Below are 57,671 nucleotides of genomic sequence, written 5' to 3' on the forward strand. Positions count from 1 at the left end.
ATTTTTTTTGCAAAAAAATAATGTTGGTTGTGCCACCTTGATGGTGACACCCCAACATTTATTATAGAACCATAAAAGAGAGCAGTCATCCTATTGTGGACGCCTGCTCTCTTTTATGTATAAACACAAGATTATATTATTTCTACGTTTCTTCACTTTTATCTGGAACAATCCCTAATCCATATTTAAAGCCTTCTTGTTTAATCCTTTTTTTACCTCAATATATTGGACAGCATCTCTAACTTGTTCTCGATTTATAGGACTATCATGTAATCGTTCAACAAAATGGAAATATTTCTGCTTATTATCATATACCACGATCATAAAGAAAGTACTATCGGCAGTCTCAGCTTCTAGATATAAACCTGGTATACCATCATTCCATACAGTAGCAAACTTAATTGGGCTCTTATTTTCTAAAAATTTTTTATAGGGTAGGAAATCTAACAATACATCCCGAAATACATTCTGCATTTTAGGATTATCCGAATAAAATGGTACTTTGAAAATACCTTCCTTAATAGTATCAGAGGTATACATTTCAGCACTGCTCATATACAGCTCAGCAGTGCTTATCGTATTTAACATGTTCTTATTTCCTCTATAGTTACTATCTTTCAAAACTCTAAAAGTATACGGCCCTTCTGTAACAGGCTTTGTTACATTCAATATGTCACTAGCTGGCTTAATAGAAGGCAATACTATATTAACTAAATGGTCCATAGTTTCTGGAACAACTTTAGAATCGCTCATATTTAGCAAATCTAATAGAGTTGGATCCCAATTATATCCTATGTGGTAAGAACGTGTTGGTGTATTAGGCAATGTAAAGTTAATGCTCCCCATAACAGCACCTTGACTATATTTAATAACATCCCAAGAAGCTTTCTCTAGTACACCATAAGAAAATGGAGCTCCACCTAACCATTTTTTATTAGTTAACTTATCAGATGCATTTCTATTAGCAAATCGTTCTGCTAACACCTCACTAGTAATTGCACTGTAAGGAATATCTGTATTTTCCCAATTATCTCCAGCAGGCTGTTCATGTACTTCATAAGCTAACCGTCGTCCAAGTGAACGTATTTCTCCAACATGTACAACACTATCTACAACTCCTGGACCATCCTCACCAACTATACTTTCATTAGAAGATGTGAATTTTACATCTGCTCCATTTTCTTTCAAAATCACTACAGTTGAAGAGAATCTCATTGCCTGCTGCATTTCAGTATTCACATATACGAGATTATCTAAATCTTCCTCACCTATATTTAGTATTTTGCCAATACGCTCTTTAAACGATACTCTTGCTACCTTCTTTAATTCTTGATCGATTTTGTCATCCGATCGATACTGTTGGTACTTATCAACTGGTATCGTTGGGTCCGCTCCAGGTATATCAATATCTAAAGCTTGTATAGGATTACATCCTATACCTAATGTTATAAGCGATAACGCTATCATTCTTTTAAACATAATTCCCTCTCATAATTCCCTCTCTTTTACAAAACACTATGCTATTTATATTTTACTAAATCATTAATTATCCATCAAACGCATATAATCCAATGCCAAATACAATCAAAGCAAACTAGATATAGATAATAATTCATAAACACAAAAACTGATATATGTTACCCCTATTTTGAAGGCTTTCAATATATATGTTACAATAAATGCCATGTGTATTTTATAAGTTTGAAAGGAGATACATATGATTAGTCAATCTTGGAAAATAGCTTTTGCCTATATTGGCGTTATCATCGGTGCAGGTTTATCTAGTGGTCAAGATTTATTACAATACTTTTTAGCCTTTGGCAGCATCGGTCTTATAGGTGTATTTTTACTAGGAGTGCTTAACGCCTGTTTCGGGAAAATTATGCTTACCTTAGGGTCCTACTATCGTGCTGATAATCATGAAGAGGTTTTTGCACAAATATCCCATCCTATTATTACACGGCTATTAGATATAGTTCTAGTAGCAGGCAGCTTCATTATGGGTTTTGTTATGGTCGCTGGAGCTGGCGCTAATTTAAATCAACAATTTGACTTACCATTTTGGATTGGTGGGGCCCTTTGTTCATTGCTTATTATTATCGTATCCTTTATGGACTTTGATAAAATTACTAATGTATTAGGCATATTTACACCTATCATGATTGCCATGATTGCATTAGTAGCAGGCTATACTTTTATTTTTGAAAGTCCTAACTGGAGTGCTCTTGAGTCTGCCGCAACTACCATTACACCTGCCACTAGCAGCGTTTGGTTATCTGTCATTAATTACTACGCATTATGTGCTATGACAGCTGTATCTATGGCTTTTATCTTAGGTGGCTCTGTTGTACGCATCGGTATTGCTGATAAAGGCGGTACTCGTGGTGGTATACTCATTGGCGTCGTTATCTTAGTAGCCGCGGCAGCTCTATATGCCAACTTAGATAAAGTGAAAGATGCAGATATGCCGATGCTAGCTATCGTTAATAATATTCATCCTATATTATCGACATTATATGCGATTACTGTATTTTCTCTTATCTTTAATACTGCATTTTCGCTATACTATTCCATTGCACGACGCTATTCCAATGGTTCTACCCAACGAATGCGCCTTATTATGATTATTGTAGTTCTTATAGGCTATATTTGTAGCTTCTTTGGTTTTAAAGCACTTATCAGCCTGCTCTATCCAATTTTAGGCTATATGGGATGTTTATTGCTTTGTATCCTCTTCTATGGTTATATCCGAGATCGTAAAGATATCATCATGGAGTCCGTATTCCGAAAAAAAATGCTTCATTTATCAATCAAGAGATTTAGTCCTCATAAAAAATTAACCAAAGAAGATAAAGAACTCTTCCACAAGCTTGGTGATATTAGCACTGCGGATACAGATTCATTAAAAGAAGATATTCATGAAGTAGCAAAAGAAATCATTGAAAACAATGAGTCTGCCGAAGAAATCAAAGACTATATTGATGAACATTTAACAGTAAACGAAGAAGTAATGCATCAAAATATCGAAGAAGTAGAGGCTGCTGTAGAATTGCAAGCCATTGAAGATGCTACTAATTTCGAAACCAAAGCAAATGAATTAGAAGAACAGGCACAACAATTCATGAAAGAAGCCAAAGAACTACGAGCTAAAGCCAAAGAATTGCGCGACTCCATTTCTTCTTAAGAATCGTAATACGAGAAATCAGCAAAAATTAAACAAAACTTGCCAAAATCTAATGTAGTATATGCACGAAAGAGAGAAGCGTTTATCATGTCAGAACTAAAAACCGTCCTCAAAGCTGGACAAATACTCCTATCCAGTGGTGCTGAAATTTACCGTACCGAAGAAACTATGCATTACATTGCTAAAGGTTTAGGCATTCAAACATTAGAAGCCTATGTCACTAATCGAGGCATTTTTGCTACTGCAGAAACTGAAGATGGAACTCGAGAATCTTGTATTATGAATGTTCCTGAAACAGATGTAAATATAGACAAAATCGAATCAATTAATAAATTATCTAGACGTATTACCCAAGAAAAACTCTCTGCCGAAGAAGTAAAACAAGAACTAAGAGCCATCCAGCACGCACAAGATTTTCCAATCACGTACAAACTCTTAGCCTATACATTAGGTGCTGGTGCTTTCAGCTATGCTATAGGGAGTTCCATTGTAGACTCCCTTGCTGCAGCAATTATCGGCTTAGTGCTAGGCGTGTATATGTGTACCATACAACGCGTACTGACATCAACTGTATTAATTACAATTATAGGGAGTATTCTGATTGCTTTATTAGCCAATCTCTCTCTATATATAGGCTTCGGACATAATTTATCAGCTATACTATTGGGAGCTATGATTGATATGGTACCGGGTGTTCCTTTTGTAAATGCTATACGAGAATTTAGTCAAAATAACTATGCCACAGGTAATACACTGATGATGAGTGCCCTTTTAACATGCCTCTCTATGGCTGCCGGCTTGGCTACAGTTCAATCTATCATATTCACCGGACCAATGATTCCTATTTATGCAGGGCAAATAGAAACACCTACTCTTCTCTCTATGTTATCTAGATCTATATTGGCTGGACTAGGAACCGTCGCCTTTGCCATTCTCTTTCACGTCCGAAAAGAACATTTTCTAGACTGCTGTATATTAGGTGCATTAACATGGGCTACCTTTTTAACCCTTTCCACTATTCAAAGTAATACGTTAGTTGCTGTATTTATTAGTGGTTTTATTATAGTTCTTGCATCCCGTTTCTTAGCAGTCAAGCGAAAATGTCCAGTGACAGTATTTCTAATGACCAGCTTATTCCCTCTTTTACCTGGTCTGAGTTTCTATCGTTCGGTCTACTATATGCTAATGGGTGAAACTACCATTTCTATTAACTTTGCAAAGGAATCCTTTTTAATTGCTTTCACCATTGCTATATCTATAGTTGTAGTGCAGCAGTTTGGCAGAAAACCGCAACTAACCACACCGTGTAAGAATAATGATGTATAATATAGGTATACTATAACTATATACAGCTTAGGAGATATTATGAAATATACTACACTTATTTTCGACTGTGACGGCACATTATTAGATACTCTTACAGATCTTGCCAATGCAGTGAATTACGCACTTAAAACCCATCAGTTTCCGATGCGCACTATCGATGAGATCCGCGCTGATGTAGGCAATGGCGTAGCTAATTTAATGCGTCAAAGTTTGCCTCATGATGTATGTGACAACGATTTCAAAACGTATCTCAATACCTTTGAAAGCTATTATAGTGAGCATTTACAGGACTATACGATTCCTTACGAAGGCATCTTAGATGTAGTAGACACATTAAAAGAGCAAGGTTATAAATTGGCTATCGTATCTAACAAAATCCAAGAAGGCGTTACACCTCTTAATAAACAATACTTTGGAGACCGCTTCCCTATCGCTATTGGACACCGACCAGAGATCAATCGAAAACCTGCTCCTGATATGGTTTTTCAAGCACTAGAAGAATTAGGATCCACTCCAGCAGAGTCTATCTATATCGGTGACTCCGAAGTAGACGTAGCAACAGCACGTAATTCAGGTCTTCTCTGTATTGGCGTGACTTGGGGCTTTAGAGACGAATCTGTGCATCAAGAATTAGGTGTACAACACATTGCACGAATGCCAGAGGATATCCTTACGATTATAAATGAACTAAATGTATAATGATAGCTATAATAGCTCAAAAACAATGGCTTCTTTATAATTAAAAGTAACTATAACTGCTCATTACTAGCAGCTATATAAACTTACTGTTCGTTAATGTAATAATTAGGAGACATTATATGAAAAAAATTACCCTTATCAGCGGCCATCCTGACTTAACAATTTCTGTAGGAAATAAAACAATTATAGACGAACTTGCTACTCATTTCGGTGAGAATATTAATATTCGCCAACTAGATAGCCTCTATCCAGACTATCGTTTTGATGTAACAGCCGAGCAATCTGCATTGGTAGAAGCTGATATTGTCGTCTTGCAGTTCCCTATGTATTGGTACAATGTACCAGGATTACTCAAAAAATGGATTGATGATATATTATTACACGATTTTGCCTATGGTAGTAAAGGTGATAAATTGCATGGCAAAAAATTAGTACTATCTTTCACCACAGGTGGTAGTGCTGATGAATACGATGGTAATCACGCTCATACAATTAATTCCTTCTTTCCAGCATTTATTGATACTGCTAAACTATGTGGTATGGATTGGCAAGAACCGGTATATTCACACGGCGTGCTTTATATTGAAGGTGTTAGCAGTCCAGAAAATTTATCAAATACACAAAGGATTGCTAAGGATCATGCAAAACGATTAATTGACTACTTAGAAGGTCTTTGATGCAATACTATACATCTAATCAATATAATATAAATACATAACTCCAGATAAAAGGCTAGTAGATCACACTACTAGCCTTTTTTTGTATACTCCCTAACGCACTTCATTATAACCACCAATTATTACATCTTACGAGTTATGATTTTTTGGAATATTTATTATGACTTATTTGTTGACTGCAATATATAAATTTTGGTAAATTTATGCCATAGAACTTTCATATGATGTGAATAATTACACTATAAAACTTGTATCGATGGAGATAGATAACGGTATAAACCTGTTTGTAATATAGACATATCCCATAATTATGAAAGTATATGTATGGCAGTTTGTATAGTAAAGAAATGAGGATTCTATGGAAATGGAAGTAAGAAAAGTAGAAATGAATGAAAATGTAGCAGACCCAACGGCGCTTGGTTTACTGGGTCTATCTGTAGTGTGTTTTGTAGTATCTACATCTCGTGTCGGTTGGTCCGGCCCTACTACATCCGTTATTATTCCATGGGCTGTACTATTAGGCTCATTAGCCCAAATCATAGCTAGCTATTTTGATTTCAAAAAAAATAATGCCTTTGGTTCCGTTGTATTCGGTGCATATGGCCTCTTTTGGTCTGCTATGGCTGGTGTGTGGCTCATCCAAATGGGCGCTTTTGGCGAAGCATTACAAAAAGGATTTGATGTAACACAATTAGCATTCGCTTTTGTAGGCTTTTTATTCTTCTCTATATTTGGCACTATTGCATCTTTAAAAACAAATAAAGTTGTATTTATGATTATGGTGCTTATCGACTTCTTATTCTTCGGTCTTGCTACCGATCTATTCCTTGGTGGTGGCACAGGATTCTTTAAACTCGCTGCATGGTCTGAACTGTTCATTTCCTTACTAGGCTTCTATGGCGCCGGTGCAGTACTTGTCAATCGCGTATTTGGCAAACAAGTATTTCCTATGGGGAAAAGTATATTATAAGGAATTCCACAATTACAAATAGCTGTAAAGTATAAAAGGACACTACTAGTGACTATGAGGTGACTAGTAGTGTCCTTTATTCTATTAACTGCGGCATGAAAAAAGTCCCGACGTTGAAAATGTTTCTTTCCCTATTTTAGTTATTCTCCCAGTACCTCTTCAATATACCCTACATCATCCGCCTCCTCTTCATCTCTAGTATCGATATACATACTAATAAGATCAAGCGCTCCTTGTTCATTGAGTGCTACGATGAGGCTCATGGGGCCATATGTAAGAATAAGACCTGCTTCTTCATCGCGGATAATGTGTGGTGCATCGTCTACGTAGAAGTTCATGAGTTGATCAAAGTAGTCTTCTACATCAAGACCATTTTCAAGAGTAATAGATTCGCTGTCGCCTTTTTGAAATACGACTTTCGTATGTTCGTCTATGTTCTCATAGAAATCGTCTTCGTCAATATGGGCTGTTTCAAGCCATAAGCTAAGTTGTGTAATCCACTCTTTGACAGTATGTGGGTGGTGAAAGAAAGTATACGGCTTGGTATCGCTTTCACCAGTGAGACGAAGATTTACCCGTTCCAATTGATACGATTCTTGGCTCGATACGATACGCTCAATCCGCCCCTCTTCGTTAAGATCTATAAATAAGATATAAGCAAATGTTTCGCCTACCTCATAGGCTACAGTTAAACCAAATTTACCAGTACCAAATAAGGCATCCTCGTCATCAGCCTCTGTAACTTGAATCAAGTTACAATGCACAGGAACATGATCGGCTTTTACAGACTCTGCCATAGCTGATAAAAATTCTATCACTTCCTTGTGATTCCGACCAATAGTGCCGCGGCCAGTAGATATATAGGAGCAATCAGGGGCCAACAAAGCATCTATGCCATGAAAGTCAGCCGATTCAAAAGCAGATTTTAGTAATAAAAGAGAGTGGATTTCAGTCATAAGAACTCCTGTAATGATATATGAAATATAATACAACTAGTAAAAAGAAACTATAATCAATGAGTCTATTGTATCATTTCATAAACATATGCTCAAAAGATGTTAATATCGCTTTTTGTTGTGTATCCATATATGTTAAGGCAGTGTTACTAATCGTATTAGGTATGCCATAATAAGCGCCCGCCACAGCACCACAAATAGCAGCTACTGTATCGCTATCACCGCCAATAGAGATAGCATTACGAATAGCATCTTCAAAATCGGTAGATTCAAAGAAACACTGTAAGGCTTGTGGTACTGTACCTTGGCACGATTCATCAAATCCATAGCTCATACGTAAGCTAGCACAATCAAAATCAATTGTATAATAGCGGTCCTCTATATGTTGACGAATAGACTCCATACTTTCACCAGTGCGTGCCATGTAGGTAGCAACAGCAGTGGCCTCAGCACCTTTAATACCTTCTGGATGATTATGAGTTACTGCTGTCGCCACATGAGACAGAGACTTTACTTCCTCTATGCTATTGGCCACATAAGCCACTGGGCTCACACGCATAGCTGCACCATTGCCGTAACTATTATAGGGTTCTTCGTTACGCGAAAAAATCCATGCCTCAAAACGCGTTCCATATCCTGCACTCGGATACAACCGTCCTAGACCTTTCATGGAGAGAATTAGAGTCTCCTTCAGCCTATCATAAGTAGGCGCTGCTTCTGCAAGAGCTTTCGCTACTGCCAAGGTCATAATCGTATCATCAGTGACATGACTACGAGGTACAAATAAATCAAAATCCTTGCGCCGGATATTATTAAACTCATAAATAGAACCTACAATATCTCCCACAATAGCACCAAGCATAAACCTACCTCCTTCAATTACAAAGAAAAAGAACCATATTACTGATATTGTAACATGGTTCTTTTTTTACTTGGTATATGAGTAGTTATTTGAATTTTCTCTCATCTAATTATGCATGACCACACTCTATTTACTTATGCATAGGGTCAATTTATTTTAATACATGCATAATTGGAATAGTGAAAGTAGGCTTATTTATGCGATTTTTATGATATGCGTTTTATATGATATAGTATTCAATTTACCTATTCTATACTAAAATCCCTGCTAGGTCCATTCACAAGAAAGGAGCTATTGCTATGCGTCAATCTACTAAATTATTTTGTGACTATTATGAAAGCTGGATTCGACTCTATAAAGAAGGTGCTATTCGTGATGTTACTATGAATAAATATCGTTGCACATTGCATTGGTTGCGTAAACTTATTCCTGATGTGAAACTAGCCGATATGACACGTTTAGTGTATCAACAATTACTCAATGACTATGCCTTACAACATGAACGGCAAACTACGATGGATTTCCACCATCAACTAAAAGGTGCTATTTTAGATGCCGTTGACGAAGGATTAATTCCACGCGATCCTACACGCAAAGCAATTATTAAAGGAAAAGACTCTCGTCAAAAGAAACCTAAATATTTGAGTCAATACGAGTTGCATACTTTGTTAATTAATTTAGACCTATCCCCTACTATTTCTTGGGATTGGTTTATCTTTTTAATCGCTAAAACGGGAATGAGATTTTCTGAAGCTTTAGGCATTACACCTAATGACTTTGATTTCTCCAATCAAACACTCATTGTCAATAAAACATGGGATTACAAAACAGGGATAGGATTTAGCCCTACTAAAAACCGTTCCTCTGTGAGACGAATCGCTTTGGACTGGCAAACAATTATTAAATTTTCAGAACTCATCAAATCACATCCGCCAGAGAAACCATTATTTGTGAAAGAAAAAGTATTTAACTCAACTGTTAATAATGTATTAAGCAGGCATTGTCGAAAACTTAATTTACCCATTATCTCCATTCATGGATTACGCCATACGCACGCATCTATTTTGCTATTTGCAGGTGTATCTCTCGCTAGTGTTGCTAGACGCTTAGGTCATGCTAGTATGACCACAACACAGAAAACATATATCCATATCATTCAAGAATTGGAAAATCGAGATATTGATATCGTTATGCGTGCATTATCTGGACTGGCTTAAAATAACCAAGGACTTAGCAGGATTAAAAATTTGAATCGCATTAACTTGGAAACAGTGTAAGTTGGGTGAATTAGGTTATACATATAATGGATTAAGCGGTAAATCAAAAGGTGACTTTGGTCATGGTGAGGCAAAATATATTACATATATTAATATATTTGAAAATCCATTAGCCCAAACAAACGGGGTTGAATCAATTGAAATTGACCAATCTCAAAATGAAGTTAAATATGGAGATGTATTTTTCACTACATCATCAGAAACTCCAGAAGAAGTTGGTATGAGTTCGGTTTGGCTTGGGAATGAGAAAGATATTTATCTTAATAGCTTTTGCTTTGGCTATAGATTAATAGAACCAATAAATTATATTTTCTTTGCATATTTATTGAGATCACCTAGTTTTAGATCACAAATCATAATTTTAGCTCAAGGTATTTCTAGATATAATATATCTAAAAATAAAGTAATGGAACTGATTACTCATATCCCATCATTAGAAGAACAGAGTAAGCTTGAAGGGGCTTTTTTATTAATTGAAAAGCTTATTACCCTTCATCAGTGTAAGTGTTTTTGAGTGATTTAATATAGTCTAATATTGCTTACGCTGATGAAGGGTAATAAAATCATCAAACTTTTCAAATAAATTGCCAATCTCCTTTTGTTCTTCTAAAGTTGGTAAGAATAGTGGCATCTTCTCCATTTGTTTTCCTGACACCTCTACAAATGTAGATCCTGCACCAGTAATTTCTCCATATCTTTTCAATTTAGGGGTAATAGAAAATAAAAAGTATGTATCTAAAAATATTTTATTTGGTATTATCGATTGAAAACCTTGGTTAGTACACCCCTCAAACTTTAGTATAGCTGTGTTCCCAATCCCTGCCCTTGACGTAAATAGAATCGTTCCAATTGGAAGTATTTTTGCTGAACTTTTTTCTAATCCAAGTTTTGTAATTTTTCGTACACTATGGAATTTATACCTATCTTCACCTATTTCAACAGGAGAATACCAGTCAATCTCTCCATTCCAATATTTAGAATTAGACGTATCAGGTGTTCCTCCTCCTACTATTTTAGATACCTCCCCCAACTTACACTGTTTCCAAGTTAATGTTACATAAACCAAAAGGTAGAAATGTCATCCTGACATTTCTACCTTTTTTGCTTAAAATTTAACACCTAATAAAGCTAATTGTTCCGCAATTTCTTTTTCTAACTTCTCAATTTCTTCATTGTCTTGTTTAATCAAACGATTAATTTCTTCAAGATCAATTTCTTCTTCTTCCTCAAATGTGTCAACATATCTAGGGATATTAAGGTTATAATCATTTTCTTTAATTTCTTCGATAGTTGCTACGTGTGCATATTTTTCAACATCTTTACGATTACGGTAGGTTTCAATAATTTTAGAAATATTAGCTTCACTTAAATTATTTTGGTTCTTACCTTTTTCAAATTCATTACTTGCATCAATGAACAGTACATCTCTTGTAGTACGATTCTTTTTAAATACAAGAATTGTCGTAGGAATACTAGTACCATAGAAAAGATTGGCTGGTAAACCAATAACCGCATCAAGATAATTTTTCTCTAATAAAGTCTGACGAATTTTACCTTCTGCAGCGCCTCGGAATAATACACCATGAGGCAATACGATTGCCATTGTACCTTCATTATTTAGATGATACAAGCTATGTAAAATAAATGCATAGTCTGCTTTAGATGCAGGCGCTAATTTACCATATTCAGAATACCGAGGGTCTTTTAATTTACTTTCATTGTTATCCCACTTCGCAGAATATGGTGGATTAGCAACTACCGCATCAAAAGAACGAGGGCGATCAATGCCATCAGCATCAATACCATCAGGCCAATCTGCTCCTAGTGTGTCTGCATTACTTAAGGTCATATTATTATATGTAACACCATGCATCATAAGATTCATACGAGCCAAGTTATATGTAATTGTATTCAGCTCTTGCCCATGAAAGTGAATAGCGCCTTGACGATTCCCATTAGGCACTTCATTGCGAACCGTCAATAGAAGAGAGCCAGAACCCATTGTAGGGTCATATACAGTGAAAGTACTACCATCATCCTTAATATTTTGCGTTACTAATTTAGCCAAAATAATACTTACTTCATGGGGTGTATAAAACTCTCCACCTTTTTTCCCTGCATTAGCAGCAAATTTACCAATTAAGTATTCGTAAATTTCACCTAAAATATCTTTGCCACTTTCATCTTTAAATTCAATCTCATCAATTTTCGTAACAACAGCATTAAGTGTTTTCGTTCTACCTGTAATAGAAGATCCCAATCCAGAATCACCTAAATTAACACTATTAAAAACACCTCTAAAATCTGCCTCTGCTTCTTTATTAATCGAAGCATTAGCATTGAAATTCTCAAATAAGCGTTGATAATCACTCGGTACAACTGTACCATTATTGATATTCTCTGTTAAGGTAGCCCATGTATCTTCTGGATTAATAGCATATCCTAATGTGCCTGCAATATCCAATAAACACTCTTCCAAGCCATTTTCTTCTACCGCCTGTTTATAGAATTCATTAACCGTTAATCCATCATTCTCATCATATCCCCAATTATCAATGATGTATGACTCTTGATGAATAGAAAGATACTTATAGAATAAGAAGGATAAAATATAATCTTTAAAAGAACTAGCATCCATAGTTCCTCGTAAATCATTAGCAATAGCCCATAATTGACTAGACACATTTTGTGCTTTCGATTCTGCCATTTTCTTCTCCTTTATTTATACAAACATCTGCTGCAATAATGCTTTTTTCTGTAACTGTAAATGTTCCAACTTACGCTGATGAAGGGTAATCAAATTATCACAGATAACAAACATATTTCCTATAGTCTTCTGTTCCATTTTATTTGACGGTAATATGATTGGTGTCAGTTTACCATTTTCGATTGTATAAGTTCCCACGGTGCCAGTGCCAGATGATTTTCTAATAAAATTCTGTACTGTTTGAGAGTGAAATAAATAATAAAAAAAGTTTCCATTAATTATATTTTTATTTTTGAACCAAATAATATTACCATCTTTAAAATATAAAGGATCATCAGTTTTTATAAGCTTTGGAATTCCAATTGTACCGACTCCAGTAACAAGTAAATCCCCATTTTCCACTTTACCAGAAAATTCAGTATGTTTTTCATATAACTCTTTATCTATATATAGATAATCATTTAATTCTTCATTTTTATATTCTGCAACAATATCTCGTGCCCTTAAAAATCTAATTCCTATATTTTTCCAATCAGATTGATGAACTCTCTTTACTGAAGTAACTTCCATTACCTCCCCCAACTTACACTGTTTCCAATCGTCAGTGAAGCCTGGAAAACGTAGTTCTGGTGTAGTCTCTCCATTTTTAGGAAAAAGTTTCTGAAGTAGTCCTTTTTTTAGATTTTTAAGGTTTTCTAACTTACGCTGATGAAGGGTAATATAGTTATCTAATTTAGAAAGAAAAGCACTTATATTTTTTTGCTCCTCTATATCTGGCATATTTAAAATATATTTTTTAAAATCTACCGTAGTAAAACTTGATTGATTAACAGCTGGTTTGGTAATCATTTTTATGAAATGTTTATATCTTAATGTCATCATAATATAATAAACAAATTTACTATCAATATTATTTTTAGTACGACATCTTAATATATTAGTAGTAAAAATGGTCTCTCGTTTTGGTGGATTTTCTACATATGCAGCGGTACCCATTTTAGATTCACTATTAATGAAATTGACTAATATATCATATTGATTTAAATGATATAATTCAGTCTTAGCACCTTGAGGATCTTTTTTATACCAGTATTTTAAATTATCATTTAAATTTAATCTTCCATCCTCTATATTATTAGCACGTACAACTGGCAATCCAATATCCTGTTGTGATAATTCTCTTGATAATCCACTTTTAACGTCTAATAATACCTCCCCCAACTTACACTGTTTCCAATCTTCAGTGAATCCAGGGAACCTTAATTTAGGTACTTTTCGTTTCTCTTCGCTCATTGCAACCTCCTTTTATATAGATAACAACCTACTTCTCACTAATATAAGTATCAGCAAAGTCATATAATGCCAAAACCAATTCATTACCATATTTGATTTTATTAAGTGCTACTACATCTTTATTTTGTGCTTTTGCTTGATACTCACTTCGTGCATCTTTCTTAAGCTGACTAATACGACCTGTATCATCGAGGTCTTGTTTGCCATATGTATGACGCTCAAATAACTCAAGAAGTTCTTCATTACTAATGACATCAATAATCCCCCATTGTAGACGGAAGTCAAAAATTTGATCTTTCACAATCATCGTATTAGCTGCGTCGATAATGGTCTTACTAGATTTCAATTTTACAGGATAAGCTATGTCTTCTCCTGCCGCTGGGAATTCCCCTGTATAAATTGCATCTGCGGCTTTATTAATATGTTTAGCATATTGTCTATCGTCTAACGAAAGAGCAAAATCACTAATCTTTTTGCGCACTGCTTCTGCTTCTTCCATTCGTTTCTCATGAACAGCATTCATCAATGCTTCAATAAGTTCAGTTAAATAATCGTAATTAACACTAACATCTTTTACATGGGACATTCGTAATTCAATTTGAAATACCGGAACATCACGTCTTTTCGCCATTCGTTCTATTAATTCATTTTTAATAGATGTGTTAAGTCGTTGCTCTTCTTCTACAGTCATACCTAATCTTAGAATGAGAGCCTCTGGATGGTCATAATCAAAACCAATATCTTCTCCATTTACTTTCTCTGGGTCGTATTGTTTTAACTTAGATATGCCCATACTATATTTACGCATGAGAGAAAAGAGCTCTTCTTGTTGAGCTTCACTATTTGGTACGCTAACGAATTCTTCTGTCAAATCTGCTATTTGAGTTACGATATGTTGTACTTCTTCAAACTGTTTCACAAAACTTTTAGCTAATATACCATCTTTTTCTAACTCAGATTTTGAATCCACAAGTATTTCCTGCACATTAGCAGATGCTTTATTAGCATAGATACTCAATGCATAATTCATAAGTCGCTCGTTATGTACAGGCCATCTGTAATTAACGATACGCCCCCATGGTTTGCCTTGATTATCTGCAATTCGATTAGTCCTAGAATATGCTTGAATCAACAACGCATTCTTTAATGTTCTATCTACATATAATGTATTTAATTGAGGTGCATCGAATCCTGTCAACAGTTGATCAATAACAATGAGTAAGTCTAAGTACTGACCATCTTGAGCACTACGATTAATACGAGATGTTAAGTCCTGCGTATATCCAGACACATCATCGAGGCCAAAGCTAGTTCCAAACATAGCATTATAATGTTGCATAGCCCGAAATAAACCATTATTATTCATTCTTTGACCATCACTATTATCTGTCATCATGCTGAAACTGATGCCTACCTTAAGAGTTGGTAATCCATTTTTGGCTCGTTCTTGGTTAACTCGTTCAAATTCATCAAAATACATCATTGCCATTGGTGTACTTGCTTTATTGCCGCCTACGCGAGTCGTTAGCATCGCATTATAGGCACCATTATTAGATCGATTGCGCCAGTTTTTGAAAATATCTTCTACAACTAATCGCACATGGTCTGGATTTTCATCATAAAAACTAGGCGCCACTTCATCATCCATATCATCAGGTGTTAAGTTATCTATTTTATGTTTAATCTTCTCATCTGACCAATCAGGATATTTACTTCTATAAAAGGCTGGTAAGTAATCTTCTTTCATCGCCCTCTCGTCAATAGTCGTTTCAAAATCTACTTTAAAACCTAATACATTACGATCAGCAATAGCCTCGCGAATCGTGTAGCAGTGAAGCAAATCACCAAATACGTCATGTGTTTTAGTACCTTTTGAACCTACTGTTTCTTCAAATTGTGGCGTTCCCGTATAGCCTACCCATGCAGCACCTTTAAATATTTCTTGTAAATCTGCAAAACTTTCACCACCGGTAGAACGATGTGCTTCGTCAACAATGAAAATAATACGTTTATTAGGCACCACAAAGTCTTTACGTTTGACTAAAGTATTTAACTTTTGTACAGAAGTAACAATAATGCCATACCCTTTTTCATTAAGCCTCCGTTTTAAGGCTGTCGTATTTTCTGTACCACTAACCGAATCAAATTGTTTTCCATCAACATCGATGGTACCTTCTGGATCATATGCTTTATAGGCTTCTTCTGTTTGTTTAGTTAATGCAACGCGGTCTACAACGAATACAACTTTGTCGACATTTGGCATACGACTAGCAAGCCATGCCGTTTTAAAACTGGTAATCGTTTTCCCTGACCCTGTTGTGTGCCAAATATAGCCTACTTTATTAACGGCTAAATCAAAGTCTACCTGCTTAAGCTTATTTAGTACAGCTTGTGTCGCATATACCTGATATGGCCGCATAACTTTAAGCATTTGTTTGTTTTTACTACCGTCTAAAATAGTAAATTGTGTCGACATTTGATGTGCCATAGGAATGCTGAGGAACATATCCGCAAAAGTAGCCCAATGTCGTATTATTTTATTGTCTGAAGGATTTTGCCATTCAAAGGCAAAATCCTTATTAAAGGCATCTACAGTTGTATTAGCCATATATTTAATACGTGATGGCGTCATAGCAACTAAGATTTGTACTGTTGAAAATATATCGGAGTACTGATTTTCTTCGATATATTGATGCATTTGGTTTAATGCTTCATCAACTGGATGAGCATCTGTTTTCTCTTCAATTTGAATAACTGGCAATCCATTAATCAATAATGTCGTATCAAATCGTCTATCTTGCCGTCCAGCAATTTTAGCAGGACGATGGATTTGACTTACCACTTGATATACAGTGTTGCCTGCACCAATTTGTTTTTGATCAAATACAGTTAAAAACACATGTTTCCCATTATCTAAATCTACTTCTACTTGAGATACACCATTTAGACCATATAGAAATTGACCCGCTTGGTATGGAGTATAAAGCTCATTGATAACCTTTTGTACTTGATTAAATTCCGTGTCGCTTAATGGCTTTTCTAATATATGTTGATTCAATTGATACAGAATGTTACGGAAATTCTCCCATAACGCTTCTGTCGTTTTAATATGAGGCTCGTATTTCCAGAGCTTGCTTTTATATACATTTAAAACTCCATATGCACTACCCTCTCGAACTGTATTTGATTCGCTAGATATAACACCCGATGAAAGCTGCTCAATCAGCTTACTTTCAAATTCCAACTCAGTCATCATCTCAATATCCTCCCTTTAATAAAGTTATATCCCTCATATATTCATAATCTGCTACTTGATATTTTAATGCTTTCAGTTTTTGCTGTTTATAATATATATCGCCAATCAATCGTTGGATTTCTATATTAGGTAGTTTAGGTAACTGTATCTCCTTTAACATGCTCAAGCTATATCGTATAACTTTAGTGCCTTGTAGATTTTGTTGAAATTGCTTTTTAATGTCTGTATTTTCATTAATTAAGAAAGCTATATATCTATTGTCTACTTCTTTTCGTTTTAACGGCACCATCCGTACATAATTCTGTGTAAAAATATAGCCTTCATGACTAGGATTAACCACCGTTGCTTTACCAGAAATCGTACTGAATATCAAATCTCCTGCCTCTAATTTACTATTACTCTTTACCAACTTAATTTGTTTACGTTCCGCATTACTATCAGCAACACCCGTAAGATCCTCTTCTAATTCAATTTGACCATAAAAGGTATGCAACGTAGCATTATCTGCTGTTGATTCCTCTAATCGAAACTGTGAAATCCCTGTATTGCTATGGAATAACTCTTTAATATAATACATATGTAGCACCTCTTTTCTTATCACTACCAATAAAATCATCTGTCTAATATAAACTCTTAAATTTGCATGTAAAAAAATTACACTGTGTTCTCTTTCTATTTTAAGAATACAGTGTAATTATATAAATGTCAAATTATTTTTGTAATTTTTTAAAATTACTTTTATATCTATGTTCTTTTAATGTAATCCCTTTTTTAGTTTTCCACGCAATAAGTCCATTCGTACTCTGCCCCGTGAGGAACATAGCGGCTGCAGAAGGACTAGTAAACATAATATCTTCCAATATACAGTTATTTTTATCTTTAGGCACCGCATCTCTTTTAGACTTTAATACTTCAGAAAGTTTAGGTGCCCACTTGCGGGACACCTTGCTCCCTTTCAATAATAAAAAACCCTCATTCGTTTCTCTCGCAAAACCTTTGATATCTTCTACCCCAACACGTTGAGATAAATATAATCTACGATCAACTTTTGATAAGTCTTCAGTGGTTTCATCAATCGGTGTCAAGAACTTCTTACCTAACAAGCCAATCGGCAAATTTGAAAACTCGATATAACCTTCCAATTCACTAACTTTTTCCTCTGTTACATTCCCTTTATTAGGTTCAGCATTATTAAATAGTTTATATCGTTTAGTTTCTAGCGCTAAGTTGAAATATCGATTTTCTAAATAATTCAAATCAGTAGGACCAAAGCTATCATTGGAAGTAGTTAAAACAATGGCTTCATTCCAGAAATCTTTATCCCCATCTGTATCATGTTCCATTAAACAGCGCAAAGCACCATCTTCATTTTTTCTAACACCTGCTTGTCCAATATAGACTAAAGGTTCATTGTTATCATTAGTACCAAATAACATGTAAATAGCACTTTGCTGCAATGCAGCAATAGATTTAGACTCAGCTAACAATGATCGGGGAATTTTATATACTACCCCCGTCCAATTGGCAAGAGTACATTTAATTCTGCCTGTAACTTCCCCGTCAATTAAAAATAAGTTTACACTCTTTCCTTTTACCATTTTCAACCTCGCAGATAATCCTCTCTAATAATTCTAAAAGCCAGTTCTATTTACTTTTATTGTACTACAAAATTTTATTTTTCCTTGTTTTCTTCTGTATTTCGCATATAATTTATATAGAACTTACCTATTAGTAAATGTTCATCAGTAAATGAAAGGAGTAATAGCGTATGACACTTACTATATGTATCCTTGTTATTATTTTAATCGGTGTATATCTAAATCTTTATATAACTTGGAGAAATAATTATCAATCAAATAAAATAAAGACTCAATCCCCTCATAATCAAGTATTATATAATACTAGTGATAATACTAGTGATAGTTTAGCTAAATGCGAGATATCCTCAAAAACTGAAAACACTAACAAATCTAAAAAAAGGATTGCAAAAGAAAAAGAGAACCATTCCCCATATAAACCTATTGCTGAATATGCTGAATATTATGAACCTTGGTATATTCAAACACTCAGCGAAAAAAATGTATTCAACAGGCTCATCCGCATTCTTTCTCCTTATAATGTATATATATTTCCACAAGTTTCCTTTTCTTGTATTGTAACCGGAGAGGGAGAAGGAAAAGAGGCATATACATTTGCTAATTTCAATAGGATTGCAAAAAAAAGAGTCGACTACGCCATAGTTAATCATTATGGAAAAACATTATTTATCATAGAGCTAGATGGTGCAAGCCATAATCCTAATGCTAAAGAATTATATACTGAAGATGGATTTTTACAAGAACTTAAAGATCAAGATCGGGACGAATTTTGGAAAATCTGCAAAATACCGAGTATTAGAATTCCCCTTGCAGAAATTATGGACCTTGAGAAAAGCACCATAAATAAAAAAACAGACCAGTTAAGTCCGTATATAATAGATGAAAAATTATTTAATCAGATTAAACAAAACCATAACATATTTGAATTATTGGAGGAGCACAGAAAATAAAAACTATTTATGCCAATATCTTCCTTCTAATAATTGAATAACACTAATAGAGTCATCACGTCACCAATAATGTCATCTATTCTATATACTTTTATCACCACCAACTTTATACTAATCTTAAGGACTTTAAATGGATCTAGCCTTTGCTAATCACTCGAAGATTGGTGGTGGATCGATATGAGTACATATAAAGTATTAACTTTAATGATCTCCTTCGGGATACTTGTGGCGACTATTATCATAGCTGCAAAGTAATTGACTTCTAGCAGACGTTAGCTTTTAAACCGTGGCATGAAAAAAGGCCCGACGTTGAGAGTCAGACCGTTTCTTCAAATAAACTTTTCGAGAAGCGAGAGCTGGCATTCGACAACCATTTATGCCTCACTTTGATATAAATTATATCATATATAAAGGGAGAAAGAAATTACAGAATTTCTTTCTCCCTTTTTTATGTAAGCTAAATTACTACATTTAAAATAAGCTTTCACTAATCCATAAAGTGCGTATGTTTTGTACGCCAATGTGTCATTTTATTGAACAACCAGAATCCGTAGATACCTAATGTAATGATGGTTAAGATCCACCATTTAATATAGCTGCCAAATAATTGTGTGCCTGTACCATCAAAGTACAAACGGCGGCCGTCAATGATTGTATTACGGCAAATCCATTTTTGCATCATTACTTCAGCCCATGGATAGGCAATGCCTAATGAAAACGTCACGATAATGGCCGCAATAATGCTATAGCCAATAAATTCAATGACAGTACCTTCAAATTTTGATTCTTTCCCCATGTAATTCATTCCCCTTTTCTGTTAACTGAAAGAATACAACATATATGTATTATACAATATATTATCATTCCATTCATCTCATAGCTACTAACAATTAATTTACATGACCCCTGTCGTTCCTGCTAATTGTGCTTTCCGTACTTCAATCGTAACTATTCGATTACCAGCGTCTACCGTAACATCGTTGAGGAATTCTTCAAAAATCTTGGCAGGTACATAGGTGACACCATTTATTAATACCGGTGCATCGTCCATAGGGTAATCCATGTCTAAATTAATAATTTGCAACTTCCCTTTTCGGTAATACGTCGATTGCCCTACTGGAAATTCCATACTAGCAATACTCATCTCTAAATGTGCAGCTTTTCGATCTGGTTGCCACGTAATATCATAGTTCAAAGCTTCCCCTACGGCACGAAGAGGGATAAGTACGTCACTTTTACCTCGTAATGCTGGAACAACTCCCTTCGGTAATGCCACTGTTTTGCCTTCTACTACGATCTGATACTCCAATGGAGCTATTTGTTCTAACCCGCTGTGCATTGCTATAGGCGTTTCAATATTGGTTGGTTTAATAGACTCTGCTGCAACTATAGAACCGAGTAATATAGTTAATGTAATAGCTGTACATAATAATCGTTTTAATTTCATTTCTTGTTATATTCCTTCAAAATATCTAAAGCGATATACATATCTTGTATATCGCTTTATTATCTCTTTTAGTAACCATTCTAAACATATTTATGTGTTAACGAAAAATGCCTAACGTTTAAAGCGTATGCTTTCACGTTAGGCATCATCTTTTCAACTCTTTTTAGATGAGCCTAACGCTACCACACGTTAATGACTCTTCTTTATATTCAGTATACCATAGTTTCAGAAAATACAAAACCCTCTTTCACATAATTGGAAAGAGGGTTATATTGCGATTAAGCGTTTTTAGCTACTTCTACTAATTTAGTGAAAGCTGCTGCGTCGTTAACTGCGATGTCAGCCAACATTTTGCGGTTTACTTCAACGCCTGCTTTAGTTAAGCCAGCAATGAAACGGCTGTAAGTCATGCCGTTGATGCGAGCTGCCGCGTTGATACGAGCAATCCATAATTTACGGAATTCGCGTTTTTTCGCACGACGGTCACGACGAGCGTAGTACAACGCTTTCATTACGGATTCGTTAGCTTTTTTGAATAAACGAGAACGAGTACCACGGTAACCTTTAGCTAATTTTAAAATCTTTTTATGACGTGCATGAGCTGTAACGCCCTTTTTCACTCTTGCCATTGTAAATTCCTCCTAAAAATCTATAGTAATGCGATTAATTCGTAACGATTACGCGTATGGTAAGCATTTAAGTACGCGTTTGTAATCGGATTTGCTAACCAATGTAGCTTTACGTAAATTACGTTTACGAGCTGGAGATTTTTTCTCAAGAATGTGGCTTTTGAAAGCTTTTGCACGCTTGAATTCACCAGTACCAGTTACTCTGAAACGTTTAGCCGCTGCGCGACGTGTTTTAATTTTTGGCATAATTCGAATCCTCCAAAATTACTTACTCACTAAAATCATGGTCATATTGCGACCTTCTAATTTAGCTGCTTTTTCAACAGCAGCACTTTCTTTTAACTCTTCTGCAAAACGAGTCAATACTGCCATACCAAGTTCCGGATGGGATAATTCACGACCGCGGAACATGATAGTTACTTTTACCTTATTACCTTCTGCTAAAAATTTAGCAGCATTTTTCATTTTAACGTAAAAGTCATGGTCTTCGATATGTGGACGTAGTTTTACTTCTTTCAAAGTTACTACTTTTTGTTTTTTCTTAGCTTCTTTGTCACGTTTTTGTTGTTCGTAACGATATTTACCATAGTTCATGATACGAGCTACTGGTGGTTTTGCATTCGGTGCAATTTCCACAAGATCAAGATTTTGTTCTTCCGCTAACGCTAATGCTTCACGGCTAGACATAATACCGATTTGCTCGTTTTCAGGGCCCACAACGCGAAGTTCACGGGCACGAATCTCTTCGTTAATACGTGGTGTATCCTTGCTGATAGCATTCACCTCCAAGAGAATAAAAAAGACGGATGGCATACGCCATCCGTAATACGTTCATCAAGTATATAACCTACTGCTTCTTGGCATTAGGTGAGTGGCGGATGGCCTCTGCTTCATAAGTACTTAGTTATAATAACAAATATTGCCGTTATATGTCAAGAACAAAGAATATAAAAAATACAAAATTTGTATTATAAACACCCAAATATAAGGGTTAAGTACAAAAGATACTCAGCTTTTTGTTATAACAAGACAATCTCTACTAGCTCCCCTATTTGCAATGGTCCCGTTCCTGGTGGCACATCAATCAGTGCATTACAATTAATGGCCGATAGCAAACTAGATGGAGAGTTCTGTTCAGGCACAGTTACACATTGACCATCGTAATAAGCCCTAATAAACCTGCGACCTTTACTAAGTTTTGTAAATTCATTAGCCATTGTAGCTGATGTACGTTTATACATCACAGTCATATTACGACTAGCATGGGCTAATATAGGTCGTACTAATAATTCAAAGGTTGCCAATGCAGCAAATGGATTGCCTGACAAAGCAATACCTAATGCATGAGGACACCGATATCCTAACACAGGAGATCCCGGTTTCAATTGTAAGCGCCAAAATAGTTTTTCTCCTACAAGAGGCACTACATCGTGCATAATGTCTTTTTTCCCAACAGACACCGCACCAGTAGTAATGACAACATCATAGTCACCCTCGATACTTCGCAATGCATTGGCTACATAGTCTACATCATCTGACAAAATACCAATGGACGTTACATGACAGCCCAATTCTTGTAATCGCCCCTGCAACATATACATATTGCTATTGTATACCTTCCCCGCTTCCAGTGGAGCTCCCATAGGCAACAACTCTTCGCCAATACTCGCTAACGCTACTTTCAAACGTCGATAAACAGGTACTGTCATATGCCCCAATGTAGCTAATACACCAATATGAGCTACTGTGAGGGTCTCTCCTTGACGAATCACAATAGTCCCACGCTTGATATCTTCACCAGCAATACAGTAGTTTTCATAGGCTTTCAAAGGTTTACATAGTGTAATGGTATTCCCTTCTAGCTCTACTAATTCTTGTGGCACTACCGCATCACATCCATTTGGTATAGGCGCACCAGTCATAATACGAATAGCTTCGCCGTTATGTACAGGATGTTCAAATACGGCACCTGCACAGATTTCGCCAACTACGGTGAGCAAAACTGGACTTTCATCACCAGCGCTGATTGTATCTACAGAGCGAAGTGCATATCCGTCTACAGGGGAGCGATGAAAAGGCGGATTATCTATATGAGCCGTAATATCTTCCCCTGCGACGCGATGCAACGCGTCGCTCAGTGCTACATGCTCTATCTCAGTTATAGGAGAAATCGCCTCTTGTAAAATGCGAATCCCTACTTCTAAAGAAACTGCTACGTCACTTGTATAAACAGTCATCTTAGTCAATCCAATGAACACGACTCATATCTACATCGTTCATCGTTTTCGGTTTCATTGCGAAAGCATTATAACCTACACCAAGAACACCAACAATACGCTGTTCACTAGATACACCTAGCATACGTCGCACATTATCTTCTGCATCAACGCCATTAGCGTCGCTACGCAAATGCATTTGCACCCAGCAGCTCCCTAATCCTAGTGACTCAGCTTGAAGCATAATAAACGACATAGCAATGGACACATCTTCTACCCATACATCACTAACAGTCTCATCTCCTGTTACGACGATGGCCGCAGGCGCTTCCGCTAAGAAGGTTGCACCGGACGCTTTCGCTTGTGATAATTGGACTAAGGCATCGCGGTTTTGTACCACATGAAATTGCCAAGGGCGTCTATTTTTGCTAGTCGGAGCCAATAAGCCAGCTGCTACCACTTGTTCTAATATCTCTTTCGTTACTTCTTTATCGCTATATTTACGCACACTGCGACGTTGTAATAACAAAGACATAATGTCCATATGTTCCCTCCTATGTACAAAGAGGCTATGTAGAAATAACCTACCATAGCCTCTTCATGATTGATCAAGTAATGTATAATTCTTATTATCTCATATTATAAGTTGTTTCTACGCTCTTTAATCTCTGCTTTAATATCACTTACAAATTGATCAAATGCCATAGTATTAGATTCATCAGAACCGTAGCGGCGTACTGCTACTTCACCATTTTCCATTTCTTTGTCGCCTACAACGAGCATGTATGGTGTTTTGGACATTTGGGCTTGGCGGATTTTGTAACCCATTTTTTCGTTACGATCATCTACTTCTACGCGGATATAGTCGCCATGCATTTGTTTTGCTAGTTGTTTAGCATATTCTACGTGTTTTTCGCTAATTGGCAATACTTTCACTTGTACTGGTGCCATCCAAGTTGGGAAAGCCCCTGCATAGTGTTCAGTTAGGATACCGATAAAGCGTTCCATAGAGCCGAAGCAAGCGCGGTGAATCATGATTGGACGATGTTTTTGACCATCTTCACCAGTGTATTCGATTTGGAATCGTTCTGGTAAATTCATATCCAATTGGATAGTACCGCATTGCCATGTACGGCCAAGGGAATCTTCAATGTGGTAGTCCAATTTAGGACCATAGAAAGCGCCATCACCAGGGTTGATAATATATGGAATCCCTTTTGCTTCGATAGCATTGCGAAGAGCTTCTGTAGCCATTTCCCAAATGGCATCGTCACCCATAGCATTATCTGGTTTTGTAGACAATTCTACATGGTATTTCAAACCAAATTTGCTGTAAATGCGATCGAACAATTCGATGACTTTCATCAATTCTTCTTGCATTTGAGATGGCAACATATATACGTGCGCATCATCTTGTGTAAAGCTACGTACGCGGAATAAGCCATGTAAAGCGCCGCTCAATTCGTGGCGGTGTACGAGACCCAATTCAGCATAACGCAATGGTAAATCGCGGTAAGAATGCGGCTCGTTTTGGTACACCAAGATACTACCTGGGCAGTTCATTGGCTTAATAGCATATTCTTCTTCGTCAATGATTGTAGTGTACATATTTTCACGGTAATGGAACCAGTGACCAGAAGTTTCCCACAATTGTTTGTTCAAAATGATTGGTGTACGAATTTCATCGTATTCAAAATCATGGTGAACTTCGCGCCAGAAATCTTCTAACGCATTGCGAAGAGCCATCCCTTTTGGCAAGAAGAATGGGAAGCCAGGACCTTCTTCTTTAATCACGAAGAGCCCTAATTCTTTACCTAATTTGCGGTGATCTCGTTTCGCCGCTTCTTCTAATAAGTGAAGGTATGCATCGAGGTCTTCTTTTTTCTCGAACGCAGTACCGTACACGCGTTGTAACATTTTATTGTTTTCGTCACCACGCCAGTAAGCGCCCGCAATGCTTTGCAATTTGAAAGCTTTCACTTTGCCAGTAGATGCTACATGAGGACCTGCGCAAAGGTCTGTAAATTCACCTTGACTATAGCTAGAAATGATAGCATCTTCAGGAAGTTCTTGAATCAATTCTACTTTGTAATCTTCTTTTTTATCTTGGAAGAATTTGATTGCTTCTTCGCGGGACATCACTTGTTTTACAATAGGCAAATTTTCTTTGACGATGCGACTCATTTCTTTTTCGATATTTGGTAAATCTTCAGGAACGAGTACGTGTTCCATATCGATATCATAGTAGAAGCCTTTGTCGATAGCTGGACCGATAGCGAGTTTTGCATCTGGCCATAAGCGTTTGATAGCTTGTGCCATTACATGAGATGCAGTGTGGCGCAACGCGTGTTTACCACCTTCGTCATCAAATGTTAAGAATGCTACTTCACTGCCATCTACTAATTCTTCGCGAAGATCAGTTAATTCACCATTTACATTAGCGGCCAATACTTTTTTCGCTAAGCTGTTAGATAATTGTTTCACTGCTTCCCCTAAAGTAGTGCCTGCTGCATATTCTTTTGCACTACCATCAGGAAGAATGATTTTTACATTTGCCATACTAATAACCTCCAAATTTGAACTTTCACATCATAGATAATACTGGGGATGGTTTCCATTGACTAAGGCTAGAACTAAACAGTACAGATTGTTTACAGATTCTAGAGACAATAAAAAAGACCTTCTATCCCCTACAACAAGGGACGAAGATCATTCGCGGTTCCACCCTAGTTAATTATCTATACCTCTATATAGTATAGTTAATTCACTTCATTAAGCCGATAACGGGGCATACCGTATTCACCTACTATAAGTTCGGCGAATCAGTTTGAAGGGGGTAACTCTAATATATGTGTAAGGTGTTTCCAGCATCCACCTCTCTCTGGTACACAGGGATATGAGAATCATGTCCTTCGCATCACTTTTACTCGTTTATCTTATCATAGGATTTTCTAAAATGCAATACATCGAAAAAAACTGTTACAACTAATAAAAGCTGTAACAGTTTTTCTAAGTATACATTATTTTGTTTACATCTGTTTGTCTACGTTGACTTATATGTAATTACGATTCCACGGTGCTTTTATTTACGTTCAAAATGAGCAGACAACATAGATCCAATTACTTTTTCAATCGTAGAATTAGTAATGTCCGGGCCTTTGAAAAGAACGAGCATGACATCATCAGAACTATCTTGTTTAGATACCATCAACACACCGCTACCACGAGCACCGTTATCGTCATAATCTTTTGCAACGATAATCATATTGAGGTAATGGTCTTTCATATATGTATAGACTTTACTTTGTTTAGCTGAGTTACCAATGCTACTAGCCATCCCCATAGCACGGTTAAATACAATAGCGTTAGCATTATTTGGATTGTCTGCTAATTGTTGTTTTTCTTCATCATTCAATGGCAATAAGTTGACCATCAAAGATTGTCCCATTTTGCCACGGAACATAGCAGGCATCGTTTCTCGAGCCTCGTCCGGAATATCTGTACGAGCTTCCAATTTCAATGCTTTAGGTACGGTCATGTAAAGTGTACCTTTGCTATTCGTACCTTGCGGTGTCACACTATTATCGATAGCGCCACTCATGAACGTATCTTTAATAATTTCTACTTGCACGCCTAATGGTTTTTCAGGAATACCACGGGTAGCTAATTGGATAGGTTGGCCTTTTACATTGCGGATTGTTTCTACTGTCCATTGCTCACCTGGTTTGCCAGCATCGCTCTCTTTTGTTAAAGCTGCAGGCACTTCTTTAGGACCTACGAATACGTAGGATTCAGCAGGAATCACTGTATCAGGTGCGCCAGCGCGATTGAACGCAGCCCCATATAGCACATTAGGTACTACTTCATTGCCAATGCGCAAATTATTATCTGTTTGGTTTTCAATATCGAAATTAATATTGCCCAAAAATGTTACGTCTGGATTGTGATTGATCACAACTACTGTGCCAGGTTGTGGAATCACAACTGGTCCATTAGGTGCTGCCAATGCAGTCACTGCCATAGTAGCACCTACTACAGCCATCGTCAAAGCTCGTTTCAACACATTATGTTTCATAGAATTCCCCTTACTCTTCTAATGTAACCATCGGTAAACTAGATAGTATTTCTATTGCTAGTGGTTTAGTATCTTCTGTGCTACGCACCATACATCGTCCGGTACTATCTACGGTAGTCATAACACCTACATATTCATAGCCTTCTAAAACACGATTCACATAGTTCGTGTATTTCGGTTCAATGTGAAAGTACACATAACTTTCTTCGCCACTACGTTCTATGCTATCACTATCATAAGCTTGTATATCTGCCTTTTGTATCGTAGTCATAACATTAAGCCTCTTTTGATTTTGCCTCGCGGCGCATCATAGAATATGGTTCTAACTTATTAGACGTGTAGATGCGTACTTTCATTTGTGCATGTGGGGCTACATCGATAGCATTGCCCTCTTCATCAGTCATTTTCTCAATCACCATTTCTACTAAATCGCCCGTTGGTTGGCAAAACTCGACTTTGTCACCTACTTTAAAATTATTGCGTTGTTCTAAGTCGATATATTGTTCTTCGTCGTTATAGTCTAATACTAAACCGATAAAATCATGCGTTTGCGTATTCGTCGATTTGCCATAATTTTGCGCACTTTCATCAGGGCGACCTTCCGCAAAGCCGTCTGTGTATGGACGGTGCGAGATTTTTTCAAGCTCTGCAATCCATTCAGGACGAACGTACCAGTCTTTGCCTTCTTTTAAGTACGCATCAATAGCTGTACGATACACTTTCGCTACAGTAGCAGCGTAGTGTACAGATTTCATGCGCCCTTCGATTTTAAGGCTATCTACGCCAGCTTCGTATAAATCTGGAATGCGATGAATGAGGCATAGATCTTTAGAGTTAAAAATATAAGTGCCATGTTCATCTTCTTCGATAGGATAATATTCGCCAGGTCGATTCGATTCTACTAGGCTATATTTCCAGCGACACGCTTGAGAACATTGACCGCGGTTTGCATCGCGCGTGCCTGTCATATAGTTAGACAACAAGCAACGACCAGAGTAAGAAATACACATAGAGCCGTGAACGAAAGATTCAATTTCAATATCTACATTGTCTTTCATTTCTTTTAAATCTGCTAGCGACACTTCTCGCGCTGCTACGACGCGCGTCGCCCCTAATTCTTTCCACATTTGCACGGTGTGCCAGTTTGTCGTGGACGCCTGTGTACTTACGTGAAGCTCAAGACCTGGGGCCACTCGTTTAGCTAGGCTAAAAATTCCCATATCAGCTACGATGATAGCATCGACGCCAATGCTTTCGAGGAATTTTAAATAGTCCTCAAGGCCTTCAAAGTCTTCATTATGAGGAATGATATTACATGTAACATGGATTTTTTTACCATGGGCATGTACAAATTCTACTGCTTCTTTCAATTCTTCGTCAGAGAAATTAGAATTCCCTGCCCGTAAGCCAAATCGCTTGCCTGCACAATATACAGCGTCAGCACCGTAGCGAATGGCCATTTTCAATTTATCCATATTCCCTGCAGGACATAGGAGTTCCATAAAATGTTCTGCCATTATTCTTTATTGCGTCCTTTCCACACGCTTACACTCATGCCATCCCCCATTGGGTAAATGGTAGTGTTAAATAATTCTTTATTTTCTACATACTGTAAATATTCTTCTAATCGTTTCACAATGGTTTTGAACCGGCGTGGCGCTTCTTTTTTACCCCGCACATAGCCTCTAAAGAGGACATTGTCCGCTAAAATGACGCCCCCTTCTTTAACATGAGGCAAAATGAGTTCTAGTTGGTTTAAATATTGGCCTTTAGGCCCATCTAAAAAAACTAAATCATATTCTCCAGTAATCGTTTCTAATACATCTTTTGCATCACCATTGAGCAATGTGATTTTATCAGAATAGTCCGATTGATTGATGTAATATTTAGCCATTTCATGACGCACTGGATCCAGTTCAATAGACGTAATATGTCCCTCCTCTTTATCTACAAGAGGTGCCATTAGCAATGTAGAGTAACCAATGGCGGTGCCCACCTCTAAGACTGAGGTGGGCCGGTATAATCCTATTAATTCTTCAAATAAATGTACTTCTGATTCTCTCAAAATCGGTACATCATGTATCATCGCATAAATACGCTGTTCATTTAAAATATCATTAAGTTCCATCTGTAATAGTAGACGTCCTATGAAAGTAAAATAACATTAATTACTACCTGTAGTACCATCTGTAGATGCCCCTGCAGGAGTTGGAATCGGTATGTAAATCGGCTGTGTTGCAGTCGGTACCTCTGTCTCTATAGGCTGCGCCGGTGCTGGTGTTGGTTCAGCCACCTCTGGTGCAGCTTGTGTAATAGGAATCGATACAGATTCCGACACTCTAGCAGGAGCTGTAGGTGCTGCACTTGATGTATAGTTTGGCGCGTAACTATACGACGGTTCTACTTCAACATATTGAGAATCTGCTTCTATCGCTTCTTGCGAACTATAGTTATAATTTGGTTCACTTGTTGCCGCTACATCATAGTTAGGACCGGCTTGGGCCGTCACTTGCGAAGACGCATCTGGCGTAGTACCTTGGCTTTCACCATAAATGCGCTCTACTGCGGCCAAATGTTCCGCATACGTTTTGGAGAAGTGATTGTGCCCTTCTTTGTCGGCTACGAAATATAAATACTCTGTATTTTCCGAATATAATACAGCATCTAAAGCCTTTTTACCAGGGTTGGAAATCGGTCCTGGTGGCAATCCTTTCACCACATATGTATTATAAGGACTCTGTAATTGTGTATCGCTGATTGTTACGTTTTCCTTGGCATACCCTAACACATAGGAAATCGTCGCATCAGACTGCAATGGAATACCGTGAGCTAAGCGTCGTTTCAATACGCCAGCAATAATAGGCCGATCCGCATCAAACAAGGCTTCTCGTTCCACTAGAGAAGCGAGCGTCACAAAGTCATGAATACTCATATGTTGCGCCTGAATCTGTTTTTTCACAGCTGGCGTCAAATAGCGATTCATTTCTTCGCTCATCATGATAATTACATCTTGTGCTGTAGCATTTACAGGCACTTCATAAGTGCTTGGGAATAAGAATCCTTCCACAGGATATGTAGTAGGACGAGTTCCTTTCATATATGGGTATGGCGTAAAGCGTTTCGCTTCCGCTAAAAACTCTGCAGCAGGCATAATTTTAGCCCGTTCTAACGCAATGGCAATATCCCCTACCGTATAGCCTTCAGGTATGGTTAATCGAATGGATTCTACATGACCTTCTTGCAACAAATCAATGAGTTCACGAACCGTCACTTTACTAGGAATTTGATAATGACCAGATTGCAATTTATCACTTGTCCCGCTAAGAGCTAACCACATTCTAAATCCCAATGGCGAACGAATCAAGCCTTGTTCAAACAACATATCTGCAATTTCAGCACCTGTCGCATTTTGATCGATAACGAGGACTTTTGAGGTACCATCATCTTCAAAGGTATTAGGTACCATGTAGAGGGCTCCTAATGCACCTACAACTAAAACAGCAAGAATCATAAATATAGCCAATATATATGGGAAGGATTTTCTCATAAATTATCCTTTCTAATAGAAACAATTGTACACCTTATTATAGCACATTTAAGGCTTTCAATGTAAAAAACTCCTTTGCAGTCTCTGCAAAGGAGTTCTCATACTAGGAATTATTATTCTTCTTCACCCATAGTTTCATATAAGTGTACAAGTGTTTCGAAATGTTCATCTTCTTCATCAAGAGGAACGTATTCTTCTTCGCCGGCTTCATTTGTTTCAATACGAGCTAGAATCATGTACGTATCTTCTTGTACTTGATGTTCTTCGTCTTGCACATGAACAAGTACAGCGTATTCTTCACCTTCATGTTGTAATACTACATCTTCAGTAAAGTATTGTTTGTTGCCATCTTCGTCTTCGAATTCTAAGTAAAATACTTCGCCTTCGTAATTTTGGTCCACCATTGGAAACCCTCCTCTACTTAAACTGTAATCTATCTAAATAGCCTTGCAAAATAACAACCGCTGCCATCTTGTCGATTACCTCTTTCCGCTTTTTACGGCTCACATCGGCAGCAATAAGCTGCTTCTCAGCCATAACGGTAGATAATCGCTCGTCCCAAAACGAAACAGGTAGATGGATGACTTCTTTCATTTGTGCTACAAATTCTTCCGTCTTTTCTGCCCGTTCCCCTTTAGTACCATTCATATGTTTCGGCATCCCTACAACGATTTCATGCACTTCGTATTGGTCAATCAATTCTTGTAACCGCTGAAAGTCTTTTTCTAAAGAGGTTCGGCGAATCGTTTCAATACCTTGAGCAGTCATCAACAATGCATCGCTACAAGCAATGCCGATAGTACGACTCCCCACATCTAATGCCATGATTCTCATTATAGTTGTTTAGCCTTCGCGTATTCTTTTAATAATTCTTCAATCAATACATCTCGTTCAAGGCGGCGCACATCATTACGAGCATTATTATAACTAGTAATATACGCAGGGTCGCCAGATGTTAAATAACCGAGAATTTGATTAACTGGATTATATCCTTTTTCTTGGATTGATTTATATACCCGAGTGAGAACCTCTTCAGCAGTCATCGGTTTATCTTCCACTTTAGGGAATAACATAGTTTCATCAGAAACACTCATGGATATACCTCCTTTTTATGAAAGGACCACCGCAGTGGTCCTCCATGATATCTTGCATATCTATTATATCATATTGTATGAAAATCAATTATGCATATTAGTTCTTATTCAGCTTCTGCGCCAATCATTTCACGGAATGCGGCAGCACCAGCTTTTAATGCAGGCAATAATTGTTCTGGATTTTTACCACCCGCTTGTGCCATATCTGGACGGCCACCGCCATTACCACCGGCCACTTGCGCTGCGGCTTTGACAATATTACCAGCGTGAACACCTTGTGCCACTACATCTTTAGAGGCTTTGCAGACGAAGCTTACTTTATCTTCACCTGTAACTGAACCAACTAATACAACGCCAGAACCGTTGAGCATATCGATAATTTTATCTGCAAAAGAACGCAATTCATCAATGGATGTTGCTTTTACAGTAGACATAACAGCATCAATGCCTTTTACTGTTACTTTTGCAGATACTGCATCAGCTGCGCCAGAACCAGCTAATTCTTCTTGTAATTGACCTAATTGTTGTTCCACTGCTTTAGCTTCGACTAATACTTGTGCCAAGCGCTCTTCAATTTGTGCTGGTTTTGTTTTTAATTCGCCAGACAAACGAATTAACGTATCTCTATCTGCTTTCGATGCATTCATAGCAGCGCGGCCAGTAATCGCTTCAATACGACGTACACCAGATCCGATACCAGATTCGCTAGTAATACGGAAAGAACTAATAAAAGCCGTATTGCCTACGTGAGAACCACCACACAACTCCACAGAAAAGCCTGGTACTTCTACAACGCGTACAGTATCGCCATATTTATCGCCAAATAAAGCTACTGCTCCTTTGGCTTTTGCTTCATCCATAGACATTTCAGCAACAGCTAAATCGGAAGCTTTCAAAATCTCTTCGTTCACAAGATCTTCCAAAGTTTGTAACTCTTCTTGTGTTACAGGAGAGAAGTGAGTGAAGTCAAAGCGCAAGTAATCTGGTGTTACTAAGGAACCAGCTTGGTTAACGTGATCACCTAATACTTGTTTCAACGCGGCATGTAACAAATGCGTCGCCGTATGGTTACGAGCCATAGAGCTGCGACGGTTTACATCTACGTCAAATGTTACATCATCGCCATCGGAGATAGAACCTTCTACAACAGTCCCGATATGGTATACAGTACCTTCTGGTAAGCGTTTTGTATTGTGAATTTCTACTTTCCCCATTGGACCAACGATGAAGCCTGTATCGCCTAATTGGCCGCCCCCTTCTGCATGGAATGGCGTATGGCGAACAATAATCGTCACTTCGTCACCGTCAGTAGCTTCTGTAACGCGATCCGCCCCTTTTCCAATAACAAGGATGGTAGATGCTGTAACGGATTCGTTTTCTTCTAATACTTCGTCTTTTAAGAATGTAATATCTGGTGTAGCTACTTTTGCATCTTCTTTAACGCGCGCTTCACGAGCACGTTCACGTTGCTCTTGCATAGCCGCTTCAAAGCCTTCATGGTCGATAGTAAAGCCTCGTTCATGAGCGATTTCTTCTGTCAACTCCCATGGGAATCCATAAGTATCATATAATTTAAATACTTCTGTACCAGGTACAATAGTCACTTTCTTTGTTTCTAAATCGTCAATTAAGGAGTTAAGCAAATCAAGACCTTGTTCCAAGGTTTGATTGAAGCGCTCTTCTTCATTTAATACGACACGTTTAACGAATTCTTTATTATCTGCAATAGATTGAATGCCAGGGCCAAGGATATCTACCACAACATCTACAAGAGGTGTTAAGAAAATACCTTCAATACCCAGCAAACGACCGTGACGAACAGCGCGACGTAAAATACGACGCAATACGTAACCGCGGCCTTCATTAGATGGCAATACGCCATCAGAGATTAATGCAGTGACAGCACGAGCGTGGTCAGCAATAACTTTCAAAGATACATCCGTGCTTTCATTCTCGTTATATGTGACATCAGCTTTTGCTGCTGTCGCTTCAATGATAGGGAAAATCAAATCTGTTTCAAAGTTTGTTTTGCAGCCTTGCAACACGGAAGCCAAGCGCTCAAGACCAGCACCAGTATCGATGTTTTTATGTTGCAATGGCTCATAGGTGCCATCTGGCATTTTATTAAATTGTGTGAACACGAGGTTCCAAATTTCAAGATACCGATCGCAATCGCAACCAGGTGCACAGTTAGGATCATCACAACCGTGCTCTGGACCTTGGTCGTAGAAAATTTCACTATCTGGACCGCATGGACCTTCCCCAATTTCCCAGAAGTTATCTTCTAAACGAGAAATATGAGATTCTGGAACACCACAATCTTTATACCATGTATCATATGCTTCTTGGTCATCTGGATATACTGTTACATATAAACGGTCTTTATCGAGTCTAATAACTTCTGTTAAAAACTCCCATGCCCAATGAATAGCTTCTTTTTTAAAGTAATCGCCAAAAGAGAAATTACCTAACATTTCAAAGAATGTATGGTGACGTGCTGTGCGACCTACATTTTCAAGGTCACCTGTACGCATGCATTTTTGAGCAGTTGTAATACGGCGGCGAGGAGGTACCAATTTACCTGTAAAGAAAGGCTTCAATGGCGCCATGCCGGCCCCGATTAATAACAGGGATGGATCGTTTTCTGGAATGAGAGAAAAACTATCTAATTTTAAATGCTCTTTACTTTCAAAAAACTGCAAGTACGCTTGACGCAGTTCATTACCTTTCATATCTATATTCCTCCTAAAATTATTTACTCTTAATTATACCTTATAACCAGTAGAAAAGCTAATAACTATATAAAAAGTAGGCCTATGTAAACTCCACTATTGTACAAGAAAAAGAGGTTATACAAACCAATGAAATTCAATTGATTCGTATAGCCTCTTTTTCTAATGCTATGACTATTATATCATGACTGTCTATAGTTGTATGATAACCGTCGTATTACATAACGCGTTTAGCGCCTAAGTAACGTTCACCCCAGTAACCCGTATCAAGATCTGCTACGGCTACACCACGGCTAGATGTGGCACTAATAAATTGACCATTGCCAATGTAGATACCAGAATGAGATGGACCTGGTTCATAAGTTTCGAAGAATACTAAATCACCAGCTTTTAAGTTTGCTCGAGATACAGATACGCCTACATTGTATTGCTCATCTGCTAAACGAGGTAAACTGATACCTTGTTTCGCAAATACGTAGCGCACATAACCGGAGCAGTCGAAACCGCTTGGTGTAGTACCACCAAATACGTAAGGAACACCGCGGTATTTATCAGCTTCTGCTAATACACCTGTTACATTTTTAGATGGTTCAGATTTTTTTAAATTATCTAATTTAACAGCTTTACCGTTAATCGTTTGGCCTTCCATGCGAGGTGCTTGGGCTTTCTTTTGTTTTGTGAAAGCAGATTTTGTAGCTACCGCTTTTGTAGCTGCATTTTTCGTCAATGTTGCTTTCGCAGTTTGAGGAGTCCCCATCAACGCTTTATACGTAGCAGGACCTACGATGCCATCAACAGGCAAACCGTTGTCTTGTTGGAACAAGCGCACTGCCCATTTTGTTTCTTTACCGTATACACCGTTTTTATCTTTGGCATTATAGCCATTTTTGATCAATTGTTGTTGTATAGCTGTTACACTTTTACCTTTATCGCCATACTGTAATGTCGTGGCGCCTACCATTGTAGTTGCCATAAATGTAAGCGTGATTGCCGCTAATGTAATCTTACTATATTTTGACTTCATATTCTTCCTCTCTAAAACTTATAAAGTAAGTTTATTTATTCAAAATATACTAACCGTCAGTCTCTATTTGTATTCCAACAAATTACAGCTAGTCTTGCTTGTCAGGGCCAGCTACTTGATGGGCTATAAATATATCAGTTTTTGATGGTTCATGTAAGAACATGTTGTTCTCTTCTCCATCAAAGTTTATAGCAGCTTTCACCCAATACAGTGGTCGTTGTTTCACTTCTTGGAATACGCGTCCTACATATTCGCCGATAATGCCAAGGCCCACTAACTGGATACCTCCGATAAATAATATGGATACCCCTAATGTGGTCCATCCATTTAATGCTTGACCTGTTAAATATACGTAAATGAGGTGAAGGATAATGAGAAAACTCAATCCCCCGCAAAATACGCCTACATAAAGGGCTGCGCGCAAAGGAACGCGTGAAAAGGCCGTTACTCCATCAAGAGCGAAACGAATCATTTTTCGTACACTGAATTTAGAAGCTCCTGCGAAACGAGGTGGTGCCACAAAATGAAGTTCTGCTTGGCGGTATCCAAGAGCACCTACTATGCCGCGCAAAAAGCGGCCATGTTCACGAAACTGTTTCAATGTTTCTAGCGCTTTGCGATTCATTAAACGGAAATCAGATCCTCCTTCTAAAATAGGAACATCTGCCATTTTATTCATCAGTTTATAATAATATTTGGAGGTAAAGGATTTTGCCCAACTGGCATCTTCCGTCGAATCTCTTATGGTTCGCACCACATCATACCCAGACTCCCAAATCTTTACGAGGTCAGGAATCAAAGTCGGCGGATGTTGCATATCGCCGTCCATTGTAATAACTGCATCACCTTTAGCGTAATCAAGCCCGCAAGTCAATGCGAGTTGGTGACCAAAGTTACGAGCTAAGAATATAACCTTTACGTGCTCATCGTCCTTAGCCAATTTGTGTAATATAATTGGCGACAAATCCGATGACCCATCATCAACGTAAATCAATTCATATTCATATGGTAAACCTGTCATAACAGTTGTAACGGCTTGATAAAACGTTTCAATATTTTCTTCTTCGTTATATACAGGCACTACAATAGAAAGCAACATAGATCCTCCAAAGATTTCTTCGTATATTTTATGTAAAATCGTCAATACAAGCAAATTCACAAGGTTAACAATAGGGTAATTTTTTTCTATTAATCCAGTAATGACGGTGCTGTTGAAAATTTCCACACCTTTTTCTAGCCCATTCATTGTATATTAGCTTTGATTATTAGTAAATACACCTTTAATTAATTTTAATGAAATTGTAAGATTTTTCTTCATCTTTGTTATATATTTTATAATCGAAATCAAAAGAAATAGACTATAGTAGCCCCTCTTTTTAGAAGCTACTATAGTCTATGTTACTCTACATTATATAAACCTATTACATATAGGGCTGTTATATATCGATTATATGGATTCATTGTATGTAATCCCATACGCCATGCCATCACTTATAGGCCTGCTGCATCAATCCAGGTACCTAGATCTTCTTCAGCCATGATAATATCTTCGTCAAAAGCTCCCACTACATCAGGATAACGAGCTACTTCCACAGTGTGAAGAATAGAATCATCGCGGCCATTTTTATAAGTGCCAATCCAAATACCAGAAAATTGCGACTCATACCACTCTACTGGTTGATCTGTTTCAGTAAAGTTAATCGTAATGTGTCCTCGCCCCAATGTTTCGAGCACTTCTACTTGTTCTTCGTCAGACAAGCCTGTTTTTTCAATGTAAATGGAATAGGTTTCCCCTGTTTCGCGCAATTGCTTTAACGCTTGCCGCAATTCATTGAGAACAGCTCTCACATTATTATAGTTTTCTAACATTGTTACCTCTTATACATATATAGAAGTATGTATTATCCCCATATCGGGAATCTATTACAAATTAGGCGTACATGTAATACCCCAAGACTCTAAGGTTTTGATAACCCGTGCTTTCACCTCTGGTAACGCCTTTACAACTACTTCGCTAGGTTCAAACCCTACCTTCAAGGATAGAGGTTCAACACCAATTACAACGGCGTCTTCTAGAGGATCTTCTTGAATGGCACGAATGCGCAAAATATCTTGCATTCCCACTTCATGAACAGATATATATTCCGTAAAATATTGTTCCAGTTCTTTATGAGGAAACTCATAAACTGTCCCAGGTTCCTCGCCTCCATTAATAGCATCAATGAGAAGAATTTTCTTCATACCTCGCATGTAAGTTAATAATTCCATTCCCATCGTACCACCGTCTACAAGACTAATCGCAGGTGTGAAAGTATAATCTCGTCTCAAATCATTAATGACATGTACACCGAGCCCCTCATCGGTAAGCAAAATATTACCTACCCCTAAAAGGACTACCGCATTATCAGAATCATCATAAAGGGCATTTAAATCAATACGCGGGCCCTCAGAGCCCGCGTATTCTACCCTACTGAGATTTTCAGTAGATTGATTACTCATCTTGTAATTCCTTTTCTCTTGGATCATTAGGATTGCTTGGCCTATAGTTTGAAGCAGTTGGTACGTCAATACGTTCACCTCGACGGCGTTTACCATTTAAATCTTCAATATCGATAGGGTCATAAGCATAATATTTCATCCCTGAAACCATAGAGGAAACCTCTCCGGATTCCTCCATAACATCTTCCCTAAAGGCCATGTAAACATGGATAATTGTAAAAAATAAGAAACACCATGCAATATAGTGATGAATTACATGTACATTATATTCGCCACCAAGAAGAGTCACAACAGGGGCGAAAATCGTTCCCAATATCCCATTAGGGTCAATCATAGCATACATAGTAAAACCAGTAACGATTTCACAGAAGAATAAAATATAAACCGCTGCATATGCCGTTCTTGCCAGAGAGTTACGCAACCAATGATGTTCATGTTTTTGTGGAATCATGAGGTAATGCAAAGTCGTTTCCCTCAAACCGTACCAATAACGCTTTTGTTTGAAACGAGGCAATAATCTGTCTCCACGATTCCAAATAGCTCCAGCGATACGGAAGATAAAGGAAAATGTTAATATAAACCCAGCATAGAAATGAATGCGGCGCATCATTTCCATAGAGAACCAGCCATCAATAGCAAATGTCGGTTCTACTTTTCCTGTAATAGCGGCAAAACCTGGATCACCAATATATAACCCGGTCCAGAACAATGCAGTTACGCTCAATACCATTGTCCAATGGAATATGCGTAGCCATAAACTAAATACGACGTACGCCTTTTTATCAGTATGTATTAACATAGGCCCCTCCCTTATTTACACAATGCATCGGTATTAATGGAAACGATTTCCTCACCTTTTTTATTGTATAAATGTGTGGCACATGCTAAACATGGGTCAAAGGAGTGAATCACTTTTAAAATCTCCAATGGTTTGTCTGCTATTTTTACATTTGTATCAATCATAGCATCTTCATAAGCACCATGCTCATTAGAGGCTGTTTTTGGACAAGCATTCCAAGTAGATGGAACGATACATTGGTAGTTAGCAGAACGACCGTCTTTGATGTGAATCCAATGGCCTAAACCACCGCGAGGTGCGTCTACAAGTCCTACGCCTTTTGCATCTGGCTCCCATGTATTAGGGTCGAATTTAGTTGTATCTGCTACAGCTGTGTCGCCATTTTTAATATTAGCTACTAATTTATTATAGAAATATTGGCTAATATTCGCTGCTAATTGAGCATCTAAACCACGACATGCAGTACGACCAACCATAGTTGTCATCCATACGTGAGCAGGTACACCTAACACTTGGCTTACTGTATCAATTTGCCGAACAATCATCGATTCTGCCCATGTTGGATCTGCAATGATACCTTGTTTTACTTTAGTATACACAACGATGTATTTTGCCAAAGGACCAACTTCAGCAGTTTTACCTTTAAACGTTGGCGACTTAATCCAAGAATATTTTTTATCTTCGTCAAGGTATTCCCATTTCTCTTTCGTACCTGTTTTAGGCCCTGTGAAATCAGGTTCAGTTATACCATCGATAGGATGCAAAGATTTTTCCCCATTTGGATACGCAAACCAAGAGTGGTCAACTTCTTCACTAAGGTATTGAGGATCCATGAAATCTTTACCTTCCAATGGAATAAAAGTAGCTTGTTCTACACCAAGACCAAAATTCTCTACTACCCCATTAGAGCGAACAATAACTTTTTTGTGGTAATCTCCATCAGAAATACCGCTATATGGCTCATCCGGATAGTCCCCATAGGACATAACACGTTTTTTAGCCAAACCGCCACCGTCAATCATACCGCTATCTACATAGATTTTACCAATTGCTAACAAATCTGGTAAATAGAAATAATTTACCAAATCTTTTGTTAAGGCAATAGATTGTTCTACTGCAGCCAATCGTTGTGTATTAACCGGTGCATTCATATCATCCATGGAGATGGAGCATGGCATCCCGCCAACAATATAATGTGGGTGCGGGTTTTTACCGCCAAAAATAACATGTGGCACTACGATATCGCGTTGGCGATCCAAAATATTTAAGTAATGTGATACAGCCATCAAGTGAACTTCTGGTGGTAACAATTGATAATCTGGATGATCCCACCATTGAGCAGAGAAAATACCTAATTGTCCAGATTCAACGATTTTTCTCACTTTTTGTTGTACTGCTGTATAGTAAGCAGTCGTCGCTTTTGGGAATTCTTTTGGATATGCAGAATCAACAGCTTGTGTTTCTGCTGGCTCCAAACCACCTACATTATAAGCTGCCAATACATCGTTTTGTAATTGCGCCGTTTTTGCAGGGTCTGCATTTAATGCTGCTACTGGACTAACCCAGTCTAAAGCATGTAAATGATAGAAATGCACGATATGGTCATGTACATCAAGAGCACTGTGCATAATATTGCGGATATAGTTGGCGTTTTTAGGGATTTGAATACCCAATGCATCTTCTACAGCGCGCAAAGAAGCTAAGGCGTGTGTCGTTGTACAAACGCCACAAATACGTTGTACGAAAGCCCATAAATCACGAGGGTCTCGATTTTTAGCAACTAATTCAATACCGCGCCATGCCGTACCAGATGATAAAGCATCTTCTACTTTACCACTTGCTTCATCTACTTTTATTTCTACTCGTAAGTGACCTTCTATACGGGACACCGGATCTACTACTACACGTTTCATTAGTGACGTCCTCCATTGTTATGCTTTGTTTCATCCCACAAGCCTTCTTCTCGCAAGCGTTTTTCTTCTTGAATATCAATATATTTATTACGCGCAAGAGTAGCTGCACCATGGGCAATAACTGCACCAGTTGCGGTGAAAGCTGCCACAGTACCTACTGTATCAGCCGTTGTAATGGTGTTAGCTAATGGAATATCTGGTAAGCGTTTATAGAATACATCATTATCCCAAAATCCTTTTTCGGAACAACCAATACAGCCGTGACCAGATTGGATTGGATAGGATAAACCGTTCCACCAACGCAAGTTACCACAAGAGTTATATGTTTCAGGTCCACGGCACCCTACTTTATATAAGCACCAACCTGCTTTCGATGCATCGTCGTCAAATTTTTCAACGAATAAACCGGAATCAAAGAACGCACGACGGTAGCATGTATCGTGAATACGATTACCATAGAATTGCTTAGGACGACCTTGAGAATCCAATGGTGGGATTTGACCGAACAATGCATAGTGCATAACGACACCAGTCATTACTTCAGGAATTGGCGGACAACCTGGTACTTTAATAATTGGTTTACCAGACACTACGCTAGATACAGACACTGTATTTGTAGGATTTGGTTTTGCCGCTTGAATACCGCCCCAAGATGCACAAGAACCGTATTCAATAATAGCTGCTGCACCTTTAGCGCATTCTTTCAACGATTCTTTGAAAGTACGACCACCTACAGTACAGTAAATACCATCATCATCTAATGGCACCCCACCTTCAACAGCCAAAATATATTTGCCTGCTTTTTCAGTAATAATTTTGTGAAGGTGTTCTTCCAATGGTTCCCCTGCAGCAGCTGCCAATGTGTCATCATACTCTAAAGAAATCATGTTCAAAATAACGTCAGATGTGAACGGAGAGGAAGAACGAATAAAAGCTTCACTACAACCCGTACATTCATGTCCATGAAGCCAAATTACAGTAGGTAATTCTGTCGTTTCTGCAGCTTTTACTACAGTATCGAGCATAGTTGGGGGCAATCCTAAGATCGCTGTTAACGCCACGCAAGATTTCATAAACGTACGACGGCTAAGACGTCGCTCTTGGAAAAGCGTCCATAAACTGTTCACACGGTTTTTCACGGAATACAGCCTCCTTACAACAACTTTGAAGTAATATGTATCACTACTTTACTACATGAGAATTTTATTCAAATGAATATATATCATCAATTTATTATATCATTTTATATGATATAAAACTATAAAAAATGCATAATTCCTATATATAATATTTCTATCTATAAAAAGAAATAAAGCTGATAGTTAGTAAATGAAAGTGATTTTCTAAACATTATATTTATAAAAATTTTTGATAACTAATCCATAATGACAAAAAAGACCCCTCACAACTATATCATCCAAAATATATGTTATGAGGGTTCTTTGTGCATTATTATGTCTTACTCTATTATGTGTACATTAGTTATATCCAAATTGATGTTCATATTCGTTGTTTATACAGATGTTATCAATGCATCACTAATAAACTCAATTATTTAATGACTTCTTTAATCAGCGCTTCTAGGACATCAGCTTTTTTATAACCTGCAATTCGGTCAAGCATTTTACCATCTTTAAAGAATACCATAGAAGGAATTCCTTCTACATCTTCTTTCAATAAAATGGGCCGCAATGTTTTGTCTTCCGCATCAACACTGAAGAATTTAACTTTACCTTCCAATTTTTCTGCCACCGCTTCTACTTCTGGACGCATCACAGTGCAAGGTTCGCACCAACCCGCCCAGAAATCAACAATGGCCAAATCGTTAGAACCAAGTACTAATTGATCAAATTCCTCTACGCTTTTAATTGCAGTAATAGCCATGAAGTTCTCCTTTATCTATACCTACTAGGTTTAATTAACAAACTAAGAAGCAAGCAATCATTAAGCCGAGTTCTGTTCCGCTTACGCGGCGACGATTATCTTTCTAGGCGTACAGTCACCTGCACGCTCAAGCGACACAACCCGAAAGGTAGGCGGGACCACCCTTAACCCTTTCCTATTCGGTCTTGCTCCGGATGGGGTTTACCAAGCCAACCTGTTACCAGACTGCTGGTGAGCTCTTACCTCACCTTTCCACCCTTACCACTTACGTGGCGGTCTCCTTTTCTATGGCACTGTCCCTAAGGTCACCCTCGCCAGACGTTATCTGGCATCCTGCCCTATGGAGCTCGGACTTTCCTCGAATCCAATGGACTCGCAACCGTCTTTCATACTTGCTTCAATTCAGTTTATCATAGCTATTGTGGACTATGCAAGAATATCGAAATATATAGGTTTATTAATTCATGCTCCCCATAGAAGCCTCAGAGCGGTTTATATTGAGCGGTTTATATTGATTGCTTCATATTGATTGGTTAATCTGTTGAGTGATTATTTTATTTAGTGATTATCTATTACCGTCCGAGTAATGGAGAGATGCACTGCACTACTCATAGAAAAAGAAATCTTCTTGATCTAAAAACGGTACGATATCTAAGTCCCAATCGTTATCTTTGGCAGTTCGCTTTAAGTACTCTGCCAAACCAGAGGTAACGATTTCTTCTGTTCCAAAATGGCCCGCATCAACGAGTAGTAATCCTAATTCTTTGGCTAGCTGCGCATCATGGTATTTCACATCGCCCGTAATATATACATCGGCCCCTTTCGCAGCTTTAATAAAGCTCGCCCCTGCGCCAGAGCAGAGAGCTACTGTACGAATCGCATCTTTCTTTACACCGCCGAAGCGCAAATGGCTATGTGGTAATACCTGCTCTAAATGCGCCTTAAACTCTTCAAAAGACATCGTCACCGGCAAAATCCCTCGTCGACCCAATGTACGGTTTCGACTAGGCTCTACTAATTCAATGACTTCATAAGCCACTTCTTCATAGGGATGAGTTCCTTTCATGGCTGTGATAACTGCTGCTAGTTGTGCTTTATCGACAATGATTTGTACCGCTACTTCTGGAGTTACTGTTAAGGTACCGCTTTCACCAATGACAGGGTTTGCTTCATCATTACCTTTAAAACGACCCTCTCCAAGTGAACTAAAGCTACAAGCTTCGTAATTACCGATACGACCGGCGCCAGCTTCAGCCATAGCCTGACGCACAGCATCAGCAGCCTGTTCTGGAACAAAGGTCGTCACTTTATAAATCGCATCAGAACCGACTGGCACAAATCCAGTAATATCAGCTAAGCCCAATTGCTCCGCCAACATATCGTTAAGGCCACCTTCTGCAATATCTAAATTCGTATGCGCACTATACACAGCGATGTCATGTTTAATGATGCGTTCAATCATCTGACCTTGCACAGAATCTAAATCAATAGACGTAAGTCCTTTAAAAATAAATGGATGGTGACTCACGATCATATGTGCCTGTTCTCGAATGGCAAAGTCTACGACTGCCGGTGTCACATCTAAGGTGGTTATAATTTTAGAAACACCATTCTTCTTAGATCCCATCATAAGCCCTACATTATCCCAGGATTCTGCAAAATGAGTCGGCGCTAAGCGCTCCATACTTTTCATAATGTCTTCTACAGTAATCATAGAATCCTCCTTTCTAACATTACTATGTATAAGTAGTCAATGAATCAATGTCTGCATCTAACTAGATATACGTCGTCAGTTCTTTTATTTCTGCAGATAACACTTTATATTTGTCTGTATCTTGTAAAGCTTCTGTCATACCATCTAACACACATTGGCGCTGATAAATAAGATGGTTAATATACTCCTCCCATAAAGGAGGCTTTTCCTCAGCTAATAAAGCCCCTACAGACCAGAGAATAGAGTCTTTCCGCAATTCACGATAGATATGATTCGTATCGTTAATTTGATAATTATCATCATAGATAAATAGTACATCTTCCCGAACCGCTAAAAAAGCAGTATACAGTTTTCCCATATCTTTGACGAGAATTTCCTTAATAATAGCGTACCCTTCTTCCACCATATATTGGCGCAATTCAGCTTGCCCGTTTTGGGGTTGTAATACGTAAAATTCCAACCGTTCTGGTCCGGCTTTCACAATGTCGCGCATGAGAAAACCACCCATGCCACAACAGATAGCGCCTTGTAATTCTCCTCGTTCAGTCACTTGCAAGCCATCGCCGAGACGACAATCAATGCAATGTTCTAACCCGAGGTTCTTAATATAAGATTTAGCCGATTCTAACGGTCCTTTATGAACGTCGCCAGCGATGACGTGCTTTGCCTTACCTCGATTGATCAGTTCTGCTGCTAAATAGCCGTGATCCGTACCTATATCGGCTATTGCTGCTGCCCTAGGAACTATGGAGAAAACAGCTTCCAATCGACGTGTCATTGTTCTAGCTTTCATACACACCTCGTATATAAAAAAACCTGCCCTAGGGCAGGTTTCACTATTCATAGTATACAAGTTGGTGGGCCCACCTGGGTTCGAACCAGGGACCGACCGGTTATGAGCCGGTTGCTCTACCCCTGAGCTATAGGCCCATAGTTAGTAACTTGCTCAATAATTATACTGTAGAATTTGGTCATTCGTCAATCATTAAAGACATTAGGACTGTTTCATCAACATAAAGCGTTGAATCATAGCATCATCACCAAAAGCACCTTTTGTAGCCAATGTTGTAGTTTTGCTATCTGTGCTTTTAATACCTCGCGCACTCATACAACTATGGGATGATGTAATATGAACGATGACGTCCTCCGATCCAGTAGCAAGAGAAATGACTTCGCTAATATCTTCGCCAATTTTCTCTTGTAATTGTAATCGTTTACAACACATTTCGGCAATACGAGGAATTTTGGACAAACCAATGACCTTTCCTTTCGGAATATAGCCAACACTAATATTCATATCGTACATCAAAGCCATATGATGTTCACAATAAGAAAAACAGGAAATGTCTTTCACTACAACCATTTGATTTGTGTCAACAGTGAAAGTTTTACCAAACATATCTGCAATATCAGCATTACTATATTGAATACCTTCGTACATTTCCACCATCATTTGAGCTACCCGCTTAGGCGTTTCTAGTAAACCTTCGCGGTCAGGGTTTTCACCGATAGCTTTCAACAGCTCATATACTAAGCCTTCAATTTTTTCTGTATCCATACTACACCCCCTTTGCATTAGGATCCCAAATAAATTTATGAATTTGCAATTGCAATCTCACATCTTGTAGATTGTGTTTAATCATGTACTCAACGATAGTTGCCCCTTCAATAGCCCCCCACACAGGAGACACATAAATCTGCCCTTTTGTAGGATTATCAGCAAGAATCTGATGCATCCGATCTAAATCGTTTTCAGAAGAAACTACAAACTTAATCAAATCTGCCTCGGTAGCTACTTTAAATATACCTAAATCCATATACTCTTCCGCTAAGGATGACGGCATTTTGTAATCATAGGTAAACCACACATACGGTCTGTAAAAACTAGGCACAATGGTGCCATTCGTTTCAATATTAATATCGTAATAACAGTTTCGTTCATACAGCGTATCTACCAGGTCTATAACGTCATATTCCTGCAATAATGGTTCGCCCCCAGTAATCGTAATACGGTGGTTTTTGAAAGCCTCAATACGATTCACTACTTCTTCTACGGTCATAGTGTCGTAATCGCTATCTGGTCCATAGCTATAAGTAGTATCACAATAAGAGCATCGAATATTGCAGTCATGAAGTCGTAAAAAAGTCGTCAATTGACCTTGTCGACGTCCTTCTCCATCGATGGAATTAAATATTTCAACTACGTTCATAAGTAGCTACATTTCCTTCCGACTCTTGCACTTCTACTTTAAAACATTTAGGCCCTAATTCATCGGCAATCCATTTTGCCATATTTTCAGCAGTAGGATTGATATCACCTAGTACATCATTGATGTGACGGTGATCTAAGCGACCATGAATTTTTTCTTTAATCACTGTAAAGTCGATGACCATTCCATTATGATCCAATTCTTCACTGCGAGCATGAACTGTAACAATCCAATTGTGCCCATGTAATTGTTGGCACTTACTAGGATAATCTAATTTAAGTTGATGAGATGCACTGATCTCCAATCGTTTAGAAACTGTATACATAGGTCCTCCTCTTACAGACCACGTGAAAATACAGTCCCTACAAGATTCATAGAACATACCACTAGGCATATTCTACAATCTTGCTAGAGACTGTACATGATATCTTATAAGAAATCCTTAATTTTATCGCGTTTTCCGCGATTGCGAAGTTTTGTTAATGCTTTACCTTCAATTTGGCGAATTCGTTCACGCGTAACGTTGAAGTATTGACCAACTTCTTCTAATGTACGAGGCTTACCATCTTTCAAACCAAATCGCAAAATCAAGACTTGTTGCTCTCGATCTGTTAAACATGTAAAGACATCTTCAATTTGTTCTTGTAACAAAATATAGCTAGCAGCATCATCTGGAGCAATCGCATCTTGGTCTTCGATAAAGTCCCCTAAATGGGAATCTTCTTCTTCACCGATTGGCGTTTCTAAAGATACTGGCTCTTGTGCAATTTTTTGAATTTCTCGAACCCGTTCAACAGTGATTCCCATACCTTCTGCAATTTCTTCTGGCAATGGTTCCCGTCCTTTATCTTGCAATAATTGGCGAGAAATACGAATCAATTTATTGATAGTCTCAACCATATGAACAGGAATACGAATCGTTCTCGCTTGGTCCGCAATAGCACGCGTAATAGCTTGACGAATCCACCACGTTGCGTAGGTGGAGAATTTATAACCCTTCGTATAATCAAATTTATCTACTGCTTTGATAAGGCCCAAATTACCTTCTTGAATTAGGTCTAAGAAAAGCATGCCTCTACCAACATAACGTTTAGCAATACTTACTACGAGGCGCAAGTTCGCGTCTACCAATTTTTTCTTAGCCTTTTTGCTAAGTTGAATTTCTTTATATGTAGCGTCTTCTTTAGCACCTGCTTCAATTTGTTTTGCTAAGATAATTTCTTCGTCTGCAGAAAGCAATGGTACGCGACCAATCTCTTTCAAATACATACGAACTGGATCGTCAATGTTTATACTAGCATCAACACTAAGGTCAATATCGATATTTTTCTCTGCCTCTTCGTCTGATTCCTCATCTGAATCTATATCATCATGCTCTCTATCAATATCAGCCACAACTTCAATATTAAGTTTACCAAGCGTTGTATAAATATCGTCTAATTGTTCAGCAGTTAGTTCAGCTTGCTCATGAAGAGCATCTGAAATCTCAGATTGTGTCAACACACCGTTTTTTCGGCCTTTTTCAAGAAGTTGTTCCACAATCTCCTCAATCTGACTTTTTTGTACTTTCTTAGCCACAGCGCTCTCCTTTAATTACTTACTACTTAGACCATTCTCTAATTAGGCTTTGTATTTCCTGACACTTATGTAATTCGCTAATAAATGCCGAATCTCCTGCACGTTTTAATTGATCCGCCATAATTGAATGCGCTTTATATTGTTCACGCAACGAATGAAGCCTAATTTTGCGGATGAGTACAGGTACAGCCTCATTCACTTCAAACATCATGAGTCTCGTATATACTTCATATTCTTCAGGTGTTAGCACCTCAGCAATAGACTCCCCTTGTATGTTGCCTGTATCAGTAAATAAGGTGTATATCTTTTCTATTATACCTCGATATGAAATATTTTGAAAGTCCTCTAGTGGCAAATACTTCACTACCTCTTCCAAGACTTGACTATCGTTAATGGCTAAAGCCACCAACATATCTTCATCACCATTAGCCGTAGTATTTACAGTTGGTACCGCTTCATTGACGATTTCAATATTGCCCCGTTTCGTATAATTTCTGAAATATCTATAAATCGTACTATTATCGAGCCACAAAGGTAGTGCTAATGCTTTCAATGCATCGTCTCGAACTGTTTGATTTTGTATATTCCCAATAAATGGGAATACTTCTTCTAATACAGCCTGTTTACCTTCTGGAATATTAGTATCATGTTTGATAAGGGACTCACTCAACAAATAATCCAACGGTTTCACTGCATCAGTTACGAGTCTTTCAAAAGCTACTGGGCCGTGATTGCGAATATAATCATCTGGATCTTTCCCATCTGGCATAGCCAGTACGCGTACTTTAAAATCTGTATTCTGCAATAATTCAATCGCTCGCGTTGCAGCTTGCCGACCAGCGCCATCCATATCATAAGCTAAAATAATTTCTTCCGCTTGACGCATCAATACATGCCCATGATCACGAGTGTAAGCAGTCCCCAAAGAAGCCACTACATTAGTAAGACCCACATTGTGAGCAGAAATAACATCCATGTAGCCTTCTACTAAAATGGCTTGTTTCTTTTCTCGAATCGTCTTGTATGCTTTATCAAAGGCAAATAACAGTTTCCCTTTTTCAAAAATTTGCGACTCTGGAGAGTTCAAATATTTGGGCGTACTATCATCCATAACACGTCCCCCAAAGGCAACGACTCTCCCCTTCCCATCCATAATAGGAAACATAATGCGATTGCGGAAAAAATCGTACACTTGACCTTTATCATTTTTCCGAATTAAATTGAGCTCTAACAAAATAGACTCTTCAATACCTCGCTCTGTAAATGATTTGTAAAGGCGATCCCAAGCATCAGGAGCAAAGCCTAATTTGAACTTCTCTATCGTTTCAGTAGTCAGACCACGTTGTTTTAAATAGTCTAAACCAGGCTTGCCGATAGATGTTTTAACTAAGCAATTATGAAAGAAACTAGCTGCTAGTTCACACGCTTCATATAGTTTTTTACGCCGTTCTTCACGAGCCTTCACTTGAGGTGACAATTTCGCTTCTGGCAGCGGAATGTTAGCACGATTTGCTAATCGTTCTAAGGCTTCTACGAAAGTAATACCTTCTAATTCCATAAGAAATTTAATGGCATTTCCTGATGCATGGCAACCAAAGCAGTAATAAAAACCTTTATCTGGAGCTACGCTAAAGGATGGCGTCTTTTCATTATGGAAAGGGCAGCACCCCCAATAGTTCTTACCTTTTTTCTTTAATGCTACGTGTTCTGATACAACTGACACGATATCATTGGCATCTTTAATTTGTTCAATTAATTCATTTTCAAAATATCGGCTCATATCAAAACACCTCCGTTCTATATAATTCACCACTAATCCACGAAATTCCTATTGACTCTACAAAGATAAGAGTTACATAGTCAATCTTATCTCTCTAGAGTCAATACAAATTAATGATAATAAATAGGCTGCAATAAATTGCAGCCTATTCATAATTGATAACGCTTATTTTGCGTAATCTACAACGCGTGTTTCACGAATAATAACAACCTTGATTTGACCAGGATATTCTAATTCGGATTCAATGCGTTTAATAATATTTCGAACAAGTAATGTAGCCTCTGCTTCATCAATCTTATCCGGTTTTACTACAACGCGAATTTCTCGACCCGCTTGAATAGCAAAGCATTTTTCAACGCCGTCAAAAGATTCTGCGATTTCTTCCAATTTTGCTAAACGTTTTAAATAATTCTCTAACGTTTCTCTACGAGCTCCTGGACGAGCTGCAGAAATGGCATCTGCTGCCGCTACGAGGACAGCTTCAACACTTTGGAACTCTTCATCTCCATGATGCGCAGCGATACAGTTTACAACTGCTTCGCTTTCACGATATTTACGGGCTACATCAACGCCGATTTCTACGTGAGAGCCTTCCATCTCGCGATCTAAGGCTTTACCAATATCGTGAATCAAACCACCTCGTTTAGCTAATGTAACGTCACAACCAAGTTCTGCGGCCATTAAACCTGCTAAGTGGGACACCTCGATGGAATGTTTAAGTACATTTTGACCATAACTAGTACGGTATTTTAAACGACCTAAGATTTTAACAATTTCAGGATGCAAGCCGTGAACATCAGCCTCAAAAGTAGCTTGTTCACCAGCTTCTTTAATTGTTTGGTCTACTTCTTTACGCGCTTTCGCTACCATCTCTTCAATGCGAGCTGGATGAATACGACCATCAACAATCAATTTTTCTAAAGCAATACGCGCCACTTCACGACGGATTGGGTCGAAACCAGATAAAATAACTGCTTCTGGTGTGTCATCAATGATTAAATCAATACCAGTTAATGTTTCAAGGGCACGAATATTCCGACCTTCACGACCGATAATGCGACCTTTCATTTCATCATTTGGCAATGCAACAACGGAAACTGTCGTTTCTGCTACATGATCGGCAGCGCAGCGTTGTATAGCACCAGAAATAATTTCTTTTGCTTTCTTATCTGCTTCGTCTTTCGCTTGCTGTTCCATTTCTTTGATCATCATAGCTGTTTCATGACGAATTTCTTGCTCCACATTTGTCAACAAAATGTTGCGTGCTTCGTCAAATGTCATGCCAGAGATACGTTCTAGTTCTGCCATTTGTTTTTCGTACAAAGCTTCTACTTTTTCTTGACTTTGGACTAAGTCAGCTTCTTTACGATGTAAAGCTTCTTCTTTATGCTCAATATTGTCTAATTTTTTATCTAAAGATTCTTCTTTTTGAAGAATACGACGCTCTAAACGTTGTAACTCAGAACGGCGTTCTTTATTTTCTCGTTCTACATCAGAACGGAGCTTATGAATTTCTTCTTTAGCTTCCAATAAAGCTTCTTTCTTTTTAGACTCAGCTGTACGTTCACCGTTAGCAATGATGCGTGCCGCTTCTTGCTCAGCTTGATTCAGTTTTCCTTCAGCAATATTTTTTCGTAAAAAATAGCCTACCCCTAGTCCAATCAGTACCATAATCACTGCAATTAGACTATACTCTAGAATGAGTCTCACCTCCTATAGTTTCTCATTCGGGCACCACGCCCATTGGTTCCAAATATTTGATTATAAATATAAATAATTAGTATAGCTGAATATTTTATTCAGCTATACTAATTTTATGCTTGAAAGTCCGTTCTGTCAAGGACTGACGGGACTCCATAACACTCTCTTATTCATAATAATCTCGGCACACTTGAGAAATGGTAGACATCGAAAAGCCTCTATTGCGCAAGAAGTTCATCACCTTTTGATGCGGTACATCTTGAATATGAGAACCATACTTCTTATCAACTACCCGATAGCAAGCGCTCAACTCATCGTAGTTCTCAATATCTACGGGCACATGTAGACCACGGAGCTTCATTTTTTGTCTGATCATAAAAGCACCGTATTTTTGTTCTTCCATTAAATACGATACCACTTGTTTAGCCAATCGTTCATCATTGATGTAGTCGTAATAGAGCAATCGTTCTTCCACATAGTCGATGAGGTCTGAAGGAATTTGTTTTCGTCTCATTTTCTGGCGTAGTTCATAAGCACTGAGAAATCGCTGCGCTAAAAATCGATACGCTTGATCGAGAGCTTTTTGTTTTTCCTCTTCACTAAAATGATTAGTTTCCACTTCATTCATTAGCTACTTATTCTTCTACACTTTCTGTAACTTCTTCCCCTACTATGTCGAAATTTTCAGGTTCCACAGCTAATGTATCGCGAACGATGCGTTCGATTTCATCAGAAATTTGAGGATTTTCATGTAAATATTGTTTAGCTGCTTCTTTACCTTGGCCCATACGTTCCCCATTGTAGGAATACCAAGCACCAGATTTTTTAATAATTTCCATATTTGTACCGATATCAATAAGTGTACCTTCTTTGGAAATACCTGTGCCATACATTAAATCAAATTCTGCTGTTTTAAATGGAGGCGCTACTTTATTTTTAACGACTTTTACTTTTGTACGAGCCCCTACATTTTCGTTGTTCAATTTAATTAACTCCCCTTTGCGCACATCTAAGCGAACAGAAGAGTAGAATTTAAGAGCTCGACCGCCTGTTGTCGTTTCAGGGTTACCAAACATAACGCCTACTTTTTCACGCAATTGGTTGATGAAGATAACCACTGTTTTTGTGCGGTTAATTGTACCTGTCAACTTACGAAGGGCTTTACTCATCAAACGAGCGTGGAGACCTACGTGAGCATCTCCCATTTCACCTTCAATTTCTGCTCTAGGTACCAAGGCAGCAACAGAATCGACTACAACAATATCAACGGCACCGCTGCGAACAAGGGCTTCTGTAATTTCTAAGGCTTGTTCACCATTATCTGGTTGAGATACTAACAGATTATTAATATCTACCCCTAAATTACGGGCATATACAGGATCCATCGCATGTTCAGCGTCAATGAAAGCCGCAACGCCACCTTGTTTTTGAGCTTCTGCCACAGCATGCAAAGCAACTGTAGTTTTACCAGAAGATTCAGGTCCGTAAATTTCAATAACACGACCTCTTGGGAATCCCCCTACACCAACGGCTAAGTCGATAGCGAGAGAACCAGATGGAATCACTTCTACATTCATTCGATCAGACGCTTCTCCAAGGCGCATAATAGCCCCTTTACCAAAATCTTTTTCAATTTGTTTTAACGCATTATCTAATGCTACTTGTCTACCATCATTCACCATGCTATATCCCCTTTTCTTGTATGTATAAATTCATATAATACAGTGCCAATTCAGCTGCACTTTGTCTAATTTCTTCTCGATTGCCAATTAAATTAGCTTTATATCCTTTTGTTCCCTTAGGACCAGTAACGCCAAACCAAACGAGACCTACCGGCTTTGTTGCACTTCCCCCACTAGGTCCAGCAATACCTGTCGTAGAGACCGCATAAGTAGTATCTATTACTGTGCGAACACCTTCGGCCATCGCTTTAGCTACTTCTTCACTGACTGCACCATACCTATCTAACAACTCTTGTGGTACACCTAATGTTTTATGTTTCACTTCATTACTATAAGAAACAACACCACCCATATAATAGGCACTGCTACCACTAACATTAGTAATTGATTTCCCTACGAGTCCTGCTGTACAGGATTCAGCCGTACTTATAGTCCCCTTGCTAGCCACTAATGCTTCACCCAAAACGACTTCCATCGGTATCTCTAGGTTTCGACCAATCCGATTTCCTAATCGCTGACGGATTTCACGATCCCAAGGTTCTAGCAATGATTTCGCTAACGCTTCAGATCCTGCCTTAGCAGTAATACGCAGTTCTATATATCCTTTCTTAATAAGCAGTGCTATAGTCGGATTCGACTGGGTCTTAATAAGGTCCATCAATGTTTTTTCCAAATCGATTTCGCGCATATTATAAATCCCATATCGATAGGACAAAACCACACCTTGTGAACCAAATCGCTCCTCTAAATATGGCAAGAGGCTCTGTGCAAAAATGCCCTTCATCTCACCTGGAGGCCCTGGCAATAGTATGAATGTCTTGTCTCCATCCGTAGTAATCACACCAGGTGCAACGCCTACAGGATTATGAAGTATCAAAGAGCCTTCTGGTAACATCGCTTCCCGTTGACTTTCAACAGGCATAGATCGTTTAAGGCGTTGGAAAAATCGTTCCACTTCAGTCATAGCTTGTTCGTTGAGAACTACATCGCGGTTTAATACCTTCGCCAATACTTGTCGAGTAATGTCTCCTTGTGTAGGACCTAATCCGCCAGTAGAGATTATAATATCAGCCCGTGCTGCAGCATGGCGAAAGACTTCTTCCATACGTTCTGGATTATCTCCTACTACAGATTGATAAGCTACTGTATACCCTAGTTTATTTAATTCTTTAGACAACCAAGCCACATTCGTATTAACAATATCTCCTAAAAGGAGTTCAGACCCCGTAGATATTAACTCTACAATCATTATGCCTCCAACACTTCATAGATTACTCTATTATAGTAGCTACTACATCATAAGCAAAACCTTGGTCTACTTGTACTTTTACAATATCACCCGGTTTTACTCGATCCCCTACGTCTTCGATATACATGTTTCCATCTACGTCAGGAGCTTGTGATTTTAAGCGACCTTTGGCGAGAACTGTATTATGATCGCCTTCTTCTAACTCTTCAATCATAGCATCATCAATAGTTCCCTCAAGATTTCTGTTGTTTTCTTCAGAAATAGCTGCCTGAATGGACATCAATACATGATAGCGCTCTTCTTTAATCTCCTCCAGAACTTGGTCTTCTCTAGCGCCTGCTACAGTACCAGCTTCTTGAGAGTAAATAAATACGCCCATATTATCAAATTTGATAGCTCTTACAAATTCGCATAGCTCTTCAAACTGTTCCTCTGTTTCACCAGGGAAGCCCACAATAATCGATGTACGCAACGTAACGTGAGTTGGTGCACTGCGAATCTTCTTTAACAACCGCTCAATATCGGCTCTTGAATCACGGCGATTCATTTGTTTCAAAATATCATCATTCACATGTTGTAATGGAATATCTACATATTTACAAAGTTTTGGCTCATTGACGATAATATCTAATAATTCATCGCTAAAGAATGTTGGATATAAGTACAGCATGCGAATCCATTCAATACCATGAACGGTACATAGTTCTTTCAATAATGTCGTCAATAATGGTTTCCCATCATTTAAATCGATGCCATAGCTCGTCGTATCCTGAGCAATGAGAACGATTTCTTTTACGCCAGATGCAGCCAATCGTTCTACTTCTGCTTTGATAGACTCAATAGTGCGACTTCTAAAAGCGCCACGCACTTTAGGAATGATACAGAATGTACAACCATTATTACAACCTTCTGCAATCTTTACGTACGCACTATAGCGAGGTGTCGTTTGAATACGAGGCATTCTTTCATCGTAAATATTGGTAATATTTTCCATGATGCAGCTACGATTGCCGTGTTCGATAGCATCAACGGCTACCATGATTTGATCCCACGCACCTGTACCGATTAACGCATCGATTTCTGGAATTTCTTGAAACAACTCATCTTGGTATTGTTGACTTAAGCAACCAGCTACAATAAGGCCTTTTGCCTTACCTTCTTCTTTATATTGAGCCGCCTCTAAAATCGTATTAATTGACTCAGCTTTTGCTTTTTCAATGAAAGTACAGGTATTAATAATAATTAAATCAGCTTCGCTTAGGTCTTCTGTAATAGCATAGCCATTATCTTTCAAAATACCCAGCATAACTTCTGTATCTACTAGATTCTTAGCACAACCTAGGCTAATATATCCCAATAATTTAGACATTGGAATTCCTTTCTATAAAATCGTATCATTCTCGGCGAAAACGGACTTGACTAATCCATTGATTAAGTAAGCCTTGTTTTCCTTCCACCGTATATCCACCCTGAACAGGCCAAATAATAGATGTTCTACCTAGTGCATCTACTGGATCTGGTACTTCTGGATTTGTAAAGAGATAAGTAAAATTATTATCAATCATATAATTAGCTGTCTCCATAGATAATAGCCAATTTACAAAATCAATGCTTTCACTTTTATGTTTCGTATTCTTATCAATGGCCACACCTGTTAAATAATAAGAGGTACCATCTGCTGGATAAATCATTTTGATTGGATAAGAATGACGAATATATTGTTGTGCATCCGATAAGTTGCCAATACCAATATCAGTTTCTCCAAGAGCAGTCAATCGGACTGGTGTAGATAGAAATTTAGCATGTTGTATCACATGTGGTTTTAAAGCCCACAAATAAGCAATGGCCTCTGCTTCCCCTTTATATTCCACCATATTATAGAGGAGATTCGCTGCATTTTGAGATGCTACAAAATCAGTCATGACAACGCGCCAATTCCCTTCTTTTTGTAAGGTATCCCAAGTCGTAATATAGCGTCCCATTGTATTAAAGAATGCCGTATTTTGTACAAATACAATAGAATCATACCAAACGCCAACCCAATATCCATTAGCATCTTTTAAAGCGTCCGCCACTTCATCAGTTCGCTCCGTAATGATAGAATCAAATTTGCCTTTACTAGCGCCGATGACGAGATTATCTT

General features: G+C 38.0%; 56 protein-coding genes, 1 tRNA gene, 1 other RNA gene and 1 other annotated feature (1 of these 59 running past the window's edge). Of the genes, 9 read left to right on the forward strand and 49 right to left on the reverse strand.

Annotated features, from left to right (window positions below; genetic code table 11):
- Window positions 1–174 precede the first annotated feature (174 nt).
- Window positions 175–1,479, reverse strand: a complete 1,305-nt coding sequence (locus tag NFR29_RS00005; RefSeq protein ID WP_251421325.1) for a hypothetical protein — start codon at window positions 1,477–1,479, stop codon at window positions 175–177.
- A gap of 238 nt (window positions 1,480–1,717) precedes the next feature.
- Here NFR29_RS00005 and NFR29_RS00010 point away from each other — a divergent pair, with 238 nt between their 5' ends.
- The 5 genes from NFR29_RS00010 (at window position 1,718) to NFR29_RS00030 (ending at window position 6,856) form a co-directional block, all read left to right on the forward strand.
- Window positions 1,718–3,184 (forward strand): hypothetical protein, encoded by a 1,467-nt coding sequence (locus NFR29_RS00010; protein ID WP_251421329.1) that lies wholly within the window; start codon window positions 1,718–1,720, stop codon window positions 3,182–3,184.
- A gap of 87 nt (window positions 3,185–3,271) precedes the next feature.
- Window positions 3,272–4,510 (forward strand): threonine/serine exporter family protein, encoded by a 1,239-nt coding sequence (locus tag NFR29_RS00015; protein ID WP_251421332.1) that lies wholly within the window; start codon window positions 3,272–3,274, stop codon window positions 4,508–4,510.
- Between the two features lie 39 nt (window positions 4,511–4,549).
- Window positions 4,550–5,209, forward strand: coding sequence for an HAD family hydrolase (locus tag NFR29_RS00020; protein WP_251421334.1), 660 nt, complete (start codon window positions 4,550–4,552; stop codon window positions 5,207–5,209).
- 119 nt (window positions 5,210–5,328) lie between these two features.
- The gene (locus NFR29_RS00025; RefSeq protein WP_251421336.1) at window positions 5,329–5,886 is read left to right on the forward strand and encodes an NAD(P)H-dependent oxidoreductase; all 558 of its coding nucleotides are present in this window, start codon (window positions 5,329–5,331) and stop codon (window positions 5,884–5,886) included.
- A 358-nt stretch (window positions 5,887–6,244) separates the two neighbouring features.
- Window positions 6,245–6,856, forward strand: a complete 612-nt coding sequence (locus NFR29_RS00030; protein WP_251421339.1) for an acetate uptake transporter — start codon at window positions 6,245–6,247, stop codon at window positions 6,854–6,856.
- A 140-nt stretch (window positions 6,857–6,996) separates the two neighbouring features.
- Here NFR29_RS00030 and NFR29_RS00035 read toward each other — a convergent pair whose 3' ends face one another.
- A complete protein-coding gene (locus NFR29_RS00035; RefSeq protein ID WP_251421342.1) occupies window positions 6,997–7,812 on the reverse strand; it encodes a nuclear transport factor 2 family protein in 816 nt (271 codons plus the stop codon).
- A 73-nt stretch (window positions 7,813–7,885) separates the two neighbouring features.
- Complete coding sequence (locus tag NFR29_RS00040) at window positions 7,886–8,674, reverse strand: ADP-ribosylglycohydrolase family protein (RefSeq protein ID WP_251421345.1); 789 nt, start codon at window positions 8,672–8,674, stop codon at window positions 7,886–7,888.
- A gap of 299 nt (window positions 8,675–8,973) precedes the next feature.
- On the opposite strand from NFR29_RS00040, the gene NFR29_RS00045 reads away from it, so the two are divergent.
- Window positions 8,974–9,891 carry a site-specific integrase gene (locus tag NFR29_RS00045; RefSeq protein WP_251421348.1) on the forward strand — a complete coding sequence of 306 codons (918 nt, stop codon included), beginning with the start codon at window positions 8,974–8,976 and terminating at the stop codon, window positions 9,889–9,891.
- 34 nt (window positions 9,892–9,925) lie between these two features.
- Window positions 9,926–10,465: a restriction endonuclease subunit S gene (locus tag NFR29_RS00050; protein WP_277612495.1), complete on the forward strand. Its 540-nt coding sequence runs from the start codon at window positions 9,926–9,928 to the stop codon at window positions 10,463–10,465.
- Window positions 10,466–10,480: 15 nt separating this feature from the next.
- On the opposite strand, the gene NFR29_RS00055 is transcribed toward NFR29_RS00050, so the two are convergent.
- The 6 genes from NFR29_RS00055 to NFR29_RS00080 all read right to left on the reverse strand — a co-directional run bounded on the left by NFR29_RS00055 (window position 10,481) and on the right by NFR29_RS00080 (window position 18,805).
- The gene (locus tag NFR29_RS00055; protein ID WP_251421354.1) at window positions 10,481–11,017 is read right to left on the reverse strand and encodes a restriction endonuclease subunit S; all 537 of its coding nucleotides are present in this window, start codon (window positions 11,015–11,017) and stop codon (window positions 10,481–10,483) included.
- 39 nt (window positions 11,018–11,056) lie between these two features.
- Window positions 11,057–12,658: a type I restriction-modification system subunit M gene (locus tag NFR29_RS00060; RefSeq protein WP_251421357.1), complete on the reverse strand. Its 1,602-nt coding sequence runs from the start codon at window positions 12,656–12,658 to the stop codon at window positions 11,057–11,059.
- Between the two features lie 15 nt (window positions 12,659–12,673).
- Window positions 12,674–13,951, reverse strand: coding sequence for a restriction endonuclease subunit S (locus tag NFR29_RS00065; RefSeq protein ID WP_251421360.1), 1,278 nt, complete (start codon window positions 13,949–13,951; stop codon window positions 12,674–12,676).
- 28 nt (window positions 13,952–13,979) lie between these two features.
- Window positions 13,980–17,207, reverse strand: a complete 3,228-nt coding sequence (locus tag NFR29_RS00070) for a type I restriction endonuclease subunit R (protein WP_251421363.1) — start codon at window positions 17,205–17,207, stop codon at window positions 13,980–13,982.
- Between the two features lies 1 nt (window position 17,208).
- The gene (locus NFR29_RS00075) at window positions 17,209–17,784 is read right to left on the reverse strand and encodes a restriction endonuclease subunit S (RefSeq protein ID WP_251421366.1); all 576 of its coding nucleotides are present in this window, start codon (window positions 17,782–17,784) and stop codon (window positions 17,209–17,211) included.
- A 133-nt stretch (window positions 17,785–17,917) separates the two neighbouring features.
- Entirely contained in the window at window positions 17,918–18,805 is an 888-nt protein-coding gene (locus tag NFR29_RS00080) for a GIY-YIG nuclease family protein (RefSeq protein WP_251421369.1), read from the reverse strand.
- A 170-nt stretch (window positions 18,806–18,975) separates the two neighbouring features.
- Between NFR29_RS00080 and NFR29_RS00085 the strand changes: the two genes are divergently transcribed.
- Window positions 18,976–19,755 (forward strand): DUF2726 domain-containing protein, encoded by a 780-nt coding sequence (locus NFR29_RS00085; RefSeq protein WP_251421372.1) that lies wholly within the window; start codon window positions 18,976–18,978, stop codon window positions 19,753–19,755.
- 177 nt (window positions 19,756–19,932) lie between these two features.
- On the forward strand, window positions 19,933–20,010 hold the full coding sequence (locus NFR29_RS08315; RefSeq protein WP_420908272.1) for a putative holin-like toxin: 78 nt from the start codon (window positions 19,933–19,935) through the stop codon (window positions 20,008–20,010).
- A 232-nt stretch (window positions 20,011–20,242) separates the two neighbouring features.
- On the opposite strand, the gene NFR29_RS00090 is transcribed toward NFR29_RS08315, so the two are convergent.
- The 40 genes from NFR29_RS00090 to NFR29_RS00285 form a co-directional block, all read right to left on the reverse strand.
- A complete protein-coding gene (locus NFR29_RS00090) occupies window positions 20,243–20,551 on the reverse strand; it encodes a YjgN family protein (RefSeq protein WP_251421375.1) in 309 nt (102 codons plus the stop codon).
- Window positions 20,552–20,650: 99 nt separating this feature from the next.
- Window positions 20,651–21,202 carry a stalk domain-containing protein gene (locus NFR29_RS00095; RefSeq protein ID WP_251421377.1) on the reverse strand — a complete coding sequence of 184 codons (552 nt, stop codon included), beginning with the start codon at window positions 21,200–21,202 and terminating at the stop codon, window positions 20,651–20,653.
- A 278-nt stretch (window positions 21,203–21,480) separates the two neighbouring features.
- Window positions 21,481–21,831 carry a 50S ribosomal protein L20 gene (gene rplT / locus NFR29_RS00100; protein ID WP_251421380.1) on the reverse strand — a complete coding sequence of 117 codons (351 nt, stop codon included), beginning with the start codon at window positions 21,829–21,831 and terminating at the stop codon, window positions 21,481–21,483.
- Between the two features lie 48 nt (window positions 21,832–21,879).
- Window positions 21,880–22,077 (reverse strand): 50S ribosomal protein L35, encoded by a 198-nt coding sequence (rpmI, locus tag NFR29_RS00105; protein ID WP_251421383.1) that lies wholly within the window; start codon window positions 22,075–22,077, stop codon window positions 21,880–21,882.
- A gap of 18 nt (window positions 22,078–22,095) precedes the next feature.
- The gene (gene infC, locus NFR29_RS00110; protein WP_251421386.1) at window positions 22,096–22,644 is read right to left on the reverse strand and encodes a translation initiation factor IF-3; all 549 of its coding nucleotides are present in this window, start codon (window positions 22,642–22,644) and stop codon (window positions 22,096–22,098) included.
- A gap of 206 nt (window positions 22,645–22,850) precedes the next feature.
- Window positions 22,851–24,068: a molybdopterin molybdotransferase MoeA gene (locus NFR29_RS00115; RefSeq protein WP_251421389.1), complete on the reverse strand. Its 1,218-nt coding sequence runs from the start codon at window positions 24,066–24,068 to the stop codon at window positions 22,851–22,853.
- Between the two features lies 1 nt (window position 24,069).
- Window positions 24,070–24,591: a nitroreductase family protein gene (locus tag NFR29_RS00120; protein ID WP_251421392.1), complete on the reverse strand. Its 522-nt coding sequence runs from the start codon at window positions 24,589–24,591 to the stop codon at window positions 24,070–24,072.
- Window positions 24,592–24,686: 95 nt separating this feature from the next.
- On the reverse strand, window positions 24,687–26,606 hold the full coding sequence (gene thrS / locus NFR29_RS00125; RefSeq protein WP_251421395.1) for a threonine--tRNA ligase: 1,920 nt from the start codon (window positions 26,604–26,606) through the stop codon (window positions 24,687–24,689).
- A gap of 136 nt (window positions 26,607–26,742) precedes the next feature.
- Window positions 26,743–26,974: a binding site (T-box leader), on the reverse strand.
- A 155-nt stretch (window positions 26,975–27,129) separates the two neighbouring features.
- The gene (locus NFR29_RS00130; RefSeq protein WP_251421398.1) at window positions 27,130–28,122 is read right to left on the reverse strand and encodes a hypothetical protein; all 993 of its coding nucleotides are present in this window, start codon (window positions 28,120–28,122) and stop codon (window positions 27,130–27,132) included.
- Between the two features lie 10 nt (window positions 28,123–28,132).
- Window positions 28,133–28,393: a DUF4911 domain-containing protein gene (locus tag NFR29_RS00135; RefSeq protein ID WP_251421401.1), complete on the reverse strand. Its 261-nt coding sequence runs from the start codon at window positions 28,391–28,393 to the stop codon at window positions 28,133–28,135.
- Between the two features lie 4 nt (window positions 28,394–28,397).
- Complete coding sequence (locus tag NFR29_RS00140; RefSeq protein WP_251421404.1) at window positions 28,398–29,639, reverse strand: peptidase U32 family protein; 1,242 nt, start codon at window positions 29,637–29,639, stop codon at window positions 28,398–28,400.
- Window positions 29,639–30,250 carry an O-methyltransferase gene (locus NFR29_RS00145; RefSeq protein ID WP_251421407.1) on the reverse strand — a complete coding sequence of 204 codons (612 nt, stop codon included), beginning with the start codon at window positions 30,248–30,250 and terminating at the stop codon, window positions 29,639–29,641. Before NFR29_RS00145 ends, NFR29_RS00140 begins: the two co-directional genes overlap by 1 nt.
- 36 nt (window positions 30,251–30,286) lie before the next feature.
- Window positions 30,287–31,669 (reverse strand): endolytic transglycosylase MltG, encoded by a 1,383-nt coding sequence (gene mltG / locus NFR29_RS00150; RefSeq protein WP_251421411.1) that lies wholly within the window; start codon window positions 31,667–31,669, stop codon window positions 30,287–30,289.
- Window positions 31,670–31,782: 113 nt separating this feature from the next.
- Window positions 31,783–32,073 (reverse strand): DUF1292 domain-containing protein, encoded by a 291-nt coding sequence (locus tag NFR29_RS00155; protein ID WP_251421414.1) that lies wholly within the window; start codon window positions 32,071–32,073, stop codon window positions 31,783–31,785.
- A 13-nt stretch (window positions 32,074–32,086) separates the two neighbouring features.
- Window positions 32,087–32,503, reverse strand: a complete 417-nt coding sequence (ruvX, locus tag NFR29_RS00160; RefSeq protein ID WP_251421417.1) for a Holliday junction resolvase RuvX — start codon at window positions 32,501–32,503, stop codon at window positions 32,087–32,089.
- Window positions 32,503–32,763, reverse strand: a complete 261-nt coding sequence (locus tag NFR29_RS00165; RefSeq protein ID WP_251421421.1) for an IreB family regulatory phosphoprotein — start codon at window positions 32,761–32,763, stop codon at window positions 32,503–32,505. The genes ruvX and NFR29_RS00165 overlap by 1 nt, the downstream gene beginning before the upstream one ends.
- A 104-nt stretch (window positions 32,764–32,867) precedes the next feature.
- The gene (gene alaS, locus NFR29_RS00170; protein ID WP_251421424.1) at window positions 32,868–35,495 is read right to left on the reverse strand and encodes an alanine--tRNA ligase; all 2,628 of its coding nucleotides are present in this window, start codon (window positions 35,493–35,495) and stop codon (window positions 32,868–32,870) included.
- A gap of 217 nt (window positions 35,496–35,712) precedes the next feature.
- On the reverse strand, window positions 35,713–36,519 hold the full coding sequence (locus NFR29_RS00175) for a C40 family peptidase (protein WP_251421427.1): 807 nt from the start codon (window positions 36,517–36,519) through the stop codon (window positions 35,713–35,715).
- Between the two features lie 88 nt (window positions 36,520–36,607).
- Window positions 36,608–37,618 (reverse strand): glycosyltransferase family 2 protein, encoded by a 1,011-nt coding sequence (locus NFR29_RS00180; protein ID WP_251421891.1) that lies wholly within the window; start codon window positions 37,616–37,618, stop codon window positions 36,608–36,610.
- 392 nt (window positions 37,619–38,010) lie between these two features.
- Window positions 38,011–38,388 (reverse strand): hydrogenase expression/formation C-terminal domain-containing protein, encoded by a 378-nt coding sequence (locus NFR29_RS00185; RefSeq protein WP_251421430.1) that lies wholly within the window; start codon window positions 38,386–38,388, stop codon window positions 38,011–38,013.
- A gap of 54 nt (window positions 38,389–38,442) precedes the next feature.
- Window positions 38,443–39,018: a HyaD/HybD family hydrogenase maturation endopeptidase gene (locus NFR29_RS00190; protein ID WP_251421432.1), complete on the reverse strand. Its 576-nt coding sequence runs from the start codon at window positions 39,016–39,018 to the stop codon at window positions 38,443–38,445.
- Complete coding sequence (cybH, locus tag NFR29_RS00195; protein WP_251421435.1) at window positions 39,011–39,817, reverse strand: Ni/Fe-hydrogenase, b-type cytochrome subunit; 807 nt, start codon at window positions 39,815–39,817, stop codon at window positions 39,011–39,013. The genes NFR29_RS00190 and cybH overlap by 8 nt, the downstream gene beginning before the upstream one ends.
- Before the next feature lie 11 nt (window positions 39,818–39,828).
- Complete coding sequence (locus NFR29_RS00200; protein WP_251421438.1) at window positions 39,829–41,730, reverse strand: nickel-dependent hydrogenase large subunit; 1,902 nt, start codon at window positions 41,728–41,730, stop codon at window positions 39,829–39,831.
- Window positions 41,730–42,869 (reverse strand): hydrogenase small subunit, encoded by a 1,140-nt coding sequence (locus tag NFR29_RS00205; RefSeq protein ID WP_251421442.1) that lies wholly within the window; start codon window positions 42,867–42,869, stop codon window positions 41,730–41,732. The genes NFR29_RS00200 and NFR29_RS00205 overlap by 1 nt, the downstream gene beginning before the upstream one ends.
- Window positions 42,870–43,281: 412 nt before the next feature.
- On the reverse strand, window positions 43,282–43,614 hold the full coding sequence (locus NFR29_RS00210) for a thioredoxin family protein (RefSeq protein WP_251421445.1): 333 nt from the start codon (window positions 43,612–43,614) through the stop codon (window positions 43,282–43,284).
- Window positions 43,615–43,660: 46 nt separating this feature from the next.
- Window positions 43,661–44,009: RNase P RNA component class A (rnpB, locus tag NFR29_RS00215), an RNA gene on the reverse strand.
- Window positions 44,010–44,218: 209 nt separating this feature from the next.
- Window positions 44,219–45,328 (reverse strand): Nif3-like dinuclear metal center hexameric protein, encoded by a 1,110-nt coding sequence (locus tag NFR29_RS00220; RefSeq protein WP_251421448.1) that lies wholly within the window; start codon window positions 45,326–45,328, stop codon window positions 44,219–44,221.
- Between the two features lie 61 nt (window positions 45,329–45,389).
- Window positions 45,390–46,121, reverse strand: coding sequence for a tRNA (adenine(22)-N(1))-methyltransferase (locus tag NFR29_RS00225; RefSeq protein ID WP_251421451.1), 732 nt, complete (start codon window positions 46,119–46,121; stop codon window positions 45,390–45,392).
- A gap of 62 nt (window positions 46,122–46,183) precedes the next feature.
- Window positions 46,184–46,258: transfer RNA gene (locus NFR29_RS00230), tRNA-Ile, on the reverse strand.
- A 64-nt stretch (window positions 46,259–46,322) separates the two neighbouring features.
- A complete protein-coding gene (gene folE, locus NFR29_RS00235) occupies window positions 46,323–46,886 on the reverse strand; it encodes a GTP cyclohydrolase I (RefSeq protein ID WP_251421453.1) in 564 nt (187 codons plus the stop codon).
- A 1-nt stretch (window position 46,887) separates the two neighbouring features.
- Window positions 46,888–47,538, reverse strand: coding sequence for a radical SAM protein (locus NFR29_RS00240; protein WP_251421456.1), 651 nt, complete (start codon window positions 47,536–47,538; stop codon window positions 46,888–46,890).
- Window positions 47,525–47,863, reverse strand: coding sequence for a 6-carboxytetrahydropterin synthase QueD (gene queD / locus NFR29_RS00245; RefSeq protein WP_251421461.1), 339 nt, complete (start codon window positions 47,861–47,863; stop codon window positions 47,525–47,527). Before queD ends, NFR29_RS00240 begins: the two co-directional genes overlap by 14 nt.
- Window positions 47,864–47,967: 104 nt before the next feature.
- Window positions 47,968–49,116, reverse strand: a complete 1,149-nt coding sequence (gene rpoD / locus NFR29_RS00250) for an RNA polymerase sigma factor RpoD (protein ID WP_251421463.1) — start codon at window positions 49,114–49,116, stop codon at window positions 47,968–47,970.
- Window positions 49,117–49,138: 22 nt separating this feature from the next.
- Window positions 49,139–50,896 carry a DNA primase gene (gene dnaG / locus NFR29_RS00255; RefSeq protein WP_251421466.1) on the reverse strand — a complete coding sequence of 586 codons (1,758 nt, stop codon included), beginning with the start codon at window positions 50,894–50,896 and terminating at the stop codon, window positions 49,139–49,141.
- 165 nt (window positions 50,897–51,061) lie between these two features.
- Window positions 51,062–52,606: a ribonuclease Y gene (rny, locus tag NFR29_RS00260; protein WP_277612491.1), complete on the reverse strand. Its 1,545-nt coding sequence runs from the start codon at window positions 52,604–52,606 to the stop codon at window positions 51,062–51,064.
- Between the two features lie 157 nt (window positions 52,607–52,763).
- On the reverse strand, window positions 52,764–53,225 hold the full coding sequence (locus NFR29_RS00265) for a regulatory protein RecX (RefSeq protein ID WP_251421469.1): 462 nt from the start codon (window positions 53,223–53,225) through the stop codon (window positions 52,764–52,766).
- 7 nt (window positions 53,226–53,232) lie between these two features.
- Window positions 53,233–54,279, reverse strand: coding sequence for a recombinase RecA (gene recA, locus NFR29_RS00270; RefSeq protein ID WP_251421471.1), 1,047 nt, complete (start codon window positions 54,277–54,279; stop codon window positions 53,233–53,235).
- Window position 54,280: 1 nt separating this feature from the next.
- Window positions 54,281–55,528 (reverse strand): competence/damage-inducible protein A, encoded by a 1,248-nt coding sequence (locus tag NFR29_RS00275; RefSeq protein WP_251421474.1) that lies wholly within the window; start codon window positions 55,526–55,528, stop codon window positions 54,281–54,283.
- Window positions 55,529–55,550: 22 nt separating this feature from the next.
- Complete coding sequence (gene rimO / locus NFR29_RS00280) at window positions 55,551–56,897, reverse strand: 30S ribosomal protein S12 methylthiotransferase RimO (protein ID WP_251421477.1); 1,347 nt, start codon at window positions 56,895–56,897, stop codon at window positions 55,551–55,553.
- A 25-nt stretch (window positions 56,898–56,922) separates the two neighbouring features.
- A protein-coding gene (locus NFR29_RS00285) for an ABC transporter substrate-binding protein (protein WP_251421480.1) crosses the window boundary here: on the reverse strand, window positions 56,923–57,671 show its 3' portion. Its footprint extends 289 nt past the window's final position; the window shows 749 of its 1,038 coding nt (coding positions 290–1,038); its start codon lies off the right edge, out of view; it ends in the stop codon at window positions 56,923–56,925.

This window comes from Veillonella agrestimuris, assembly GCF_943193065.1.
Taxonomy (GTDB): Bacteria; Bacillota; Negativicutes; order Veillonellales; family Veillonellaceae; genus Veillonella; species Veillonella agrestimuris.

Coding starts and splice junctions, on each gene's coding strand:
- NFR29_RS00005 (WP_251421325.1), bottom strand. CDS start 1,479: ATGTTTAAAAGAATGATAGCGTTATCGCTTATAACATTAGGTATAGGA.
- NFR29_RS00010 (WP_251421329.1), top strand. CDS start 1,718: ATGATTAGTCAATCTTGGAAAATAGCTTTTGCCTATATTGGCGTTATC.
- NFR29_RS00015 (WP_251421332.1), top strand. CDS start 3,272: ATGTCAGAACTAAAAACCGTCCTCAAAGCTGGACAAATACTCCTATCC.
- NFR29_RS00020 (WP_251421334.1), top strand. CDS start 4,550: ATGAAATATACTACACTTATTTTCGACTGTGACGGCACATTATTAGAT.
- NFR29_RS00025 (WP_251421336.1), top strand. CDS start 5,329: ATGAAAAAAATTACCCTTATCAGCGGCCATCCTGACTTAACAATTTCT.
- NFR29_RS00030 (WP_251421339.1), top strand. CDS start 6,245: ATGGAAATGGAAGTAAGAAAAGTAGAAATGAATGAAAATGTAGCAGAC.
- NFR29_RS00035 (WP_251421342.1), bottom strand. CDS start 7,812: ATGACTGAAATCCACTCTCTTTTATTACTAAAATCTGCTTTTGAATCG.
- NFR29_RS00040 (WP_251421345.1), bottom strand. CDS start 8,674: ATGCTTGGTGCTATTGTGGGAGATATTGTAGGTTCTATTTATGAGTTT.
- NFR29_RS00045 (WP_251421348.1), top strand. CDS start 8,974: ATGCGTCAATCTACTAAATTATTTTGTGACTATTATGAAAGCTGGATT.
- NFR29_RS00060 (WP_251421357.1), bottom strand. CDS start 12,658: ATGGCAGAATCGAAAGCACAAAATGTGTCTAGTCAATTATGGGCTATT.
- NFR29_RS00065 (WP_251421360.1), bottom strand. CDS start 13,951: ATGAGCGAAGAGAAACGAAAAGTACCTAAATTAAGGTTCCCTGGATTC.
- NFR29_RS00070 (WP_251421363.1), bottom strand. CDS start 17,207: ATGATGACTGAGTTGGAATTTGAAAGTAAGCTGATTGAGCAGCTTTCA.
- NFR29_RS00075 (WP_251421366.1), bottom strand. CDS start 17,784: ATGTATTATATTAAAGAGTTATTCCATAGCAATACAGGGATTTCACAG.
- NFR29_RS00080 (WP_251421369.1), bottom strand. CDS start 18,805: ATGGTAAAAGGAAAGAGTGTAAACTTATTTTTAATTGACGGGGAAGTT.
- NFR29_RS00085 (WP_251421372.1), top strand. CDS start 18,976: ATGACACTTACTATATGTATCCTTGTTATTATTTTAATCGGTGTATAT.
- NFR29_RS08315 (WP_420908272.1), top strand. CDS start 19,933: ATGAGTACATATAAAGTATTAACTTTAATGATCTCCTTCGGGATACTT.
- NFR29_RS00090 (WP_251421375.1), bottom strand. CDS start 20,551: ATGGGGAAAGAATCAAAATTTGAAGGTACTGTCATTGAATTTATTGGC.
- NFR29_RS00095 (WP_251421377.1), bottom strand. CDS start 21,202: ATGAAATTAAAACGATTATTATGTACAGCTATTACATTAACTATATTA.
- rplT (WP_251421380.1), bottom strand. CDS start 21,831: ATGGCAAGAGTGAAAAAGGGCGTTACAGCTCATGCACGTCATAAAAAG.
- rpmI (WP_251421383.1), bottom strand. CDS start 22,077: ATGCCAAAAATTAAAACACGTCGCGCAGCGGCTAAACGTTTCAGAGTA.
- infC (WP_251421386.1), bottom strand. CDS start 22,644: ATGCCATCCGTCTTTTTTATTCTCTTGGAGGTGAATGCTATCAGCAAG.
- NFR29_RS00115 (WP_251421389.1), bottom strand. CDS start 24,068: ATGACTGTTTATACAAGTGACGTAGCAGTTTCTTTAGAAGTAGGGATT.
- NFR29_RS00120 (WP_251421392.1), bottom strand. CDS start 24,591: ATGGACATTATGTCTTTGTTATTACAACGTCGCAGTGTGCGTAAATAT.
- thrS (WP_251421395.1), bottom strand. CDS start 26,606: ATGGCAAATGTAAAAATCATTCTTCCTGATGGTAGTGCAAAAGAATAT.
- NFR29_RS00130 (WP_251421398.1), bottom strand. CDS start 28,122: ATGAAACATAATGTGTTGAAACGAGCTTTGACGATGGCTGTAGTAGGT.
- NFR29_RS00135 (WP_251421401.1), bottom strand. CDS start 28,393: ATGACTACGATACAAAAGGCAGATATACAAGCTTATGATAGTGATAGC.
- NFR29_RS00140 (WP_251421404.1), bottom strand. CDS start 29,639: ATGGCAGAACATTTTATGGAACTCCTATGTCCTGCAGGGAATATGGAT.
- NFR29_RS00145 (WP_251421407.1), bottom strand. CDS start 30,250: ATGGAACTTAATGATATTTTAAATGAACAGCGTATTTATGCGATGATA.
- mltG (WP_251421411.1), bottom strand. CDS start 31,669: ATGAGAAAATCCTTCCCATATATATTGGCTATATTTATGATTCTTGCT.
- NFR29_RS00155 (WP_251421414.1), bottom strand. CDS start 32,073: ATGGTGGACCAAAATTACGAAGGCGAAGTATTTTACTTAGAATTCGAA.
- ruvX (WP_251421417.1), bottom strand. CDS start 32,503: ATGAGAATCATGGCATTAGATGTGGGGAGTCGTACTATCGGCATTGCT.
- NFR29_RS00165 (WP_251421421.1), bottom strand. CDS start 32,763: ATGAGTGTTTCTGATGAAACTATGTTATTCCCTAAAGTGGAAGATAAA.
- alaS (WP_251421424.1), bottom strand. CDS start 35,495: ATGAAAGGTAATGAACTGCGTCAAGCGTACTTGCAGTTTTTTGAAAGT.
- NFR29_RS00175 (WP_251421427.1), bottom strand. CDS start 36,519: ATGAAGTCAAAATATAGTAAGATTACATTAGCGGCAATCACGCTTACA.
- NFR29_RS00180 (WP_251421891.1), bottom strand. CDS start 37,618: ATGTTGCTTTCTATTGTAGTGCCTGTATATAACGAAGAAGAAAATATT.
- NFR29_RS00185 (WP_251421430.1), bottom strand. CDS start 38,388: ATGTTAGAAAACTATAATAATGTGAGAGCTGTTCTCAATGAATTGCGG.
- NFR29_RS00190 (WP_251421432.1), bottom strand. CDS start 39,018: ATGAGTAATCAATCTACTGAAAATCTCAGTAGGGTAGAATACGCGGGC.
- cybH (WP_251421435.1), bottom strand. CDS start 39,817: ATGTTAATACATACTGATAAAAAGGCGTACGTCGTATTTAGTTTATGG.
- NFR29_RS00200 (WP_251421438.1), bottom strand. CDS start 41,730: ATGAAACGTGTAGTAGTAGATCCGGTGTCCCGTATAGAAGGTCACTTA.
- NFR29_RS00210 (WP_251421445.1), bottom strand. CDS start 43,614: ATGGCTATTACTGCAATTAAAAGCGTAGAGGAATTTGATCAATTAGTA.
- NFR29_RS00220 (WP_251421448.1), bottom strand. CDS start 45,328: ATGATTACTGTAGAAGACATTATGAAAAGTATGGAGCGCTTAGCGCCG.
- NFR29_RS00225 (WP_251421451.1), bottom strand. CDS start 46,121: ATGAAAGCTAGAACAATGACACGTCGATTGGAAGCTGTTTTCTCCATA.
- folE (WP_251421453.1), bottom strand. CDS start 46,886: ATGGATACAGAAAAAATTGAAGGCTTAGTATATGAGCTGTTGAAAGCT.
- NFR29_RS00240 (WP_251421456.1), bottom strand. CDS start 47,538: ATGAACGTAGTTGAAATATTTAATTCCATCGATGGAGAAGGACGTCGA.
- queD (WP_251421461.1), bottom strand. CDS start 47,863: ATGTATACAGTTTCTAAACGATTGGAGATCAGTGCATCTCATCAACTT.
- dnaG (WP_251421466.1), bottom strand. CDS start 50,896: ATGAGCCGATATTTTGAAAATGAATTAATTGAACAAATTAAAGATGCC.
- NFR29_RS00265 (WP_251421469.1), bottom strand. CDS start 53,225: ATGAATGAAGTGGAAACTAATCATTTTAGTGAAGAGGAAAAACAAAAA.
- recA (WP_251421471.1), bottom strand. CDS start 54,279: ATGGTGAATGATGGTAGACAAGTAGCATTAGATAATGCGTTAAAACAA.
- NFR29_RS00275 (WP_251421474.1), bottom strand. CDS start 55,528: ATGATTGTAGAGTTAATATCTACGGGGTCTGAACTCCTTTTAGGAGAT.
- rimO (WP_251421477.1), bottom strand. CDS start 56,897: ATGTCTAAATTATTGGGATATATTAGCCTAGGTTGTGCTAAGAATCTA.